This is a genomic window from Flavobacterium sp., from assembly GCF_024710485.1.
Classification (GTDB): domain Bacteria; phylum Bacteroidota; class Bacteroidia; order Flavobacteriales; family Flavobacteriaceae; genus Flavobacterium.
Genome location: NZ_JANJUQ010000032.1, coordinates 1 through 57,671 on the forward strand (window position 1 = coordinate 1; position 57,671 = coordinate 57,671).

Annotated in this window: 58 protein-coding genes (1 of these 58 running past the window's edge); 25 read left to right on the plus strand and 33 right to left on the minus strand. The window is 37.8% G+C overall.

Features of this window, described 5'->3' with window-relative positions; all coding sequences use genetic code 11:
* Window positions 1-406 (plus strand): ATP-binding cassette domain-containing protein (locus tag Q0M21_RS08005; protein WP_295336781.1); only part of this gene is annotated, 406 nt, incomplete at its 5' end.
* A gap of 4 nt (window positions 407-410) precedes the next feature.
* Entirely contained in the window at window positions 411-1,697 is a 1,287-nt protein-coding gene (locus Q0M21_RS08010) for an HlyD family secretion protein (protein WP_295336783.1), read from the plus strand.
* An 880-nt stretch (window positions 1,698-2,577) separates the two neighbouring features.
* On the opposite strand, the gene Q0M21_RS08015 is transcribed toward Q0M21_RS08010, so the two are convergent.
* Window positions 2,578-3,135, minus strand: coding sequence for a DUF6705 family protein (locus tag Q0M21_RS08015; protein ID WP_295336786.1), 558 nt, complete (start codon window positions 3,133-3,135; stop codon window positions 2,578-2,580).
* A 6-nt stretch (window positions 3,136-3,141) separates the two neighbouring features.
* Window positions 3,142-4,698, minus strand: a complete 1,557-nt coding sequence (locus Q0M21_RS08020) for a hypothetical protein (protein ID WP_295336789.1) — start codon at window positions 4,696-4,698, stop codon at window positions 3,142-3,144.
* Between the two features lie 1,196 nt (window positions 4,699-5,894).
* Here Q0M21_RS08020 and Q0M21_RS08025 point away from each other — a divergent pair.
* Together Q0M21_RS08025 and Q0M21_RS08030 are read left to right on the plus strand one after the other, a co-directional pair.
* Window positions 5,895-6,317, plus strand: coding sequence for a hypothetical protein (locus tag Q0M21_RS08025; protein ID WP_295336791.1), 423 nt, complete (start codon window positions 5,895-5,897; stop codon window positions 6,315-6,317).
* Window positions 6,318-6,360: 43 nt separating this feature from the next.
* The gene (locus Q0M21_RS08030) at window positions 6,361-7,218 is read left to right on the plus strand and encodes an energy transducer TonB (RefSeq protein ID WP_295336793.1); all 858 of its coding nucleotides are present in this window, start codon (window positions 6,361-6,363) and stop codon (window positions 7,216-7,218) included.
* A gap of 82 nt (window positions 7,219-7,300) precedes the next feature.
* On the opposite strand, the gene Q0M21_RS08035 is transcribed toward Q0M21_RS08030, so the two are convergent.
* The 5 genes from Q0M21_RS08035 to Q0M21_RS08055 are packed head-to-tail and all read right to left on the minus strand — an operon-like array spanning window position 7,301 to window position 9,363.
* On the minus strand, window positions 7,301-7,477 hold the full coding sequence (locus Q0M21_RS08035) for a hypothetical protein (RefSeq protein WP_295336795.1): 177 nt from the start codon (window positions 7,475-7,477) through the stop codon (window positions 7,301-7,303).
* A 7-nt stretch (window positions 7,478-7,484) separates the two neighbouring features.
* Window positions 7,485-7,700 (minus strand): hypothetical protein, encoded by a 216-nt coding sequence (locus Q0M21_RS08040; protein WP_295336798.1) that lies wholly within the window; start codon window positions 7,698-7,700, stop codon window positions 7,485-7,487.
* A gap of 13 nt (window positions 7,701-7,713) precedes the next feature.
* Window positions 7,714-8,154: a hypothetical protein gene (locus Q0M21_RS08045; protein ID WP_295336800.1), complete on the minus strand. Its 441-nt coding sequence runs from the start codon at window positions 8,152-8,154 to the stop codon at window positions 7,714-7,716.
* 12 nt (window positions 8,155-8,166) lie between these two features.
* Window positions 8,167-8,562, minus strand: coding sequence for a DUF5675 family protein (locus Q0M21_RS08050; protein WP_295336803.1), 396 nt, complete (start codon window positions 8,560-8,562; stop codon window positions 8,167-8,169).
* A 42-nt stretch (window positions 8,563-8,604) separates the two neighbouring features.
* Window positions 8,605-9,363 (minus strand): hypothetical protein, encoded by a 759-nt coding sequence (locus Q0M21_RS08055; RefSeq protein WP_295336805.1) that lies wholly within the window; start codon window positions 9,361-9,363, stop codon window positions 8,605-8,607.
* A 919-nt stretch (window positions 9,364-10,282) separates the two neighbouring features.
* On the opposite strand from Q0M21_RS08055, the gene Q0M21_RS08060 reads away from it, so the two are divergent.
* On the plus strand, window positions 10,283-10,804 hold the full coding sequence (locus Q0M21_RS08060; protein WP_295336807.1) for a hypothetical protein: 522 nt from the start codon (window positions 10,283-10,285) through the stop codon (window positions 10,802-10,804).
* A gap of 74 nt (window positions 10,805-10,878) precedes the next feature.
* Here the strand turns inward: Q0M21_RS08060 and Q0M21_RS08065 are convergent, their stop codons facing one another.
* Together Q0M21_RS08065 and Q0M21_RS08070 are read right to left on the minus strand one after the other, a co-directional pair.
* Window positions 10,879-11,577 carry an SIMPL domain-containing protein gene (locus Q0M21_RS08065; protein WP_295336810.1) on the minus strand — a complete coding sequence of 233 codons (699 nt, stop codon included), beginning with the start codon at window positions 11,575-11,577 and terminating at the stop codon, window positions 10,879-10,881.
* A 50-nt stretch (window positions 11,578-11,627) separates the two neighbouring features.
* A complete protein-coding gene (locus tag Q0M21_RS08070) occupies window positions 11,628-12,257 on the minus strand; it encodes a rhomboid family intramembrane serine protease (RefSeq protein ID WP_295336813.1) in 630 nt (209 codons plus the stop codon).
* Window positions 12,258-12,381: 124 nt separating this feature from the next.
* Between Q0M21_RS08070 and Q0M21_RS08075 the strand changes: the two genes are divergently transcribed.
* Complete coding sequence (locus Q0M21_RS08075) at window positions 12,382-13,254, plus strand: lysophospholipid acyltransferase family protein (protein WP_295336815.1); 873 nt, start codon at window positions 12,382-12,384, stop codon at window positions 13,252-13,254.
* Window positions 13,255-13,276: 22 nt separating this feature from the next.
* Here the strand turns inward: Q0M21_RS08075 and Q0M21_RS08080 are convergent, their stop codons facing one another.
* Window positions 13,277-14,764: an aminotransferase class V-fold PLP-dependent enzyme gene (locus Q0M21_RS08080; RefSeq protein WP_295336817.1), complete on the minus strand. Its 1,488-nt coding sequence runs from the start codon at window positions 14,762-14,764 to the stop codon at window positions 13,277-13,279.
* Between the two features lie 250 nt (window positions 14,765-15,014).
* Between Q0M21_RS08080 and Q0M21_RS08085 the strand changes: the two genes are divergently transcribed.
* The 5 genes from Q0M21_RS08085 (at window position 15,015) to Q0M21_RS08105 (ending at window position 19,003) form a co-directional block, all read left to right on the plus strand.
* A complete protein-coding gene (locus Q0M21_RS08085) occupies window positions 15,015-15,464 on the plus strand; it encodes a hypothetical protein (RefSeq protein WP_295336820.1) in 450 nt (149 codons plus the stop codon).
* Between the two features lie 62 nt (window positions 15,465-15,526).
* Window positions 15,527-17,248: an ATP-binding protein gene (locus tag Q0M21_RS08090; RefSeq protein ID WP_295336821.1), complete on the plus strand. Its 1,722-nt coding sequence runs from the start codon at window positions 15,527-15,529 to the stop codon at window positions 17,246-17,248.
* The gene (locus Q0M21_RS08095; RefSeq protein ID WP_295336823.1) at window positions 17,245-17,859 is read left to right on the plus strand and encodes a response regulator transcription factor; all 615 of its coding nucleotides are present in this window, start codon (window positions 17,245-17,247) and stop codon (window positions 17,857-17,859) included. Before Q0M21_RS08090 ends, Q0M21_RS08095 begins: the two co-directional genes overlap by 4 nt.
* A gap of 308 nt (window positions 17,860-18,167) precedes the next feature.
* Window positions 18,168-18,734 carry a hypothetical protein gene (locus Q0M21_RS08100; RefSeq protein WP_295336826.1) on the plus strand — a complete coding sequence of 189 codons (567 nt, stop codon included), beginning with the start codon at window positions 18,168-18,170 and terminating at the stop codon, window positions 18,732-18,734.
* 74 nt (window positions 18,735-18,808) lie between these two features.
* Window positions 18,809-19,003, plus strand: a complete 195-nt coding sequence (locus tag Q0M21_RS08105) for a hypothetical protein (RefSeq protein ID WP_295336829.1) — start codon at window positions 18,809-18,811, stop codon at window positions 19,001-19,003.
* 140 nt (window positions 19,004-19,143) lie between these two features.
* On the opposite strand, the gene Q0M21_RS08110 is transcribed toward Q0M21_RS08105, so the two are convergent.
* Entirely contained in the window at window positions 19,144-19,872 is a 729-nt protein-coding gene (locus Q0M21_RS08110) for a biotin--[acetyl-CoA-carboxylase] ligase (protein ID WP_295336832.1), read from the minus strand.
* Window positions 19,873-19,961: 89 nt separating this feature from the next.
* Here Q0M21_RS08110 and rsfS point away from each other — a divergent pair, with 89 nt between their 5' ends.
* The 7 genes from rsfS (at window position 19,962) to Q0M21_RS08145 (ending at window position 25,514) form a co-directional block, all read left to right on the plus strand.
* Window positions 19,962-20,333, plus strand: coding sequence for a ribosome silencing factor (gene rsfS, locus Q0M21_RS08115; protein ID WP_295336835.1), 372 nt, complete (start codon window positions 19,962-19,964; stop codon window positions 20,331-20,333).
* Between the two features lie 17 nt (window positions 20,334-20,350).
* On the plus strand, window positions 20,351-22,285 hold the full coding sequence (gene ftsH / locus Q0M21_RS08120; protein ID WP_295336838.1) for an ATP-dependent zinc metalloprotease FtsH: 1,935 nt from the start codon (window positions 20,351-20,353) through the stop codon (window positions 22,283-22,285).
* 114 nt (window positions 22,286-22,399) lie between these two features.
* Window positions 22,400-23,005, plus strand: coding sequence for an LUD domain-containing protein (locus tag Q0M21_RS08125; protein ID WP_295336840.1), 606 nt, complete (start codon window positions 22,400-22,402; stop codon window positions 23,003-23,005).
* Between the two features lies 1 nt (window position 23,006).
* Complete coding sequence (locus Q0M21_RS08130; protein WP_295336842.1) at window positions 23,007-23,810, plus strand: phosphatidate cytidylyltransferase; 804 nt, start codon at window positions 23,007-23,009, stop codon at window positions 23,808-23,810.
* A complete protein-coding gene (locus Q0M21_RS08135) occupies window positions 23,800-24,450 on the plus strand; it encodes a phosphatidylserine decarboxylase family protein (RefSeq protein ID WP_295336845.1) in 651 nt (216 codons plus the stop codon). The genes Q0M21_RS08130 and Q0M21_RS08135 overlap by 11 nt, the downstream gene beginning before the upstream one ends.
* 8 nt (window positions 24,451-24,458) lie before the next feature.
* Window positions 24,459-24,734: an acyl-CoA-binding protein gene (locus tag Q0M21_RS08140; protein WP_295336847.1), complete on the plus strand. Its 276-nt coding sequence runs from the start codon at window positions 24,459-24,461 to the stop codon at window positions 24,732-24,734.
* Window positions 24,735-24,737: 3 nt separating this feature from the next.
* Window positions 24,738-25,514, plus strand: a complete 777-nt coding sequence (locus tag Q0M21_RS08145; RefSeq protein ID WP_295336850.1) for a superoxide dismutase — start codon at window positions 24,738-24,740, stop codon at window positions 25,512-25,514.
* A 38-nt stretch (window positions 25,515-25,552) separates the two neighbouring features.
* On the opposite strand, the gene Q0M21_RS08150 is transcribed toward Q0M21_RS08145, so the two are convergent.
* From Q0M21_RS08150 to Q0M21_RS08220, 15 genes are all read right to left on the minus strand, one after another.
* Entirely contained in the window at window positions 25,553-27,592 is a 2,040-nt protein-coding gene (locus tag Q0M21_RS08150) for a M13 family metallopeptidase (RefSeq protein WP_295336853.1), read from the minus strand.
* A gap of 109 nt (window positions 27,593-27,701) precedes the next feature.
* On the minus strand, window positions 27,702-27,887 hold the full coding sequence (locus Q0M21_RS08155; protein WP_295336855.1) for a DUF2892 domain-containing protein: 186 nt from the start codon (window positions 27,885-27,887) through the stop codon (window positions 27,702-27,704).
* Between the two features lie 11 nt (window positions 27,888-27,898).
* Complete coding sequence (locus Q0M21_RS08160; protein ID WP_295336858.1) at window positions 27,899-28,204, minus strand: hypothetical protein; 306 nt, start codon at window positions 28,202-28,204, stop codon at window positions 27,899-27,901.
* Between the two features lie 4 nt (window positions 28,205-28,208).
* On the minus strand, window positions 28,209-31,436 hold the full coding sequence (locus tag Q0M21_RS08165) for an efflux RND transporter permease subunit (protein ID WP_295336860.1): 3,228 nt from the start codon (window positions 31,434-31,436) through the stop codon (window positions 28,209-28,211).
* Between the two features lie 46 nt (window positions 31,437-31,482).
* Entirely contained in the window at window positions 31,483-32,571 is a 1,089-nt protein-coding gene (locus Q0M21_RS08170) for an efflux RND transporter periplasmic adaptor subunit (protein WP_295336862.1), read from the minus strand.
* Window positions 32,572-32,618: 47 nt separating this feature from the next.
* Entirely contained in the window at window positions 32,619-33,926 is a 1,308-nt protein-coding gene (locus tag Q0M21_RS08175; protein WP_295336864.1) for a TolC family protein, read from the minus strand.
* Window positions 33,927-34,061: 135 nt separating this feature from the next.
* The gene (locus tag Q0M21_RS08180; protein ID WP_295336867.1) at window positions 34,062-35,660 is read right to left on the minus strand and encodes a hypothetical protein; all 1,599 of its coding nucleotides are present in this window, start codon (window positions 35,658-35,660) and stop codon (window positions 34,062-34,064) included.
* Window positions 35,661-35,773: 113 nt separating this feature from the next.
* Window positions 35,774-35,974, minus strand: coding sequence for a hypothetical protein (locus Q0M21_RS08185; protein ID WP_295336870.1), 201 nt, complete (start codon window positions 35,972-35,974; stop codon window positions 35,774-35,776).
* Between the two features lie 87 nt (window positions 35,975-36,061).
* Window positions 36,062-36,661, minus strand: a complete 600-nt coding sequence (locus Q0M21_RS08190; RefSeq protein ID WP_295336873.1) for a bifunctional 2-polyprenyl-6-hydroxyphenol methylase/3-demethylubiquinol 3-O-methyltransferase UbiG — start codon at window positions 36,659-36,661, stop codon at window positions 36,062-36,064.
* 6 nt (window positions 36,662-36,667) lie between these two features.
* Window positions 36,668-36,862 (minus strand): DUF6132 family protein, encoded by a 195-nt coding sequence (locus Q0M21_RS08195; RefSeq protein ID WP_295336876.1) that lies wholly within the window; start codon window positions 36,860-36,862, stop codon window positions 36,668-36,670.
* 2 nt (window positions 36,863-36,864) lie between these two features.
* Window positions 36,865-37,131, minus strand: coding sequence for a heavy-metal-associated domain-containing protein (locus Q0M21_RS08200; protein ID WP_295336879.1), 267 nt, complete (start codon window positions 37,129-37,131; stop codon window positions 36,865-36,867).
* Between the two features lie 5 nt (window positions 37,132-37,136).
* Entirely contained in the window at window positions 37,137-37,442 is a 306-nt protein-coding gene (trxA, locus tag Q0M21_RS08205; protein WP_295336882.1) for a thioredoxin, read from the minus strand.
* Window positions 37,435-37,638, minus strand: coding sequence for a hypothetical protein (locus Q0M21_RS08210; RefSeq protein WP_295336885.1), 204 nt, complete (start codon window positions 37,636-37,638; stop codon window positions 37,435-37,437). Before Q0M21_RS08210 ends, trxA begins: the two co-directional genes overlap by 8 nt.
* A 9-nt stretch (window positions 37,639-37,647) precedes the next feature.
* Window positions 37,648-39,066 (minus strand): rhodanese-like domain-containing protein, encoded by a 1,419-nt coding sequence (locus Q0M21_RS08215; protein ID WP_295336888.1) that lies wholly within the window; start codon window positions 39,064-39,066, stop codon window positions 37,648-37,650.
* A gap of 126 nt (window positions 39,067-39,192) precedes the next feature.
* Window positions 39,193-39,825, minus strand: coding sequence for a Crp/Fnr family transcriptional regulator (locus Q0M21_RS08220; RefSeq protein WP_295336891.1), 633 nt, complete (start codon window positions 39,823-39,825; stop codon window positions 39,193-39,195).
* A 132-nt stretch (window positions 39,826-39,957) separates the two neighbouring features.
* Here Q0M21_RS08220 and Q0M21_RS08225 point away from each other — a divergent pair, with 132 nt between their 5' ends.
* The 5 genes from Q0M21_RS08225 to Q0M21_RS08245 all read left to right on the plus strand — a co-directional run bounded on the left by Q0M21_RS08225 (window position 39,958) and on the right by Q0M21_RS08245 (window position 44,044).
* The gene (locus tag Q0M21_RS08225) at window positions 39,958-40,161 is read left to right on the plus strand and encodes a DUF2892 domain-containing protein (RefSeq protein WP_295336894.1); all 204 of its coding nucleotides are present in this window, start codon (window positions 39,958-39,960) and stop codon (window positions 40,159-40,161) included.
* 144 nt (window positions 40,162-40,305) lie between these two features.
* The gene (locus Q0M21_RS08230; protein ID WP_295336896.1) at window positions 40,306-41,859 is read left to right on the plus strand and encodes a bifunctional response regulator/alkaline phosphatase family protein; all 1,554 of its coding nucleotides are present in this window, start codon (window positions 40,306-40,308) and stop codon (window positions 41,857-41,859) included.
* Between the two features lie 79 nt (window positions 41,860-41,938).
* The gene (gene tsaE, locus Q0M21_RS08235) at window positions 41,939-42,346 is read left to right on the plus strand and encodes a tRNA (adenosine(37)-N6)-threonylcarbamoyltransferase complex ATPase subunit type 1 TsaE (RefSeq protein ID WP_295336899.1); all 408 of its coding nucleotides are present in this window, start codon (window positions 41,939-41,941) and stop codon (window positions 42,344-42,346) included.
* A gap of 65 nt (window positions 42,347-42,411) precedes the next feature.
* Window positions 42,412-43,605 (plus strand): alanine dehydrogenase, encoded by a 1,194-nt coding sequence (locus tag Q0M21_RS08240; RefSeq protein ID WP_295336902.1) that lies wholly within the window; start codon window positions 42,412-42,414, stop codon window positions 43,603-43,605.
* 64 nt (window positions 43,606-43,669) lie between these two features.
* Window positions 43,670-44,044, plus strand: a complete 375-nt coding sequence (locus Q0M21_RS08245; RefSeq protein WP_295336904.1) for a DUF4258 domain-containing protein — start codon at window positions 43,670-43,672, stop codon at window positions 44,042-44,044.
* A gap of 65 nt (window positions 44,045-44,109) precedes the next feature.
* Here the strand turns inward: Q0M21_RS08245 and secDF are convergent, their stop codons facing one another.
* The 4 genes from secDF to asnB form a co-directional block, all read right to left on the minus strand.
* Window positions 44,110-47,082 (minus strand): protein translocase subunit SecDF, encoded by a 2,973-nt coding sequence (gene secDF / locus Q0M21_RS08250; RefSeq protein WP_295336907.1) that lies wholly within the window; start codon window positions 47,080-47,082, stop codon window positions 44,110-44,112.
* Between the two features lie 226 nt (window positions 47,083-47,308).
* Window positions 47,309-48,244 carry a malate dehydrogenase gene (gene mdh / locus Q0M21_RS08255; protein ID WP_295336910.1) on the minus strand — a complete coding sequence of 312 codons (936 nt, stop codon included), beginning with the start codon at window positions 48,242-48,244 and terminating at the stop codon, window positions 47,309-47,311.
* A 237-nt stretch (window positions 48,245-48,481) separates the two neighbouring features.
* Complete coding sequence (gyrB, locus tag Q0M21_RS08260; RefSeq protein ID WP_295336912.1) at window positions 48,482-50,422, minus strand: DNA topoisomerase (ATP-hydrolyzing) subunit B; 1,941 nt, start codon at window positions 50,420-50,422, stop codon at window positions 48,482-48,484.
* A gap of 245 nt (window positions 50,423-50,667) precedes the next feature.
* Window positions 50,668-52,341, minus strand: a complete 1,674-nt coding sequence (gene asnB, locus Q0M21_RS08265; protein ID WP_295336914.1) for an asparagine synthase B — start codon at window positions 52,339-52,341, stop codon at window positions 50,668-50,670.
* Window positions 52,342-52,548: 207 nt separating this feature from the next.
* Between asnB and Q0M21_RS08270 the strand changes: the two genes are divergently transcribed.
* Together Q0M21_RS08270 and Q0M21_RS08275 are read left to right on the plus strand one after the other, a co-directional pair.
* A complete protein-coding gene (locus Q0M21_RS08270) occupies window positions 52,549-53,289 on the plus strand; it encodes a glycosyltransferase family 2 protein (protein WP_295336917.1) in 741 nt (246 codons plus the stop codon).
* The gene (locus tag Q0M21_RS08275; RefSeq protein ID WP_295336920.1) at window positions 53,290-54,720 is read left to right on the plus strand and encodes a hypothetical protein; all 1,431 of its coding nucleotides are present in this window, start codon (window positions 53,290-53,292) and stop codon (window positions 54,718-54,720) included. It begins immediately after the preceding gene.
* On the opposite strand, the gene Q0M21_RS08280 is transcribed toward Q0M21_RS08275, so the two are convergent.
* From Q0M21_RS08280 to Q0M21_RS08290, 3 genes are all read right to left on the minus strand, one after another.
* The gene (locus tag Q0M21_RS08280; RefSeq protein WP_295336923.1) at window positions 54,712-55,155 is read right to left on the minus strand and encodes a hypothetical protein; all 444 of its coding nucleotides are present in this window, start codon (window positions 55,153-55,155) and stop codon (window positions 54,712-54,714) included. The two genes, Q0M21_RS08275 and Q0M21_RS08280, sit on opposite strands and share 9 nt — an antisense overlap.
* An 83-nt stretch (window positions 55,156-55,238) precedes the next feature.
* Window positions 55,239-56,957, minus strand: coding sequence for a TonB-dependent receptor (locus tag Q0M21_RS08285; protein WP_295336926.1), 1,719 nt, complete (start codon window positions 56,955-56,957; stop codon window positions 55,239-55,241).
* A gap of 56 nt (window positions 56,958-57,013) precedes the next feature.
* Window positions 57,014-57,671: the 3' end of a tetratricopeptide repeat protein gene (locus tag Q0M21_RS08290; protein WP_295336928.1), read on the minus strand. It continues 2,357 nt past the right edge of the window; the window shows 658 of its 3,015 coding nt (coding positions 2,358-3,015); its start codon lies off the right edge, out of view — the gene reads right to left on this strand; its stop codon occupies window positions 57,014-57,016.

The window sequence follows — 57,671 nt, forward strand, 5'->3', positions numbered from 1 at the left end:
GGTTTACGCATCAGATGTTGCAAACATAAAGGAGTTTATAGAAGAATATCCTCTTAGCTATAATACTAAAATTGGAATGGAAGGCGTTGGGATGAGCGCAGGGCAAAAACAAAGATTATTGATTGCAAGAGCTGTTTATAAAAACCCAGACATGCTATTCTTTGACGAAGCTACTTCAGCCCTTGATGCCAACAATGAAAAAGAAATAATGGAAAAGTTAAATATCTTTTTTAAAAATAAAACTGTTGTAGTTATTGCTCATCGATTAAGCACTGTTATGAATGCAGATCAAATCGTAGTTTTGGAAAAGGGAAAAATTGTTGAAGTTGGTAGTCATCAAGAATTAGTAAAACTAAAAGGAAGTTATTTTAAACTGGTAAAAAATCAATTACAATTAGGAAATTAATACTATGGTAGATAAGAACACCTCTTTTGAATTAAGAAGTGAAGAAGTACAAGAAATACTTACTCGTGTTCCCAGTCGTTTAATAAGATGGGGTTCAACAGTAATTTTAAGTATTTTACTAATACTATTCCTTGTTTCTTGGCTGGTAAAGTATCCAGATTTGATATCAACACAAATAGTCATAACAACTAATACTCCTCCTGAAAAAATAATCGCTAAAACTTCTGGAAAGATCGAGGCAATACTTGTAGCTGATAAAAGACAAATTCATAAGAATACGGCTATTGCGATCATAGAGAATACGGCTAATTATAAAGATGTTTTTTTACTTAAAAGCATAACTGACACAATAAATCTTCAAAATGGTCTTTTCCCATTTGCCTTACTGAACTCTGCACAATTAGGTGAAGTTGAAAGTGCTTATGCTTTTTTTCAGAAAGAGTACTCTGTAAACGACTTAAACAAAAAACTAAGGCCTTACAAAATTGAAAAAGATGCGCAAAGCATAGAAGCCATTCAGCTCCGCGAGCGACTAAATTTATTGGAATCTCAAAAGATTATTAATCAAGGGGAATTGGAATTACAGAAAAGTGATTTAGATCGCTTTGAAACAATTTACAAGAAAGGAATAATATCAACTCAGGATGTTGAAAAAAAACGATTAGAATACCTACAAGCTCAAAAAAATTATAAAAGTATACTTAATAGCATTTCATCTTTGATGTCTTCAATAAACGACTTAAACCGCAATACAAAGTCAACAAGGTTAAGTGAAAGCAAAGAAAATATAAATTTGGAGAGAAATTTAATTCAAGCATTCTATGGCTTAAAAAAGGCAATTAAGGATTGGGAATTAAATTATGTTTTGCAATCTTCAATTGATGGCAAAGTGTCTTTTCTGCAACTTTGGGCTGAAAATCAATCAGTATCTGCTGGTGATTACGTTTTTACAATTATTCCAGTTATTGAAAATGGTTTTATAGGTAAAGCGAAGGCACCAGCACAAAACTCAGGAAAAATTAAGATTGGTCAGATTGTAAACATTAGATTGTCAAATTACCCGGATAGAGAATTTGGAGTAGTAAAGGGCAATATAAAAGCGATTTCATTAACACCTGATAAAGATGGCAATTTATTAATTGATGTTTCTTTACCAAATGGTCTGCAAACTTCATATAAAAAGCAAATAAGTTTTCAGCAGGAAATGATCGGGAAAGCTGATATTATTACAGAGGACTTGCGATTATTAGAGCGATTATTATATCAGTTTAGGGATATTTTTACAAGATGAGTTCCTTGATTAGTTAATGCAAAATTCCAACGCTCCTAAAAAAATTGCCGTCACAGTTTTTGTCTCCACTCCTGCAAAAGGCACATTGCCCTTCGAGCAAAGAGCCTTTCCCTTGCCCTCACAAAAACACTTACACTTCGTGACTTGCGCCGGCAATTTTTTTCTCCCAAGCTTCTTTACATAATGTGGCGTTATGGTTCATATAGTAATCCCCTGCATCTCAATAACCATTATCATGAAACCATAACAACATTATGTAAAAAAGCCGCGCACTCTCTGCTGAATACAACCAATGGCGGTGGCTCCAGGGCAACTTTTTTAAAACTTCCTCGCACCTGCCTGTTTTAAAAAAAACACCCTTCACCACCGCCTACGAGAACGTATACCTTTTCAGTAGAAATAGTTCGGTTATCCCACTTCCTTAGCATCACTCTGCAACCTGTCTTTATCAACTAACCGCACAAATCGGTAGTATATGCATTGCTTTTATAAGTGCCTTCCCATTTTCATCACCACTAAACTGCGAAACACTTCATCCTGTATACTGACCACTATTCTTGGCACCTATAAAACCAAAAAAACAGCAAGAGTATCATTTTTCATTTGCCTCCACTAACCAATAAATTGCCTTCACAAATAGCCAATACCACTACTCCACTAAACCTCTTTTTCTGAATACTGCACACTGCCTCCTAATTACTACTTCAAGGCATCGGCTATTCATAAAAGCAATCAGAAATACTCAAATCAGCAAATAAAAAATGATACCCTTAGCTGCGCAACTGCCCCATCGCACTAGGAATTAAAATATGTAAATAAAAAGCCTCCTTGGAAGGAGGCTTGTATTTGTAGCATTAGAATATCTAAACCTTTGCCGCTTTTATTGCTTTATCAACAACATTGTTATGGGTATTCTAAAAGGAATATTTCCATTTTGATTGAGGGAGCATTCTACATTCCAAACTAATTTTTCCACACCTCCTTCATTTAGATATTCCATAATTAGTCGGCCACTTGGATTATTTCTTATAGATGTATTGTCAATGATTGGCTCACTGAACAACATTTTCATTTTGTTCTGATTTAAAAGAATAGAACCACTTATATAGCCAATATCGCCTTCATACGTCTCGTATACAACTTCGTCATTTACAGTATATCTAAAATAACTCCACAATTCGTCAGTAAAACTTATATTTCCTTGATCTCTTTGTTCTATTTTATAAAACGTAATTTCAAAAACTTTAACGGGAGTTGACGAAGATTGATATCTCCAGGTGCCAATAAATTTATTGAAAACACCATTTACATCTTTATAATAAACTTTAGGAGTTTCAAATGCGTTATGTTGAGATGCCTCTTCAACCGGCACGATATTTTCTTGTGAATAACTAATCAATGTTATCAAAAAGACTAATGTTGTGATTATTTTTTTCATGATTTTTTATTTTACTATCCAGTTAATAATATTTCCTTCACTGTCATAAACTGCTTGAAACAATATCAAACCAATGTGATGACCATTAATTAAATAAGTGCTTAAAAAGTTACTAAAATGTTCTACATAACAGCTATTGCTTTCTCCAGTACATGGTGTTAAGACTTGCTTTTCAAAGTCTTTTTGAAAATCTGCCCTTACTTGTAGATCATTACCGAGTACCGCATTTGTATCAATAAGGTCATCTTTGTTTCCTACTCTCATTGCAAAAGTCCCTTCTTGACTGACAAGAATTGTCGTCAAATCAGGATCATTACCAAGCTCCCCAAATTGTTCACATGTCTTATCTATATCACCATCCGAAAACATAGGAACCAAATCTTTTGTTACAATATTTGGCAACCCTTGGTCTGTTTGACCTTCTACAACTTGAGCCTGATTCTGATGCATGTGAACTACAACTTTAGTGCCAACAGCTATTTGATCTCCAAAATCGTAATGCACTTGTTGAGCACCTCTCCATTGAGGTAATCTTATGATGTAGTTTGTACCGTTTTTTATAAAATGTGCACCATCTTCAGTAAAATCTGTCGCCAATCTAGATTTCAAATCATCTAGTTTCTGTTTGATTAAAGATGGTGTACCATCAGACTTATTTTTTGTGAGTGCATTTAAGGCTTTTATGTGCCTTTGGTAATCAATAAGCGGTGCTGTCACTACTGTATTTCCATCCCAATAAGATAGAACGGGATCAGTTGTATTTATAGGATCATCTGGAATAGTCCCGGAATCAGTACCTCCACCGGTACCAGTACCTCCGCCTCCACCGGTGCCTCCTCCATCGCCAGAACTTGGTGGTCCAATCCAGTCACCCCAGCCGCCACCCCACCAGCCACTCCCAGTCCATCCGCCGCCGCCCGAGTCGCCACCTCCATCGCCATCACCACCACCTGAGCCGCCGCCATCTGGACACTCAACTTGTACTGCAAATGTGAGTGATGCCGTTACCTGCCCCTGTTCATTCCAAGAAACAGGAATACTTACTATTTCCCAGCAAGGTTCTTCATCAGTTTCATTCAGCAACTTAACAAAACTGGTCTTTTCTGATACATCGACATATTCGTTATTCTCTATTTTCTCCTTTTCTTCGTCAGTTAATGTATAGCCAGCAATGTAAGCCTTGATTTGATCATCATTTAAAGTAAAGACAAGATTTTCAGTCTTCTCGGTTGGTGTATCTCTATAAATTGGAAATGTATAAGATTTATAATCTCCTTTGCTGAGATAAAGAATTCTTTCTGTGTCAACATAAAAATTGTACCTCGAGTTGTACAGAAGCTTTGAGGACTTTGCCGCATCAATATTTCGTTGAACTTCTTCGAGAGCTGACAAGGCTTCTCCTCTGTCATGGCTTTTAAATTCGTTAAAGGAAATATAACGCGAGACTATTTTAGATTGTTCATTGTTATCATTTTCAAATATATCATCGTTCGCGCAACTGGTCAAAAAAATGGCTAGGATAATTGCAAGGCTCCTTACAAAGTGTTTTAATTCGTTTTTCATACTTTTGCTTTGTTAAATTAAACTTTTGTTGTAAATCGTTTTATAGACTGTGAGAGTCATTACTAATTCTTGTGGTTTTCTCTTTTTTGTTTAGTTATTACATGACTTGTCTTTTAACATTAAAACTGATTTTGCATTTTTTTTGTGCAAAAATTTCTGGACTACGATAAAATTATATTAATAAGAAAAGGTCGCTTTAAAAACGTTACGGCTACTTTAAAACAATGTTGAATTCATCTAAGTAAACAAATTCAACTTTTAAAACTATGAGTGGTATTTTAGTTTTATGAGACACCAAATTAGTAAATAATTTGTTTTAAAAAAAATATTTTATAGGTAATTTACGCACACAAACTATTAATTAAGTGCTTGTTACCAAAATATTCTGTATACATCTTCTTGTTTTGAAGTGATGTTAGCTATTGTATGTTCTGTTATTGGCTTAGGATTTTGGTTTAATTTCCTAATAGTTAAGCCAATTACAGCACCCACAAACCCACAGGAGCCAACAACAGTAACTCTTTTTATTTACCCGCTACCTCTGATAAATTACTTCGCAGTTAGCAGATGTTAAACCTTTAAGTTCATAATACTTCGGGGTAGATTACAAATGTAAAGACCTGCCCCAATCTGGTATCAACAAAAAAAGCAATCACAAACTACCCAATAAGCAAATAAAAAATGATACCCTTACCAGGACAACCGCCAAAAAATAGGAAGTATTGGCATTGCTTTTATAAGTGCCTTCCAGTTTAATTTTCAACCCAGCTGCTGTACACTGCCATCTGAATACTGAACACTATCTCTGGCACCAATAAAACCAAACAAGAAAAGAGTATAAAATCCGTGCCGGTATTTTATACCCTTTCCCAAACCCTATCGTATTGTTACCACAAAAATGCATAAAACATCAATCTACTAAAATTGGTCAAAATAAAAATGAAAAAAAAGAGAGCAAATCTATGTTGCAGGTATTCAAAAAAGCAAGTTCAAGCCCTTTGGGTTTTGGCTAAAATCTCCACCCTGCGGGTAGTATTTTATCCAAAAAACTGGCTTTTTTGAAACCTTACACAAGGTCAAACGGCTTTCTTTTTTTTCCTTTTTTCTTTTGAAAAATTTGTGTGTGGGGCAGGGTGCTAACCCAGTACGACCGCTTAACAAAGGAACAGGAAGAAGTTAACTTTAATTCCGAAGCCATGACCGATTTTATCATCAAAACCCACAAAGCAGGAAATACCTATTCAAAACCCCATTTATTCATCCTTAACAAAGGACTAAACAGCGGAAAACCCCAAAAAGAGCCGTTTACAAACAGCTTTGTTATCATCTTCCATAAAGAAGAAGATTGCGACAACTTCTATTTTATTGCCTACAGCTTATGGCAAACAAAATTCTGGCACCAATTCCTTATCGGCTCAGTTATCCCTTTCCTAAGAATTCAAGATTTCAAAAACGAATTCACTCCACGAGCCAAAACCATGATGGAAGAACACGAACAACATCTGAAAAATGTGGCAGCTTTAAAACTTCTGGAGCAAAAAGAAAAGCAGTTTCATGAAAACATTAACCTTATTAATGAAATGAGAAGAGTAATTATCTATAGATATTGCAAACAATGATAATTATACTATTTTATATATATTTGATTAATAAATAAATAATATGAGAAATAGTATAATTTTCATTTTTATAGCTTTCATTTCTTCTAACATTTCATCTGCACAATTTATTTGCAGAATTTCGCCTATTACTAAAAAGGTCGGCGATGAAATTACAATAGAAAAAAGAAATCCAAAAGATGCTGCAATAGTTGGAGATTACAGGGCTGAAGGTAATGGATGGATTCTTTTACCTGACCATACTGGTGCTTTATTTGTAGAAAATATACAAGTAAACGAACTTCTTTGGGTTTTAGGTGATATTGATGGCGATTTAGGCATTGAGATAACAACACTAAAAGACGAATTAAGTGCGGACAATAAACTACAATCTGAACGGCAGCTTAAATTTCTAGTTAATATAAAATCCTCAACAGAGCTTGAGTTTCTAAATCCATTAATACCACAGACACTAAAGTTACATCGAACAATATTAATACCTGGAAAAGTTTACAGTAAAATAAAATCTACCGATATGCAGTACGTGCCTCGTGAAAATGTTTTACCAGTTTCCGAAGCAAATGACACACCAAAAGAAAATCCAATTGCAATAGAAGATCAAATTTACAATACATCAGGAGTTGACATAAAACCTGAATTTGAAGGTGGTATGGAAAAATTTTATAAGTTCATAGGACAAAACTTCAAAGTGCCAGATGAAGAAGATTTACGAGGTAAAATCTTTGTTTCTTTTGTAGTAGAGAAAGATGGTTCGCTTGGTGATATAAAAGTCATTAGAGACATTGGCTATGGAACCGGTAATGAAGCGATAAGAGTTTTAAAAATTTGTCCTAAATGGAAACCGGGTGAACTTAATGGGAAAAAAGTTCGAGTATTATATTCTATGCCAATAAATATTTAAGCAATGATTAATAAAAAAAGCCTGGTCTTACGACTAGGCTTTCATCTTGTTCAACCCAAAGGTCACCACAACTAAGGTTAAACTATTTCTTGTGCTTCTTTAAAACTCTCTTTAGGATTAACGACAACACAAAACTAACTATCGCGCCTAAACCGGCTAAAATAACTGTTTTTAAAACATCTGTTGAGTTAATATTAGGCAATACACTTAAAAAAGTACCGCCAACCGTACCTACAAAAGTTGAATTATTTGTTGACATGTCCTTTTTATTGAGGTTGCTCCTCTTTTACAGTGAGTTGGCTAACTGCTGAGAGTACTCCCCCGGCTACCATTACATACCCACCAATAGTAACTATTACAGTAGGCAAAGCTACAGGGGCTGTCAAAATGGTACCTCCAACAGCAGCCAAAACCAATCCGATATTACGAAGCACTTTAAAAAATCTCGGAGTGGGTGCAGTTATTCTCTTTTTAATAGTCATGATCTCAGAACAATTAGGTGGAAAACAAAAGACCTCTTATCGACACTTCAAACTGAAAATCAGTTAAATGAATCGTCAAATCAACCCGAGGTAAATCCATAACCCGTGATTCCCATTCATTTACCAATGAAGTTGGTAACGAATCAAACAATATAGGTTGAGGAGTCGACTTTCCTCCAACAGCTATTAACGACGCATCCGGAATCTTGTGATTCAATCGTATAACACTATTCATCAAACTACCGAGTATGAAACTTTCATTGCCATTTGCTGATGAAATACCATCAGCGTCATGCAATGTATAACTAAAGTCCGGCCAAGGAGACCTGCTACCGCCAATAGGACTGATTATAACTTTCGGTGGTATGGCCTGTGCCACAATGGTTGAACTGCTTAAGGCAGTAAACAATAGAAACATAAATAGTTTCAAACTTTTATAAAAATTGGTTTTCATGATTTTAAAAATTTAAGATTTGATAATGATTAAAACTCGTTGCTTTTCATCCAAAGCATCATAAACTAACGTTTTGAGCTTTGCAAAAGCTTTTCGGGATTGTAATCCCAATCCGGCTCCCGATACTTTGGTTACCGGTGCAACACAGCCATTAAGTTCTTTAAGGGCATTGTTAGCAGGGTGAAACAGTATAAAACTTCTGTTTTTTACTTTGTATACCTCCAAATGCCACTTAAACTTTTTGCTGTATCGTTTTCTGATAAAATATTTCCCCTCTGGTATACAGGAAACCTTCGTTTCGTTGTTCTTCCAAGGCAATTCGATTGTGTTACAAATCAACTTACCCTCGCATTCGAGTTTACCATTAGTCCCTTTGGGGAAATAAGTCCTGGTCAATACTAATTGCATTACTAAACCGCGCTTATGTTAAATTGATCATATTGAGGTCAATTAAACACCGCTGTCTACCTTTGCAATTGATAAAGGGTTGAAAGCACCATTTTTTAGAGCATACATTTGACCGTTTGTCTCTTGGTAAAATTCAATACCCAATGCCAAAAACAAAGGCTTGGTAGAGTTTGCTGACACAGCATTAGTCTGACTGATAGCGGCCGTTGGTGTAGCATCCCAAGGTAGAATTGCAGTTTCAGATGTTGACACTACATAAGTTTCTGCCTCAAAATCAACTTCAGCACCACCGGAAATGATTTTAAAATGCGTAGTCCCACTTGGTGCAGCAATCATGTTCAAAGGAACAAATGAAGCAATATCAACAGTTATCTCTCCGGCAGCCCTGTCAATTGCAGCTACAAATGGGGCATACAAACTAGTCCCAAGTTTTCCACGAATGTTAAACTCAAAACCAAATAACAATTCAGCTTCACCGTCAATAACGTTTCGTAACCCTCTTTCACTAACAGTATCAGCTTGAATAACCTTTACCATGGTTTGAGTAAGCCTACTGACCATTCTACTGTCTGCAGAATTAATCAACAATGGTCTTAAGGCAGTTCGCAAAAGCTTCCCAGCCTTCCCTGCCCTGCCAAATTCAGAACCATTCTCACGTGTCCTTTGAAACGCTGGGTCACTTGCAATTCTACTGGCATCAATTCCTCCTTTCTCGCGTGCCAAATGCCCATCCTGCGTTTTGTAAAAGGTAATATCCCCGATAGTCCCTTTTAATTTAATTATGCCTTTCTGTCTAGCCATAATCTTTACAATTTTGATTAATACTCATTTTCAAATTCACTTTCATTTCGATAATCGTTGCAACTAAATCTCGAATGATTTGAACAAAGTTTCAGTCATTCAATTTGAATATCCTAACACCCAAGTAAAGAGCCGTAAATAATCACCAAAAACCACCAAAAATCACACTTGTGATTTCTCTTAAATTCCATAGTTTTGTATTAATGTTATAGGTATAACATAGTCATACCAAAGGCATGGATAAAGTATCAATTAGTCAAATGGGAGCAAGCAATGGAAGAATCTGCATGTACCCGAAAGACGTTCAGCGCATAATGGGAAAAGAATACACTCAAGCAAGATTGTATTTAATCAAGATAAAAAGACACCTAAAAAAAGAAGACCATCAATACGTTTCAGTTGAGGAATTCTCAAAATACACAGGTCTACCAATAGAGGAAGTATTGCGTTGTATGTTGTAGGGCAAAATCAATAGATTTAGATCTAAAGGCAAACTGAGAAGTATTCAAACTAGTTCAACAACATGTACAGAAAACAGTACAATTTAACACCTACAATTTGGTCAAATCATTACTAATCATTAAATTTACATCATAAGATTTGATGATTTTTGCAGTACAGATGCAAAATCGAGACCTTAGTTTTTAGGTTTTTATAAACCGCATAGATAAAGGGATTAGCAAGATGGTTCGAATCCTGCTCTCCCCACAAATAAATCAATAATAAAAAAGCACCAAGTTCACTTGAGTGCTTTTTTTTTATACATTTTCAGAGCGTAGCGCTGAAGGATGTTGCGAAGCAAAATTCTCTTCTCTCAACAAATAAATCAACTTTAACATTTTTCAACCTATCGGACTAGTTAATTTTTATTGGTAGTCTCATCAAAAAAAGTATCTTTGGTTTTCTAAAAGAACTTGTTATGAAATCAAATATTATTTTAGGTACAGTAATGAGCTTTGCATTATTGGCCGTTTCTTGTAAAAAAGAAGAAGAAAGTACTACATCCACTGATGCTAAACCAAAAGAAATCATCATGCCAAGAGTACAACCGATTCCGGCCCAAAGCACTCAGCCTGTCATACAAAATATGCCGACACAAGGTCAGCAACCTGTCACTACAAACCAAGCCGTTACCACAACACAAACTCCTGTAGCTACCAAACCCGGAATGAATCCGCCACACGGACAGCCCGGACATCGTTGTGATATTGCTGTAGGGGCACCGTTGAATTCTCCAAAAACAACGAAACCTGCCGCCACCGGAGCTGGAACTGCCATTGTACAACAGGTAAATCCGACTGCTACAAGCCAACCGGCTGCTGCACCGGCAATCTTATCACCAAACAGTGAACAAACTACTACTGCGCCCGGAATGAATCCGCCGCACGGACAACCCGGACATCAATGTGGTATAGCAGTTGGCGCTCCGTTACCGAAATAATTCCAAATTACAGCCATAAAAAAAATCCCGTTTTTGACAAACGGGATTTTTTTATTATAAAACTTAGGATGGTCCTATTCCAAAGCAAAAGTTACGTTAACTGTGGTGCTGATTTCAATTTCGCCAATTGCCAAAGTCTCTCTGCTGGTATCAGCTTCTGCAGCCATAGCCATCATATTGCCTTTATACATGGGTTGCGGAAAATAAACATTAGAAGTATCCGTAATTAAAAGTGCTTTACCAACCTTCTGTCCTAAAACAGTAACATAATCATTAGCCTTTTGTTTAGCATTTAACATGGCCTTTTTGCGCGCTTCTCTCTCGTGGTCTTCCATCTTAGAAGATTTGAATTCTACACCTTGAATGCTGTTGATTCCGGCATCATTCAATCCCATCATAATATCATCATACTTTGACAATTCTTTCAAGAGTATTGTCAAAGTTTGATTGGCTTGAAAGTTGTATTTCTTTTTCTCGTAATCGTAGCTCTTCCCTAAACTTACATTATTCGTTTTATAATCCGTGGCAGGAATTCCGCTTTTCTTTAAAAACTTAATCACTTTATCTACCACTTCATCGTTTAAAGATTTTACCTCTTTGGCATCTTTACCTGTATTTTGAAAGCCGACCGTAATGACTACCTGATCGGGAACTACTTTGATTTTTCCTTCGCCACTAACGGATATCTGTGGCACTACCGCTTTTTGTTCTTGTACCTGTGCTTGGGTAATACCCATTACCAATAAAGCCAAGATTACTGCTGTTTTTTTCATGATAGGATTGATTTAAAATTATAAACTGAGGTTTTCAAAAGTTATGCCACTTATAGCTTTCCTAGTTTGGCCATTACGAAAAGAATTACAATTGGAACGGCTAACACAATCACTAACAGGGTGTTTTCACTCAGTAAAATTGGTTCTTTAAGCAATGTAATGGCATATCCGCCGATGGCACCACCAAAATGGGCTGTATGTCCGATGTTATCATTTTTAGCTCTCATGCCATAAATGGAATACAAAAGATAAAGTACACCGAAAACATAGCCAGGAATAAAGCCGTAAATCTGCATTTGAGGATACAATAAAATCGCGGAGTAAATGATGCCGGTTACGGCTCCGGAGGCTCCAACAGCACTGTAACTGTAATTATTGCCGTGGATGACCATAGTTAGTAAATTTCCAAAAATTAAACTCCCGAAATATATCAGCAAAAAAGACCAACCACCCAAAAAACTACTCACAATAGGCGCAAATGAATACAACGTAATCATGTTGAAGGCCAAATGAATTTCATCAGCATGTAAAAAGCCTGAACTAATCATTCTGACTTGCTCACCTGCCCTGATACTGCCTACATGAAAAAGGTATTTTCTGTAAAAAAGGGAATCATTAAATCCTTTAAAACTGATCAGTACATTGGCTATGATTAAACCCCATAAAAATTGGTCGCCCATATGTATTTCTTTCTTTAATTGGTTTGTTTACCTGAGGTGTAAAAATAACAATACTTCTTGAGGTTTTAGAAATACGCACCGGATAAAATGACATTAAATGTTATATTTGCGTAAATTGAGTTTCATGCAACTACTAGTCTTCCTGCTACTGTATCCCATTATAATGTTGATTTCCTTTTTACCATTTAGGGTATTATATCTTTTTTCGGATATGGTATATGGTTTGGTCTACTATATTATTGGTTACCGAAAAAAAACAGTCCGTCATAATCTGGCGAACGCCTTACCGCATCTTAGCGAGAAAGAACGATTAATCATTGAAAAAAAATCCTATCGCCATTTATGTGACATGTTTTTAGAGATGGTAAAAACGATGTCAATTTCCGAAAAAGAAATGGACAAGCGTTTCAAGTTTACCAATTTGGATACCTTAACGGCCATGGAAAAAGAAGGCAAAAGCATAGCTGTAATGATGGCGCATTATGCCAGTTATGAATGGGCTATTTCGTTGAACAAGTACAGTTCTTTAACCAGTTATGCTATCTACAAAAAAATAGCCAATAAGTACTTTGACAAGTTAGTAAAAGACATCCGACTCAAATTTAAAGCCGTATTAATTACTACACGGGAAACCATTCCTACTGTAGAAAAAAATCATCGTGAAAAACGCCTCGGTCTTTATGGCTTTGCCAGTGACCAATCACCACAATTGAGCAAAACCCATCATTGGGGTACTTTTATGGGTATCGAAACACCGGTTCATACCGGGGCAGAAATGTTGGTGAAACGATTTGACATGAATGTGATTTTTATGAAAGTAAAAAAGGTAAAACGCGGCTATTACGAAGCAACTTTCGAAACCCTGTTTGACCATCCCACTGAAGTTCCGAATTATGAAATTTCAGATGAGTTTTTACGCAGAGTTGAAAGACAAATCCTCGAAGCGCCGGAATATTATTTGTGGACGCACAAACGTTGGAAACATAAGAAAAAGTAGTTCCCTCCTATGACCGTTAAAATTACTTTTTAGCAAACCAAGTTTTGACCAATTCCTTAACGAACAATTTGTCGTCTTTATGAATAAACTCATTGGTTTTAGGGTTGTAATGATACTCTCTTCCCCATTCCTGGTGATTTTCAGCCAAAGCTTTGATGCTGTCACAAACCCATTGGATTTCCTCAGTAGTTGTTGTTGGGTGAATCGACATTCTGATCCAACCCGGTTTTTTAATCAAATCACCGGAAGTAATTCGGCAAACCAAATCGTTGGAAGTTTCTTGGTCTACATGCAATAAATAATGCCCGTAGGTACCGGCACAACTACATCCGCCACGGGTTTGAATTCCAAAGTGATCATTTAACAATTTCACTCCTAAGTTATAGTGTAAATCATCAATATAAAAAGAAATCACCCCTAACCTATTCTGATGTTGACCGGCTAAAATGTGAAGGTTGTCTACAGTACTTAATTCCGAAAAAATATAATCCACCAATTCATGCTCTCTGTCCAAAATGTTTTTTACACCCATTTCTTCCTTAAGTTGAATAGCCAAAGCCGTTTTGATTACCTGTAAAAAGCCGGGAGTCCCGCCATCTTCCCTATCCTCAATGTTATCAATATACTTATGGCCTCCCCATGGATTAGTCCAAGACACCGTTCCTCCCCCCGGACAATCCGGCACATTGTTTTTATAAAGATTCTTATTAAAAATCAATACTCCTGAAGTACCTGGTCCTCCTAAAAACTTATGAGGCGAAAAGAAAATAGCATCCAAATAACTTTCCTCATCAGGATGCATGTTAATGTTTACATAAGGTCCCGAACAAGCAAAATCTACAAAACAAACACCATTGTTTTGATGCATCAACTTAGCTACTTCGTGATACGGCGTTTGGATACCGGTTACATTGGAACAAGAGGTTATTGAAGCAATTTTGAAACTTCTATCCCGATATTTTTCTAACAGCAATTTAAACTCATTCATGCACAACAATCCATCTTCATTGGCAGGAATAACAACTACATCGGCTATGGTTTCCAACCATGAGGTTTGATTGGAATGGTGTTCCATGTGAGAAATAAACACTATTGGTTTCACTTCCTCAGGAATATTGGTAAACGCTTTAAGGTTTTCCGGAATTCTCAAGCCCAGTATTCGTTGAAACTTATTGACTACTCCGGTCATTCCGGTACCGTCATTAATTAAAACGTCATTTTCGTTAGCATTAACATGCTTTTTAATGATATGACGGGCTTCATGATATGCCATAGTCATGGCCGTACCTGAAACTGTTGTTTCCGTATGTGTATTGGCAACAAATGGGCCAAACTCATTCATCAACTTTTCTTCAATAGGTCGGTACAACCTTCCGCTGGCCGTCCAATCGGTATAAATGATTTTTTTGATGCCGAAAGGCGATTCAAATTCTTGTTCAATTCCGATGATATTTTTTCGAAACTGCTGAAAGTATTGCTCTAAAGCAGTTTGTGTTTTGGTTGTAATCATAATACTCCGATTTGTGTTCAAAGATACATTGTTTTTAATTTTTGCTGCAAAAAATTGTACTTGTAGAATAATTTTAAAAAGAGCAAATCATAAAAATATTGTCCGTTATCAAATCGCTTAAGTCAAATCAATTTCACACATTTGTCTTACTTTTACCCTAAAAAAAGATTCAAAATTCCCTACACATAGGGATTTTTTTTTACAAAATAAATTCTCATCTTTGACCTAAAACCACATAACCTATTTCAAAATGAAAGTTTACGAATCAGAAGGAAAATATAGTGTTAACAAACAGAGCTTCAATTTGACCATTCAAACAACAAAAATTACCCCTGATGAATTTTATATCAGCACTTTTTATAACATCTGTAATGAAAAAAGATTTGCTATAGTCGGTATATTACAAACCAAAGAAGGTAATACAACAGATTTTAGCAATTATCCGCCTGATACGGTTTTAAATATTGAAGATTTCTCTTTTACAAACCTGGATAAAAGCTATTTAACTTCTGATGACCGAGACATTTTCAATATTCAAGAAGGAGATGAGATAACAGTATACATCCACCACGGTATAGGCTTTAATCCTGAGAAAAATGAATCGGATAATCAATACATCGAAAATTACAAAAAAGGAGTTTATGTGCACCTAGAAGCCGGATCACCTCCGGGATGTAAGGGTGATGGTAGTTTAAATTAGAGTTAAAATTGAGAGCTAGTTTAACCAATATATTTTTATTCACGTTGATATTTTTCAACAGCTTGACTGTTTTTTCACAAGACCAACAGTTATTGAAACTTGAAGCTGAATTTGATAAAATCGATTATAATACCCGTTTGAATAAATTAAAGGGTATAGATATAAGTAAATTATCGATTCAAGAAAAAGCTTTGGTTGAACATTTATATGGAAAAACGTATTATTTGTATAATTCCGGTAGTGGTGCTGTAGAACATTTTATCAAGGCCAAAAATCTATATTTAAAAGCCAAAGATTATGACAAGGCAACTGAACTTTCTTTAACCTTAGCGGAACAAAAGAGACTCTCAGAATATAAGTATGAGGAATACAAACCCTTACTCGATGAAGCTATCAAATATGCTGAAAAAAGTAATAAAGGAAATTTACTTTGTACCACATACTTGGAAGTTGGTATAAGTCTTCAGGAATCAGAACCACAGAAAGCAATAGAATTCCATGAGAAAGGTTTAAAAATTGCCCAAAGAATAAAAAATCAGATTTACGAAATTAAATTCAATAGAAATATTGGATTAACGTATTGTGAATTTTTAAAAGACTTCGAAAAAGCACTCTATTATCAAAATCTGTCTCTGGAGCAAAGTAAAAAATTAAATTATACTGAAGGAATTGCCTATGCTTATGTTAACTTAGCCTCAATAGCCCGGAAAAAAGGGGAATTTGATAAAGCAATTAATTACTATAGTATTGTTGAAAATTTAAAGTTTGACAATTACAGGACAAATTTCAACATTATTCTTAACCAATTTATCTCAGATACGTATCGACAGATGAAGGACTTTGAGAAAGCTATTGAGTACTTAGACAAAAAAAAAGAACTTGAAGAAATTGTAAGTAAAAGAGATGAAGAAAAATACATCCGAGACATTAATACCAAATACGAAACCCGAGAAAAAGAACTAGAAAACCAAGAATTAAAACTGAAAGACGAGAAAAACAAATTGGTTATTTATAGTTTCATTGGGGTTTTTCTAATCTTCTTGGCAGGCGCTTATTTCAGAATCAGTCATATCAATAAAAAGAAAAAAATTGCCGAGCAAGAACGACTTATCCAAAGTCAAAAATTAGAGAACGTACTTAAAGACCAAGAGTTAAAAGAGATTGATAAAATTTTGGAAGGGCAAGAAAAAGAGCGTCTCAAAATTGCCAATGATTTACATGATAATTTAGGCAGTATTTTAGCCACTTTAAAACTAAATTTCCAAAATCTGTATTCTCAAAAAAACAATAACGAAAACGGACAAGAGCTCTACAACAAAACCAATGAATTAATCGAAGAAGCCTATCAAAAAGTTCGCGGCATGGCACACGCCAAAAACGCTGGGGTAATTGGTAGCGAAGGATTGGTTCCTGCCGTTCAAAACATTGCCAAAAAAATTGCCATTCCGGGAAAACTTAAAGTACAAGTAATTCCGTTCGGGATGAGCAAAAGATTTGAAAATGCCATGGAAGTCAGCTTGTTTCGAATGATTCAAGAAATCTTAACCAATGCTATCAAACATGCCGAAGCGACCGAAATCACCATCAGCTTAACTCAGGATGAAGACAGCATCAATATCATTATTGAGGACAACGGCAAAGGGTTTAATCTTAAAAATATTGCCAAAAAAGAAGGAATGGGCTTGAACAATATTACCAAAAAAGTAGAACAACTCAACGGAACCTTCAATATCGACAGTTTTGAAGGCAAAGGCACAACCATTTTAATAGATATTCCATTATGATAACAGTAATCATAGCCGAGGACCATCAAGCACTCATCGATGGGATGAAATCCTTTCTCAAAAACGAAGATGACATACAAATCGTAGGACATGCTAACGACGGATTGACTTTAATTGAAAGTGCCCTAAAACTCAAACCCAACGTTATCATTACTGATATCAGAATGCCCAAATGCGATGGTATTGTAGCAACAAAAACCATCAAAACAGAATTACCCGAAACCAAAGTTATCGCTTTCAGCATGTTTGATCATGACGATGCCATTTCCCAAATGAAAGAAGCCGGTGCTTCGGGGTATATTATGAAAAACTCATCGCTTCAAACTGTACTTGAAGCCATAAGAGCAGTAAGTCAGGGTTCCACCTATTTTATTAATGAAGCGGAAAACGAATATGATACTCCAAAAAACGAATTATTTTTCAGCTCCCGTGAAAAAGAAATTTTACAACTCATAGCCGAAGGAAAATCTTCTCAGGAAATTGCCGAAAAACTCTTTATTGAAAAATCTACCGTCGATTCTCATCGAAAAAACATGTCAAAAAAAATCAAAGCGATAGGCAAAAACGACTTGACAAAGTTTGCTCTGGAGCGAAAATACGACTATTTGTAAGATTATTACCTTTGAATAAGCTATAAAAATCCCCATTAATGGGGATTTCTTTTATGGTTTAGTTTTCCGATTTTTATACTATCTGAAACTGGTTAAATTAAGTTTTGGTTAGTTAATAAAAAACCTGCCCTTGTAATTGAAAAATTTTTAGTGGTATTTGATCTTTCGAATAAGGGCAGGTTTATCTAAAATTATTTTACAAAAAATAACATAACGGTTTGTGTGGTCATTTCCAAAACGGTTACCATTCATCAGACATTGATTAACAATTATCTAAAGCATAGTAGTTTTTCATAAAGATTCAACATATGAAGATTAGACTTGAAATCAATCAGCTTACCATAGAACGTCCAAAAAAACGTTGGAGGATATATTTTGTTGTAGTAGCTGAACATCCTACAGATCCCGATAAAATGGTCTTAACTACTCTGCCAAACAACCCCATTAAAGTATCTCCAAACCAAGACAACACCATTCATTTTGACGATGAAAGTCCGGGAAGCGAAGGCTTATTACTCCTCAAGAGAACAATGCCTCCGTCCAAAGAACTCAATGTACATTTTTATGTTCGCCACTCACGATCGAGTATCAGAAGTGCCGCTAATGCTTTACATGATATCGCAGCCGAACTGGGAATGGATGCGCTGGGACCGATAGAAAATATCTTGGACACCAATATTCCTTGGTTGGAAGTAACCAAAAAATCGTTACCCCACATAGGAAAAGCCTTGGCGCGAATACCCGATAGAGATTTGGGTTTCATTTCAATGTTTGAAAGATTTGGAGAAGAGTTCTCTTCTGATGGCGAAGTGGATCGAAAAAAAACAGGTGCTTACTGTAATATCGTTTACAGTTGGGCCATTGATGTCAAATAAAACATAACTGCCAATAAATAAACAATTAAAACCAGTGAATTATGTGTTGGAACAATGTAGAAAAACAATGTAAAATGATTTACGAAAAACCGTTTATCAATGCTGAAAAACCTCACGAGCGAAGATTTATCATTCAAATCATAGCGGAAGAGTTTCCGGATTTTCCTCGTGTAAGGATAGCTGCTGCCGTCGATCGTTGTTTAAAAATATTCCCCGCGCCTGTAGACCGCAAAACACTTTTACAATTTGTGCAAAGTTCTATGCGATAACTACTAAGGCACTTTATACCTACCGCTCCAACCTCTTGTTATTTTGAGACTTTAATAAGAGGTTTCGGGGTGAAAACTATAAAATTATAATACACTTATTCTACTCGAAATTATTGAATTGTACTTTAATAATTTAGCGCTTAATACAACAATTTTACTTCTTTTAAACCATAATAGACAAAACTGTCATCTTCCAACATAACTTCCAGTTGGCCCTCCTGCGTGACACTTTTTATAATCCCCATAAACCGATAGCCGTCGGGCAGTTCAAAAGCAGCCGGTTTATCTTTTTTAAACAATAAATCATTGTAGTGATTCCATACTTCATCCTTGTGCTCAGGAAAAAATAACAAATGAAGTTTCAATGATTTAACAAAAGCTTCAGCCGTCTTTTCTACATCATAAATTTGATGAGTTATATTGGTTAACGAATTGGCTTGAGGCAGCAGTTCAAAATCGGTTTGATTAAGATTCAATCCCAAACCAACCACCGAAGTAAAAGTACCATCTGATTTTAAGGAATTTTCAATTAATATGCCACCCACTTTTTTATTCTCTGCCATTATGTCGTTAGGCCATTTGACATTAACTTTTGCAATTCCGTAAGCTACGATTAAACCGACAACTGACAAAGTTACCGCAATATTAAAATCATAAATCGAAACCATATCGAGTGGTACGTTTTTAACCAAAACACTTACAGTCAGGTTTTTACCCGGCTCACTTACCCATTCAGTACCCATTTGTCCTCTCCCTTTGGTTTGCTCAAAAGCCATAACCGCCGTGAAATTTTCCAACAATTGTTCCTTAGCCAACTGTTTTAAATAGTCGTTTGTAGAATCTATGGCATCGAGTTTGATAATGGGCATAATAGAAAAAACTGAGGTGAATTTTTAGAGTTTTGTTAAGCAAAAATAACTACAAAAAGTGATACCTTTGCCAAATATACAAATACTAGATGACTAAAAAAGCAGTAAACACTGATGTACTATTAGCCAGTATCATCAAAGGCATTGAAGAAGTAAAAGGAAATGACATTGACATACTCGATTTAAGAGCTATCGATACCGCTGTATGCGACTATTTTGTAATTTGCAACGGTAATTCAAATACCCAAGTTAACGCGATAGTTAACTCCATCCAAAAAGTAGTTTCCAAAGAATTAAAAGACAAACCTTGGCACGTAGAAGGCACGGACAATGGTGAGTGGGTTTTAATGGATTATGTGAACATAGTTGTTCACGTTTTCCAAAAACAAATTCGAGAGTTTTACAACATCGAAGGTCTTTGGGGAGATGCCCAAATTACATCTATCCCTTCTAATTATTAAAAATCGCACAAAAAAATATGGCTACGGAAAAGAAACCTAATAATTTCAGAATAAGTCCTTGGTGGATATACGCCGGACTAATCATTGTTTTTTTTGGATTGAACTACATTGGCGGTTCCGGTTTTCAGGAAACAGCCAAAATATCTTCTTCTAAATTCAACGAATACCTCGACAAAGGACAAATTGAAAAAGTTGTCATCTATAATAAAACAGAAGGAGAAGCCTATCTTACTGCAGCTGCTTTAAAAGATAAAGCCCACAGCAAGTTAGCCAAAGATATGTTGGGCAATCCTAACAAGGGACCACACTATTCATTCGACATCGGAAACGATGAAGTGTTCCAAAATAAAATTGAAAAAGCTAAAGTAGACGGTAAACTAAAAGATTTCGATTTCAAACCGAAAAGCAATTGGTCTGAAATCTTCATCAGTTTATTACCTATCATCATTATCATCGGTCTTTGGGTGTTAATCATGCGAAGAATGTCGGGTGGCGGAGCCGGAGGTGGCGGCGGTCAAATATTCAATATTGGCAAATCGAAAGCCAAATTATTTGATGAAAAAACAGATTTGAAAACTACTTTCAAAGACGTAGCCGGATTAGAAGGCGCCAAAGAAGAAATTCAGGAGATAGTTGAATTCCTCAGAAACCCTGAAAAATACACTACTCTTGGTGGTAAAATCCCTAAAGGAGCATTACTTGTCGGACCTCCGGGAACCGGCAAAACCTTATTGGCTAAAGCAGTAGCCGGAGAAGCCAAAGTACCTTTCTTCTCGTTGTCAGGTTCTGATTTCGTAGAAATGTTCGTAGGTGTTGGTGCTTCACGTGTTAGAGATTTATTCAAACAAGCCAAAGACAAATCACCGGCCATTATCTTTATCGATGAGATAGATGCCGTTGGAAGAGCACGTGGCAAAAACAACTTCTCAGGCTCTAACGACGAAAGAGAAAATACTTTAAATCAATTGCTTACGGAAATGGATGGTTTCGGAACGAATACACACGTTATTGTATTAGCCGCAACCAACAGAGCCGATGTACTCGACAAAGCTTTGATGCGTGCCGGACGTTTCGACCGTCAGATTTATGTGGACTTACCGGATGTTAGAGAACGTAAAGAAATTTTCGAAGTGCATTTGAAACCACTGAAAAAAGTAGATGGCTTAGACATCGATTTCTTAGCCAAACAAACGCCGGGATTCTCAGGTGCGGATATCGCCAATGTATGTAACGAAGCCGCCTTAATTGCAGCCAGAAATAATAAAACAGCGGTTGACAAACAAGATTTCTTAGATGCCGTTGACCGTATTGTTGGTGGTTTAGAAAAGAAAAACAAAATCGTTACCCCGGAAGAAAAACGCGCTATTGCTGTACACGAAGCCGGACATGCTACGGTAAGCTGGATGTTGGAACACGCAGCGCCATTGGTGAAAGTAACCATTGTTCCTCGCGGACAAAGTTTGGGTGCTGCTTGGTATTTACCGGAAGAGCGTTTGATTGTTCGTCCTGAACAAATGTTAGACGAAATGTGTGCTACCATGGGCGGGCGTGCAGCCGAAAAGGTAATGTTCAACAAAATTTCAACAGGTGCCTTGAGCGATTTGGAAAAAGTGACCAAACAAGCTCGTGCAATGGTAACGATATACGGATTGAACGAAAAATTAGGCAACATCACCTATTACGATTCTACCGGTCAAAGTGAATATAATTTCTCCAAACCGTACTCTGAAGAAACAGCCTTGGTTATCGATCAGGAAATTTCAGCCTTGGTTGAAAACGAATACCAAAGAGCCATCAAAATTCTACAGGATAACAAAGAAAAATTAGAACAGTTGGCTAATATCTTAATCGAAAAAGAAGTCATCTTTAAAGACGATTTAGAAGCTATTTTTGGTAAACGACCTTTTGATAACTCAGCCGAGGAAACTGTAGTCGAAACCGTTAGCGAATAAGCCTTATAGTTTTTTAACAATTTTTTAAAATCTTAATTCAAAACATACTTTTGAATTAAGATTTTTTTATCTTTGAGGGATTTCAAAAACCAAACCCGATTATAAACAACCAGCATGAGTCTTTTCAGAAAAATTTTTGGCACAGGAAACGATGCCTCTGACGAAGAAAGTCAAAGCGAATTTAACAATGCTCCTTCTAGCTTTTCGCTACTACCTGTAGATGAGAAGTTTACTTATAATTTCAAAAAAAATGGCGGCAAGTTTTTGTATTGCGAAAACTTGAATGAAGTCAAAGACCAATTCTTGAATATCTTAGAGGAAAACGATTGGTTTGAGTGCGAAGCACTTTGCTATGAGCCAAAATTGTTCAGTATGTTGGACGAAAACAAACTAAGCTATGACAAACCTGCAAATCCGAAATTTTTATTTGCCAGTTGTGAAAACCTTATAGCAGATGAGGGCTCTGTGTTGTTTTCTTCTAACCAAATTAAACAAAATAAACCCAACGACTTACCAATCAACATCATTATTTTAGCCACTACCAGTCAGATTTTAGAATCTAAAAGTGACGGTTTACGTGTGATTAAAAAGAAATACGACAAAGATTACCCAACCAATATCACTACCATCAAATATTTCGAAAAAGCTAAGGATGAAGACTTCCTCCAATACGGAAGCACAGCCAAGAATTTATACCTCTTGCTTTTAGAAGATTTATAAAATGACAACTACCGTTACAAGAGCTTTATCCGGGGCAGTTTACGTGCTGTTGCTGGTTGGCGCTACGCTTTATTCACCCTACAGTTTTTTGTTGCTGTTTGGCCTTTTGTTGTTGTTCTCTGTGGGAGAATTTTGCAAATTGGTTGGCTTAAAACCGATTTTTCCTTTAGTTTTAGCCACGTTGGGCTATATCCTTTTCAACTTAGACAACACCGTAAAAACCAACGAGATCTTACTTTTGATAGCTGCTTTATTGGTCTCGATTCGCTCGTTAGTTTTCTTATTTGAAAAGAAAAACCGTTTTTTAGACAAGCAGGCCAAATATGTATTCTTGATTGGGTATTTGATCATCCCGATTATCATTTTTACCAAAATTCCTTTCATTTCCAATAGTTACCATCCGGAAATTATCATTGCCATTTTAATTCTCATTTGGACTAATGACACTTTCGCATATTTGGTTGGCATCTCTATGGGGAAAACGAAATTATTCGAAAGAATTTCTCCCAAAAAAACCATAGAAGGCTTTAGCGGCGGATTGGTTTTCGCCATGATAGCCGGAGTGCTATTAGCCCAATTTTATTTACAAGAATCTATCATTCGCTGGATCATCATTGCCTTGTTGGTCACTACTTTCGGTACTTTAGGCGATTTAATTGAATCCAAATTCAAAAGACTTGCCGGTGTAAAAGACAGTGGGAACATCATGCCCGGACACGGAGGTTTTCTAGATCGCTTGGATAGTATTATATTTGTGGCACCATTTGTTTATTTGTTTTACCAAATTATCTATTATGTTTCATAAAGAAGGTTATAAAATCATTTTCATCGCATTGGTCAGTTTTATTGCTGCTTTGCTGCTAGCCGATAAATTCATCCCTTTACCTTGGCTGAAAATGACAGTTCAATTATTGGTTTTGTTCTTCTTTGTGATGATACTACAGTTCTTCAGAAATCCGAATCGTAAAATCACCCCGAATAAAAACACTATTTTAGCGCCTGTTGACGGAAAAGTAGTGGTAATTGAAGAAGTATTCGAAGAAGAATACTTTAAAGACAAACGTTTGCAAGTTTCGATTTTCATGTCGCCTATCAACGTACACGTTACTCGTTATGCGGCTTCAGGCAAAATCAAATTCAGCAAATACCATCCCGGAAAATATTTAGTAGCCTGGCATCCAAAAGCCAGTATCGAAAACGAAAGAACTACGGTGGTTATTGAAACCGAAGCTTTCGGCGAAATCTTGTACCGCCAAATTGCCGGTGCATTAGCGCGTCGTATTGTTAATTATGCTGAAGAAGGTCAGGAAGTTACCCAAGGTGACGATGCCGGTTTCATCAAATTCGGTTCGCGCGTCGATATTTATCTGCCATTAGGAACTAAGGTAGATGTGAAATTACAACAAAAAGCGGTAGGCAATCAAACTGTAATTGTTTCTAAATAAGAAGCACCATGTCGGAAAAAGACTTAGAAGCTCGATTTCAAGAGGCTGTAGCCATAGCTTCTCAAATGACACAATCTTCACTCCCACAAGATGTGCAATTGCGCTTGTATGCTTTTTATAAACAAGCCACTTTCGGAACCATAGAATACAACAATTCCCCGGCTTTTGATTTGCGTAATGCCTTTAAAACCAATGCTTGGATGCAAATCAGTCATCTAACTGTAGAAGAAGCCAAAGAAGAATACATCAAAGCCATACATGCCATTGTAAATGAAAATAAGTAAATCATGAAAAAATTATTGATTGCCGTTTTATGTTTTTCGTTTGCGATACTGTTGCCATCTTGCCAACGAAAAAAACTCACAGAAGTAGTAGAAGTTCCGTTACCATCAGCGGAAGAAAAAGTAACCATAGGCCATCCCGATGATGTGAGTGCCGAAAGCGGTCAGTTCGCCTTAGCCAAATTACCGTATGAATACAATGCTTTAATGCCAAGTATAGACATTTTGACGATGGAAGTGCATTACTCAAAACACTACTTGACATACACCAACAATTTAAACAAATTGGTAGCTGCCGATCCGAATATGGTTGACTTAGCCATTGAGGATATTTTGAAAAAATTAGACATGAGCAATGCTGATTTGCGCAACAACGCAGGTGGCTATTACAATCATACGCTGTTTTTTGAAGGTATGGCACCCAAAAGCGGCGGAGAACCAAAAGACACCTTAGCCACTGTTATTACGCGAGATTTTGGTTCTTTTGAAGTATTTAAAAACCAATTCGCTGATGCCGCTGAGAAACAATTCGGTTCCGGCTGGGCTTGGTTAGTAGTAGACAAAGCCGGTAAATTATCGGTTACCGCAACAGCCAATCAAGACAATCCATTGATGCCAAACCAACCTGTAAAAGGCACACCTATTTTGTGTTTGGATGTTTGGGAACACGCCTATTACCTGGATTACCAATACAAACGCAAAAAATACATCGAAGCGTTTTTTAAAGTCATTAATTGGAAGAAAGTAACTGATAGGTATCTGGAAGCCAATGTCACCAAATAAAAAAATCCCTAATCATTAGATTAGGGATTTTTTTTTGATTACCAAATTTCAACTTTCAAATTGTCAGGTCTGCGCATTTTACTGCCCGGTTTGATATTGAAGGCTTTGTGAAAATCCGGGTTGTTTTGCAACGGTCCGTTGATTCTGAACTTAGCCGGCGAGTGTACATCGGTTAACAACTGATTGGCCAAAGCTTCCGGTTTGATGTTTACCATCCAAGCGTAACCATAAGCCAAAAAGAAACGTTGCTCCGGTGTCAATCCGCTGATTTTTTGTTTGTTTTGGTATTGAGATGTTTTCTTAAAGGCTTCAAATCCCATCACTATTCCGCCTAAATCGGCTATATTTTCTCCTTGCGTAGCATCACCGTTTACAAATTTACCCGGCAAAGCCTCAAACTGACTAAACTGCTCAACAATGAGCTTGGTTTTGGCTTTGAATTTTTTCAAATCTTCGGCTGTCCACCAATTGTTTAAGTTGCCTTTTTCATCATATTGACTGCCTTGATCGTCAAAACCGTGTGTGATTTCGTGACCGAAAGTTGAACCACCAATAATTCCGTACAACACAGCATCATCCGGCATTCTGCCTTCAAAGCCCGGAACTAAAATATTACAAGCCGGCACGCAAATTTCATTGTTGCTTGGACTATAATACGCATTATACGTTTGCGGATACATGTGCCATTCGGAACGATCTACCGGCTTTCCGAATTTGGATACCATTTCTTTAATCGCCCATTTGTTAGTGGCCATTACATTCGCCAAATATGTTCCTCTATTGATGTTTACGCTACTCATGTCTTTCCACTTATCGGGATAGCCCACTTTCATGACTATTTTACTCAACTTGTAAAGCGCTTTTTTCTTAGTCTCCTCACTCATCCAATCCAGCTTTTTGATGCGCTCTGCATAAACCGTTCTGATGTTGTTTCCTATTTCAAGTAGTTTTTCTTTAGAACCTTCCGGCAAATAGTCTTTTACATAGACTTGTCCAATCAATTCTCCCAAAGCACCATCGGTTTGCTCCACTATACGTTTCCAACGTGGCTTTTGTTCCTTCACACCGCTCATTACGGTTGAATAGAAATAAAAATTTTGCTTCTCTATAGCATTGTGTAAATACGAAGCGTAGGAATTCACTAAATCCCATTCTAAATAGGTCTTCCAATCTTCTATGGAATAACTTTTAACCATTTGGTTCAATGCTTTGTAAAACTCCGGTTGGCCTACAATTACAGTATCGGCATTTTTAATACCCATATTGGCTGCCATGGTTTTCCAATCGATATTTGGAGTCGAGGCATTGATTTGGGCTATACCCATTTTATTATAATTTTTGATTGGATCTCGAAGCGCTTCTAACTTTCGGGAGTTTTGAGCCAATTCGGTTTCTAATTTCATAATCACTAAAGCATTGGCTTTGGCAATCTCAGGCGATTTACCCATCAACAATCCCATTTTTTCCAAATGCTTCACGTATTCGGCACGAATGTTAACTGTTTCTTTATCAGTGTTGAAATAGTAATCGCGGTTGCCCAATCCTAATCCGCCTTGCCCTAAAAAGATGGCGTATTTGGCGCTGTTTTTATCGTCTTGACCCACGTACAAAGAGAAAGCCGGATTGGCTCCGATAGTGTGCAAATAAGCAATAGTATTTAATAAAGAAGTTACATCGCTTATGGCTTTGATTTTATTCAAATCGGTGCGCAACGGTGATAATCCTAATTTTTCAATTTGTAACGTATCCATACCCGAAGCATAGAAATCTCCGATTTTTTGTTCGTTACTGCCTTTGGGCGCATCGGACATCTTCGCCGATTTTTCACAAATCTGCTTGATTTGCGAATTGATGGTATCGCCTATGGTTCTGAAAATTCCGTTACTTCTTTCGCTGTCCGGAATCGGGTTGCGTTTGAACCATCCGCCGTTGGCGTACATAAAAAAGTCATCCCCCGGATTAACAGTCGTATCTCGGTTAGTTACCAAAGGATCAACAAAATCAGCTTCCTTTTGGTTACAACTTACCAATAAAATGGCCGACAATAAACCTAAGGTTAGTTTAGTTAGTAATTTCATATCAATACTTTTAAATGGCTATTGGACTTCATTTTAAATAAAATGTTACCAAATGTAATGCATTTGTTAAAATGAAACATAAAAAAACCACCCGAGGGTGGCTTTATCCTTAGTCTTTGACGCCAAATTTCACCAGTATGTCTTCCATCAAACACCATTTGGTGATAGAAGATTGCAACAAATTAGCGCCTACAAAAGCGGTAAACCACAACCAATTTTGATTGACGTAAATCGCCAACAACAAACTAATTAGTATAAAGGTTCCTGCAATAGCTCTGATCATTCTGTTTTTCATAATAATTGTATTTAATTTGTTTTTTCAATATTGAGTACCGCAACTTGCACCTTTGCTTTTGTGGGTTGTTGGGCGTTAAAGTCGGCGACCAACTGAAAGAAAAAATCCACTTTCTCTTTGGGCACCAATGCGTAAAAAAGTAAGGATTCAGTTTCATTCATTTCAGAAGCAAACCAATTGGTCTCAATAAACTCTTCTGAAACATCTTTGTAACTCATGACGTTTCGGTAGCTAAATGTGGCAACCTCAGCATTTTTCAATAGCTTTTTGATGTCTTTTTCAAATTCGGCTATAGCGGTAATGATTAGTAATTTCATAGTATTAAGCATTAGTTTCTTCAATTTCTGAACGTTTTCCTTGACCTTCCCATTTTTTTCTCTCGGTGATGTAGTAAATCAACGGCACCACAATCAACGTCAGTAAGGTAGACACAATAGCACCAAAAACTAACGAAATCGCCAACCCTTGAAATATCGGATCAAACAAGATGATAGATGCTCCGATTACAACTGCTCCGGTGGTCAATAAAATTGGTGTCGTTCGCACCGCTCCCGCCTCGATAATGGCTTGTTTTAATCCAATACCGTCATTCAAGCGGATTTCGATAAAGTCGATGAGCAATACCGAATTTCGTACCATCACACCGGCCAAAGCAATCATTCCGATAAAAGAAGTTGCGGTAAAGAAGGCACCTAACATCCAATGCCCTAATACGATTCCGACTAAAGAAAGTGGTATCGCCATCATCATGACAATTGGTGTTTTGAAATTTTGGAACCAACCTACAATCAACATGTAAATGATGACAATTACAATTAGGAACGCAGCACCTAAATCGCGGAATACTTCTAAAGTAATTTGCCACTCACCATCCCATTTCACGGTAAAATCGCTTTCATCCGAAGGTTGTTCCATGTACAATTCGTTAACCTTATAGCCTTTCGGCAATTGCATTTTTTGCAGCTTTTCGTTCATTCCTAAAATGGCGTACACCGGACTTTCCAAGGCACCGGCCATATCTGCTGTTACATACACGACTCTTTTTTGGTCTTTACGGTAAATGGTTTTTTGCAACGTATCTTGTACCACTTTTACCAAATCACTCACAGGAACGACATTGCCGCGATTGCCTTTGATTTTTAAACTTTGAATGTCTTGCAAACTCGTTTTGTCTTTATCATCTAAAGCCAATACGATGCCTACATTGTCATTGGAATGTTCATCGTACAAGTTAGACACCGGATATTCTTTCAATAAATAGGTCAAATTGCCTACTACTTGCTGTGGCGCGATTCCGTTTAACATCGCTTTTTCTTTGTCGACTTCCAAGCGGTATTCAACTTGGTTGTCTTCGGTCATCCAATCGACATCTACGATATCAGAGGTGTTTTCTAAGATGTCTTTTACTTGGTTGGCGACTTTAATCTGCTCTTTATAATCCGGACCGTAAATTTCGGCCACTAAAGTCGATAACACCGGCGGTCCCGGCGGAACCTCGATAATCTTCACGTTAGCTCCGAATTTTTTAGCAATTTTTTGTACTTCCGGACGAACAATTTTAGCGATATCGTGACTTTGTAAATCACGGTCTTCTTTGTGTAACAAATTCACCTGAATATCAGCCATATTACTGCCACCACGCATATCGTAATGGCGAACCAAACCATTAAACGTGATTGGTGCTGATGTACCGATATAGTTTTGGTAATTCACAACTTCCGGAACTGTAGAAAGATATTGTGCAATTTCTTGAGTCACCGCAGCAGTTCTTTCTAGCGTAGTCCCTTCCGGCATGTCGATAACGACTTGGAATTCGTTTTTATTGTCAAACGGCAACATTTTCACAGCTACCGATTTGGTAAAGAACATCAATACCGAACCTAAAAGTAACAATACAGTTATCCCTAACATCAAACGGCGCTTTTTAGAGCCTTCCAAGAAAGGTCGTTCCATTTTGCTGTATACTTTGTAGATCCAAGAAGTTTCTAATCCTTGTTCGGCTTTGTGCTCTTGTGCTTCTTTTTCGTGTAATAAATGATAGCCCAAATATGGCGTTACCGTTAAGGCCACAAACAAGGACAACAACATCGCAATTGAAGCGCCAATCGGCATCGGACTCATATAAGGTCCCATCATTCCGGATACAAACGCCATCGGTAAAATGGCCGCAATAACCGTGAACGTGGCTAAAATGGTTGGATTCCCGACTTCGTTAATCGCATAAATGGCGGCTTGTTTGAATGGCAAGCGTTTCATTTTAAAATGACGGTGCATGTTTTCGGCGATGATGATACTGTCGTCTACTACAATTCCGACTACGAACACTAAAGCGAATAAAGTGATTCTATTCAGTGTGTAGCCTAACATATAATAAGCGAACAACGTTAAAGCAAAGGTCAGTGGCACTGAGAAAAACACCACCAAACCACCGCGCCAGCCCATGGCTAACATTACCAAAATGGTTACGGCGATAATGGCAATTCCTAAGTGTAACAACAACTCACCTACTTTATCCGAAGCGGTTTCACCGTAGTTACGCGTAACTTCTACATGAACATCATCGGTGATGAGCGTTTGTTTCAAATGGTCGACTTTCTCCAAAATCTTTTCGGAGATTTTCATCGCGTCGGCACCTTTTACTTTTCCGATGGAAATGGTTACCGCCGGATATTCCGAATTGTTTTTAGCGAATTTTTCATTCGATTTTCCGTATCCGAAAGACACGTAACTTCTCGGTGTTGAAGGTCCGTCTTGCACCGAAGCCACTTGTTTTAAATAGACCGGCATATTGGCATTCACGCCAACCACTAAGTTCTCCACATCTTCGGCGGTTTGTAAAAACTCACCGGTAGTTACTAAATATTCTTTATCTGAAGCAACAAAACTTCCCGATTGAGAGCTGCCGTTGTTGGCTTGGATCATTTGCATGATACTTAAAGCATCCACACCGTTTTCGGCCATTCTATCTTTGTCCAACACCACTTTCACCTCGCGGTTTCTGCCGCCGATTTCTTTGGTGATGGCCACATCTTTGACTTTTTCAATTTCAGAAGTGACTTCTTCCGCAATTTGACGGATTTCAAAATCGTTCAATTTTTCGCTCCACAACGTTAATCCCAACATCGGAACATCGTCGATAGAACGCGTTTTCACCATCGGTTTGTACACGCCTTGCGGGAATAGATTTTCGTGTTTGGCCAACTCGTCGTATAATTTCACATACGAGCGTTCCACATCTTGACCAACATAAAACTGAACAATCAACATTGCCTGACCGTTCATAGCCATACTGTGCACGTGTTCTACGCCTTTGATGTTGGAAAGAATTTTTTCTAACGGTTTTACGACGCGACTTTCCACTTCACTCGGACTCGCTCCCGGATAACCCACCATTACGTCGGCCATCGGAACATTAATTTGCGGTTCTTCTTCTCTCGGAATCAGAAACGAACTGTATACGCCTATGATCATCAAACCTACCATTAACAGTATAGTTAACTTCGAATTGATGAAAAAATGGGCGATTTTACCTGATATACCTTCTTGCATGATTTTTTAATTTGAAAATGTGATGATTTGAAAATTTGAAAATGAGTTAATTCAACTTCACTTTTGCGCCATTATACAACTTACCTTCTGCCGAAACGATATATTGCTCTTCTGCCGATAAACCGGATAATACTTCAACTTGATTGCCGAAAGTTTTACCAATGCGCAACCATCTTAAAATGGCTGTATTCCCATTCCCTACGGTGTAAATTCCGGTCAGTTGGCCTTGTTTGACCAAGGCGCTTTCGGGTACTAAAACTTTATCGGTTGAAGTAGTCGTTTGCATTTTATTAGCTATCGGAAATTGGACATTCACAAACATGCCGGATAAAATGGCTTTATTGGTCTGGGTTAAGTTGATTTTTACCAAATATTGTCCGCCGGTATTTTTAGCCGAACTACTGACTTCCGTTACTTTTCCGGTTACTGCTTTGTTGATGGATTTTACCAAAACGTTCACGGTCATTCCGTTTTGAATGTCCGAAATATCGCTTTCCGAAACCATAGCGGTCACTTGTAAACGGGAAGCACCTTCGATACTCACCAACGGCATTCCTGGATTGGCCATATCGCCTTCTTTGACAAACGTATTGATTACTTCTCCGGAAAACGGCGCGGTGATGTTGCTGTAACCGAATTGCGCTACGACTTCGTTTCGCATTTGTTTGGCGGCTTCCAATCCGGCTTTGGCCATTTCGTAGCGCGACGTCATATCGTCTAACTCTTTTTGAGAAGCACTTTGTTGGTTGAACAAAGCGGTAAATCTTTCGTAGTCTTTTTTGGCATTGTTAAAAGCCGCAGTCGCTTGCAAGATAGAAGCTTCAACTTGGGCTTTTTTCGCCTGTAAGTCGGTGTTGTTGATGCTGACCAAAAGTTGACCGGCATTGACTTTCTGTCCGACTTTCACATGCACTTTAGTCACATAACCCATCATTCGGGTGCTGACGTTAGCGCTGTTTTCGGCTTCAATTTTGCCACTGGCGGTTATAAAAGAACTGTTGTTTGCGGCTGTATTTCCAGCTACTTTTACGACGATAGCAGCGGTATTGTCTGTGACTTCTTTTCGGTCTTTCCCACAAGAGTTAAGCATCAAAACGGAAGCCAGCACGATTAGTAGTAAACTATATTTTTTCATCATTTGTAATTTTTATTGAAATTGATTTTTGCTATTATTATTAGATTTTATTGACTTAAAAACTGTAAATACTCCTGTGTAAATTGGTACTCAAAAACGGCTTGCAAATGCTCCAATTCTTTTTGAATCATTTGGGTTTCGGAAACCAGTAAGTCGGTGGTTTTTTCTAAGCCTTGGGCAAATCTGTTTTGGCGAATGCGGTACGCTTCTTGCGCTTGTTCGAAGGCCAATTGAGACAAACCGACTTTGTTTTCGGCATCTTTAAGTTGGCGATTGGTTTTATTGAACTCGAGTTGGCTTTGTTTTTTGTATTGCTCGGTTTCGAGATTGGCTTTTTGAAAATCGGCTTTGGCTTTGTCATATTTCCCGACTGATTTATAACCGTCAAATAAATTCCATGACAATTGTGCGCCGACCAAATACCCTTTGGCCGCTGTTCCTAAAAACTGACGGTCGTACAACTCGTAACTTCCGAAAGCATTCAATCTGGGTAAAAAACTCATTTTACTCATCGATAGCATTTTTTGGTAAGCTTCTGAGGATTTTTGCATCGCCTGAATGTCTTTTCGATTTTCGGACAATTCCCAATCAACAACTTCAACTTTAATTTCTTTTTCCAAGGCTTCCGATGGCTTGAATGTTTTTCCTTGCGTATCTTCATTAATTAAGAAACCCAAATAATCCGAAGCATTTTGCACATTACTTTTAGCGTATTGTAGCTGATTTGAAATATCGTTAACACGCACTTGCACGTTAAGTACATCTGTCTTTTGCAACAAGCCTTGTTTGAAATAGTTTTCTACCAGTTTTAAATTGGCTTTGGCGGTGGATTCCGCTTTCTCTAAAACGTTAACCGCTTTGTAAGACAATTGAAGTTGCATATAAGCCTTAGAAACCTCTAACAACAAATATTCTTCGGTACGTTGGGTTTGCAATTGAAACGCTTCCATTTTGGCTTTGGCAGCTTGACGGCCGAAAATACCATCGAGATTAACCAAAGGTTGTTGGATTTCGATTTTAGTCGCAAAATTTTGAGTGGTTTTCGGATCATTGAGCAAGGCCGGATTGAAATCGGATTGGGTTAAAATTTCCTGATTTAATTTGGAACCAAAAGCCATTAACGGATTGGTAGTAACCATTCCGGTATAGGACGCTGTAATGTTGGGCAAAAAGAGTGCATTAGATTGTTGGTAATCTGCTTTGGCCGATTGGTAGTTTTTTCGGGCCATTTGGAGTTGCAGATTTTTTTCAGCGAGTTTTTGTTTCAAATCGCTTTTGGAAACGGTCAACGTATCCTGACTGAATCCGAAAGTGGAAAGGAATACAAATCCCAGTGATACTAATAGTTTGCTCATATTCATAGTTTTTATCTTAATTATGAAGCAAAAATATAACGACAGAAAAGTGTTTACAGTTACAATTGTTACAGAGGTACCAAAACAAAGAATGCCCGATGACTCGGGCAGACTAAGAAAGTGGTTTTGGTTTGTTTACTTTACAATCACTTTTTGAGACACATAAAACTTATTGTCAAAAATAAAAGTGATGATGACGGTTTGGTTGACAATACCATCCAACTCAAAATTCATACTGTTATCGCCTTGTTGGGCATCTTCAATTTCGCCGTCGGTGATGATTTTACCATCCATACCGGAAACAAAATAATCGATGTTGGTAGCGTAGGCCATTTTGAAATGCACTCTTACCGTGCTGCTGTCGGTTGGATTGGGTGAAACGGTCATAGAGAACGGATTTTTACCTTCAATTGGTTGCACTCCTAAAGGTGTATTTCTAATAAGTTTCACTTCAAAAATCGTAGCATTGGCTGATGTTGAAGCGGTGTTATTAGCTGTAAACGGATTTGCACTTGAACTTGATAATCCGCCAACGATGTGACCGATAACAAATTCGTTAGCTGTGATTTCATGCAACTTAATCACTTCATTGCTGTAATGCGGTAGTGATTTGTTGGGAATAAATTCAGCACTCGCACCTTTCAAAGCCGGCATGGTTTCAGGAAGTTGGTATTCTTGCAACGAACCATCAGAAAATCTAGTTGTTCTGCTTATGGTGTTGACGAAAGGTACATTATTGTCTTGCACCAGAGTCGTTCCGTTGTAATAATACTGACTGATTCCGCCAAAAAAGAGATTGTGCATACGGTTCTCAGCAGCATCATACAAACACGACTTGGCGCTGTGGTAATTACTCAAATATTGATTAAAAGCCGTTTGCGGAAAATAACCGTCGGCTTTGATATCTACCGGATAAAGAAACGGCAAATCGATATTGATTTGAAATACGCCCGATGAAATTGTATAGCCTGGCGAACCATCTGGGAAAATTTGAGGCAACAAATTGTAATCGCGTCGGTGTAAATGAACGGCATCGGTTACCGCTTCGTAATTTGAAATACTCAATTGTGAACCAGAATTATCAATGGTAAATTTTCGAATTTGATTGGAATAGGTTTGGGTGAACGTAGGGTTGTTCATCGGATTGTATCTTCCGTCAAAACGATGTCCGCCAACCAAGTAGAACGTATCGTTTATTTTACCCAATTGTCCACCCGTGATGGCGAAGTTGGTATTAGTAATTTGCTTGAAATGAGGTGCTATGACAGTACCATTGATGATCGAATTAATCAAGCCTGAGACATTCACCGAAGTGAGCTTGTCAAAAGTAATATGATCATTGGCTGTGGCAGAAAAAGCATAGCCTCCAATGATATAAAGTGCATCTTCATCTTGATAAAAGTTGAAATTGGTAGCTTGCAGATGTTCTTTCAAAGCGGTTGGTAAGGGATTGAGCGAAGCCGACCAAAATTGATTGGATGCCACATCAACTACATAAATAGCCGTATTATTATTGGAAGCCGGAAAAGCATTAAAAGGTTGTCGGGCGTGAATACCATCTAGTCTCCCGCCTATGAATAACCATTTCCCTTGGTGTTGGGCAAAAGCATAAGAGTGAATACCTGGAAAATTGGGAATGGTTATCGGATTAAGCTGTACCTGGTAATCAAAAGTTGACTGCGAGAATAAGCCTTGTATAAACAAAAGCAGTGCTATGGCGTAGCGAAATTTCATAGGAAGAATATTTTTCTTCAAAGCTAGACTTTCCGTTCCAACTACTTTGCAACATTTGTTACAAAAAAACGCCTCCGATTAGGAGGCGTTTGAATAAGATGTAAAACTCAGAATTAAGCTTTTTTATCTTCTGCTTTTTTAGAAGCACAACAGCCGGCTTTTTTTTCAGTGCTGCATTCTTTTTTCTCTTCAGTAGAGCAAGATTTTTCGGTTTTAGCTTTTTTCTTTTTTTGCTTTGGCTCGCCGTTGTTAGCGTTAACAGTCATTGAGAACATAAGAGCAACTGCGGCAAAGGCATAAACTAATTTTTTCATTTTTATAAATATTTTAAGGGTTTATCTGTTTAACAATACTCAAATGTACTACTTAAAATTGTTGAGGACAAAAAAATTAACTTAAAACTAACTTAACTTTCTAGCCCTAAAACGCACTACGGATCCTAATCCTTGGTGGTATTTCCCTTCATCAAGACTAATGACTTCTGTGGTTAGGAAATCAAAGTCAACATTAGGAAAATCGTTTTTCACTTGGGCTTCGGAGAAAAGCATCTCGCTGTTTTTTGGGCCACCCGAAGTGTAATTAAGTTGTTCTTGACTGAAGCTTTCAAAAATGATTTGGCCATTGGGTTTGAGTAAACGGAGTAAATGTTGACAAAATGCAGTTCTGATTTCAGCGGGAACGTGAGCATAAATCAGAATTAACGCATCAAAATAGCTTTCGGGATAGTTGAGTGTTTCAAGATCCCCAACGCTATAATCTAAGGTCACACCGTATTTTTGGGCTAATTTATCGGCTTTATTTTTGGCTTCTTTGCTGGTGTCAAAGGCATAAACCTCGTAACCTAATTGAGCGGCAAAAACAGCATTTCTGCCTTCGCCTTCAGCCGGAAAAAGCAATTTCCCTTTTGGAATTTCACCTATGGTTTCTTTAAAAAACACATTCGGTGCTGTTCCATAAGCATAAGCTTCGGCGGCATAACGTTCGTCCCAAAAATTAATCATAGCCGCTTACTTTTTCGGATTCGGAACAAAAATATTGAACAATAATCCACCCATCAAACTGCCGTATAAAGTGGCATTCAAGGGTTTGGAAGTAATTACACAAGTCCCTGAGGCACAACCAACAAAATAATAATAGGCATAACCGCCTATAGCACCAAAGATAACGCCTACAGCGGTAAGGATTAAAACTTTTTTATTCATGATTAATCGTTTTCTGTCATTCTGCCGATGGCACAATTCACATACGATTTGGCTTTGCGAATTAAAGTATTGTTGCCTTTTTCGGGATAACCCAAGTCATTGAGTTTGTTTACTACATCCTCGCGATTCATTGTACCGGTTACCGTGACGGTATCAATTTCTTTATCTATGCTTACTTCGGCAACACCTTCCAATTTAAGTAAGGCAGTTTTAATACTGCTCATACAGCCGCCGCACTTGATATTTTCTACTACAAATTGCTGTTCCATGATAATTAATTATTGGATTTGTCGAGTATATTTTTGATTATTTCTTCTTTTGACAACACTCCGGATTGACGCCAAAGCTGTTTACCGTTTTGAAACAACAGCATCGTCGGCACGCCTCGAACTTGTTGCATCGCCGCTAATTCCTGATTCTTATCTACATCTATTTTGATAATAGAAACCCTATCGCCTAATTGGTCTTTCACTTCTTTCAATATTGGTCCGAGCATTTGACAAGGTCCGCACCAAGTAGCGAAAAAATCAATCAGCACCGGTTTTTCCGAATTAATTAATTGGTCGAAACTACTATTCATCTTTTTGATTTTTATAAGTTATATTACATCCGTTAGGGCCGCAGCCCATATTGAAAATGGCTTGAAATAAAAAGAAAATGCCAAAGGCGATAAAAAACCATTGCTTGGTTTCATAAGCTTGAAAAAACAGAAACAAGGCGAAGGCCAATCTGAAATAACGCATCAGGTGCCAATTGGAAAACAATATTCTCTTCATGTTCAATAGTTATAATAAAGTAGTGGGACAAACATAATTGGTAATCGGCATATTGGTTACTTTAATCGCATTAAAACCGCCAATTACATCTACAAAGTTGTCAAATCCTCTTTGTTTTAAAATGGAAGCCGCAATCATACTTCGGTAACCTCCGGCACAATGCAACACAAAGTGTTGGTCTTTTGGGAACTCCGACAGGCGTTGGCTTATTTCGTTTAAAGGAATATTGACGGCATTTATTAAGTGTTCCGAATCGTATTCGCTTTTCTTTCTGACATCGATAATTGGCGCGGCTTGAATTTCTTCTAATCGTTCTAATTCCTCTGCAGTAATTCGGTTCACGGAGTCGACCTCTTTTCCGGCTTTCGCCCACGCCTCAAATCCACCTTCTAAATAGCCAATGGCATGATCGTACCCAACTCGGGACAATCGAATAATAGCTTCCGCAACTTTTTCGTGATTTTCGGCTACGATTAAAATCTGCTGTTTCAAATCGGGAATCAATTCACCTACCCACATCGCAAAGTTACTTTCCAAACCAATGTTAATACTGTTCGGGATAAAACCTTCGGCAAACTCGGCTGCTTTGCGCGTATCCAGTATCAATGCTTGGGTTTCATTGGCAACCATTTCGAATGACTTAGCGTCGTATGGCTTTTGTCCGCGATACATAACCGTATCTAAACTTTCATAGCCTTGGATGTTCATTAAAACATTTTTAGGAAAATAAGCCGGTGGCGTGGTTAAGCCTGTCAATAACGCCAATACAAATTCGTCTTCCGTTAACTTCGGATTCAACGCGTAATTGGTCTTTTTTTGATTGCCTAAGGTATCGGTCGTTTCTTTGCTCATCATTTTTCCGCAAGCACTACCGGCACCGTGATTCGGATACACGATTAAATCATCCGACAACGGCATAATTTTTTCGCGCAACGAATGGTATAACAATCGCGCTAACTTGTCTTGCGTTAAATCGGCCACCACGTGTTGTGCCAAATCAGGTCGACCAACATCTCCAATGAATAAAGTATCTCCGGTGATAATTCCGTGTTCTTTTCCGTTTTCGTCGATAATCAAATAGGTCGTACTTTCCATGGTATGTCCCGGCGTGTGGATGGCTTTGACTTTGCATTGTCCGACTTGGAAAACCTGATTGTCTTCGGCTATTAAAGCGATAAAACCCGGTTTAGCGGTTGGTCCGTATACAATTACAGCGTTTTCTTTTTGGGCTAAATCCAAATGACCCGATACAAAATCGGCGTGGAAATGCGTTTCAAAAACGTACTTGATTTTAGCGTTGTCTTTGCGGGCGCGGTCAATGTAAGGTTGCACTTCGCGCAAAGGATCAAAAATGGCGGCTTCACCGTTCGATTCTAAATAATAAGCAGCGTGCGCCAAACATCCGGTATAAATTTGTTCTAGCTTCATGTTTTTTAAGTTTGATTCAAAAGTATCTTTTCAAGCGTAAAATTGAAATGATAATTATCAGTTGAACTGCAACAAAATTAGAACCTAAAACACCTTTAGTCGGTATCAAAAGTTACACAACCAAAACTAGTGCCGAATCAGTTCTATGGAAGCGCGATGCAGTTTGATCTTCCCTTCATTTTCCAAGGCTTTGAGCAATCGGGAAATCACCACGCGCGATGTATGCAAATCGTACGCAATTTCCTGATGGGTATTTTGAATAAAATCGGTTTTATTGATTTGGGCTTTGTCTAAAAGATAATTGTAAAGTCGCTCATCCATATTCATAAAAGCCAAATTATCTATGGCTTGAAGCATTTCTTTCAAACGACTGTTGTAGCTGTCGAATACAAAATTGCGCCAACTTTTGTATTTGCCTAACCATTCCTCCATTTTGGCTACGGGTACCATGACTACTTGACCTTTTGTTTCGGCTACGGCTCGGATTTCACTTTTGGTTTCACCCAAACAACAGGCCATGGTCATGGCACAAGTATCGCCTTTTTCGAGGAAATACAGAAGCAATTCGCCTTCGTCAAAATCCTCACGAAGAATTTTTATAGCACCGGAAAGCAGCAAAGGCATGAACTTAATGTAGTCGCCAAAATCGATTAATATATCGCCATCTTCAAAGGTTCTTAAAGTGGCCACTTGTGCAATTTCTTCTAATAATTTTTCTTCAAAAATAAAACCGTAATTTTCTTTAAGGATGTCAATCATAAGTAAGGCGCTTTTGGTTTGGTAAATTTCGATTAAAAAAGCATAGGAAAATAATTCTCAATTCTGAAATTTATATTTTTTAACTTTACTTATTGTTTATCCATTATTAACCAATACTTTACAGAAAACAAAATGAAAAAAAACATGGGAACTTTAGATCGCGGCATCAGAGTCATTTTGGCTGCTGTTTTTGCCTATTTGTATTTTTCGGGAACCCTTACCGGAACTTTAAGCTATGTACTATTGGCTTTAGGCGGCGTATTTTTACTGACCAGCTTGGTAAGTTTTTGTCCGCTTTATACTTTATTCGGCATCAATACCTGTAAAACCAAATAACCTGTTTATTTTGGTAAAAGAAAGTGCTGCTTAGGGCGGCATTTTTTATTGGTATTGCCTCAAAAAAGATTTCGCGATTTTTATAATAATTTTAATACTACTGCGTTTTATAAATAGTAATTTGCACCAAAATAACTACGAAACATGGACAAAATCAAAATACTTTGGGTGGATGACGAAATTGATTTGCTCAAACCACATATTCTCTTTTTAGAAAGTAAAAACTATCAGGTTACCACTTATAACAATGGCCGAGATGCGATTGACGCTTATGAAGACGGTAATTTTGACATTGTTTTCTTGGATGAAAACATGCCCGGTATGAGCGGTTTGGAAACCTTGTCGGAGATGAAAGAGAAAAAGTCATCTACACCGGTAATCATGATTACCAAGAGTGAAGAAGAATATATCATGGAAGAAGCGATTGGTTCAAAGATTGCCGACTATTTGATTAAACCGGTAAATCCGAATCAGATTTTATTGAGTTTGAAAAAAAACCTCGACCATTCGCGATTGATTTCAGAAAAAACCACTTTGGATTACCAAAAAGAATTCCGCAAAATCGCCATGGAATTGGCTATGGTAAACAGCTACGAAGACTGGGTGGAATTGTACAAAAAACTATTGTTTTGGGAATTGGAATTGGAAAACATCAACGACCAAAGTATGTTCGAAATTTTGGAAAGTCAGAAAGTAGAAGCCAATGTACAATTCGGAAAATTTATAGAGCGTAATTACGAAAATTGGTTCGATCCCAAGGCTGATAAACCCATACAATCTCATACGCTTTTCAGAGAATTAGTCGTTCCGGAATTGGTTAAAAAAGACAAGCCTGTTTTGTTTGTGGTAATCGATAATTTGCGCTACGACCAATGGAAAGCCATGGAGAGTGTTGTAGCCAATCATTACAAATTGGAAAAAGAAATACCCTATTACGCCAGTTTACCAACAGCAACACAATACGTCCGAAATTCGATTTTCTCCGGATTGACGCCACTGGAAATGGAAAAACAATTTCCGCAATATTGGAAAAATGATGTTGATGAAGGCGGCAAAAATATGCATGAAGCTGAGTTCCTCACTGCTCATTTGAAACGTTTAGGCCTGAACATCAAACAAGATTACTTCAAGATTACCAATCTGGCCGGCGGAAAAAAACTGGCGGACAACTTTAAAGCACTTAAAGACAATCAATTGGTAACCGTGGTTTACAATTTTGTAGACATGTTGTCACACGCCAAAACCGAAATGGATGTGGTGAAAGAATTGGCTTCCGATGACAAAGCGTACCGTTCGCTTACGTTGAGTTGGTTTAAAAATTCACCTTTATTAGAAATCATCCAGCAAGCGCAAAAATTAGGTTTTAAGTTAATCATCACCACCGATCACGGTACCATTAACGTTAAGAATCCATCGAAAGTAATCGGCGATAAAAACACCAGTTTGAACTTGCGCTATAAAACCGGTCGCAGTTTGACTTATGAAGATAAAGATGTTTATGCGGTAAAAGATCCTAAAAAAATTGGATTGCCGACAATAAACATGAGCAGCTCATACATATTTGCAAAGAATGATTTATTTTTGGCCTATGTAAACAACTACAATCATTATGTGAGTTACTACCGCAATACCTACCAGCACGGAGGCATTTCGTTAGAAGAAATGATTGTACCGTTTTTAGTGTTTAATCCGAAATAAAGGAAGTAATTAGTGAATAGTAATTAGTGATTAGCCGTTTTATTAATTACTATTCACCAATTACTAACTATAGTTGCCCATGGAAATCATCTTTTCAGTAGACGAGTTACAAGAAGTTGCTCAAAAAATCATAGCCGAAAACCCGCATAAAGTCATCATTTTTAACGGACAAATGGGCGTGGGTAAAACCACTTTAATCAAAGCTTTAGCAAAAACTTTAGGCGTAAAAGATGCTACCAGTAGTCCGACCTTTTCATTGGTAAACGAATACCAAGCCGATGGTGGGCAATACGTTTATCACTTCGATGTGTACCGATTAAAATCGGAATCTGAGGCCTTAGATATGGGTATTGATGAGTATTTGTATTCCGGACATTGGTGTTTTATTGAATGGGCCGAAAAGATTCCGAATTTACTTCCGGACGACTATTCGACTATAGACCTGACAACAGCACCCGACGGCAAAAGGATTTTAAGACTGAGCTGATATTGATTTTTGCTATTGACATTGCTATTTTTTTCGTACTTTCGAGCTAAATTCATTGTTCCGTTATGTCGTTAACCCCATTCACCAAGCAACAATTACTGCCGCAAGAGGAAAAGTTAGAAATCTTTCGTCACAAAAGCGACCTTTTCATAGGAATTCCCAAAGAGACTTCTTACCAAGAGAGACGCATTTGCTTAACGCCGGATGCGGTGAATTCACTGACTTCACACGGACATAAAGTGATGATTGAAGCCGGAGCCGGACTGAGTTCCAGTTATACCGATAAAGAGTTCAGCGATGCCGGAGCCATCATTACCAACGACACCAAGAAAGTGTTCAGTTGCCCAATGATTTTAAAGGTAGAACCTTTAACGATGGAAGAAATCGGCATGGTGAACCAAAATGCAATTGTCATTTCAGCCATTCAATTAAAAACCCGAAAAAAAGAATATTTCGAAGCTTTAGCCAAGAAAAAAGTAACCGCTTTGGCTTTTGAATACATCAAAGACGAAGACGGCTCCTATCCTGCCGTGAAATCGTTGAGCGAAATTGCCGGTACCGCTTCTGTTTTGATTGCCGCCGAACTAATGATTAACAATGAATTCGGTAAAGGATTACTTTTAGGGAACATCACAGGAGTACCACCTACTGATGTAGTCATTTTAGGCTCCGGAACCGTAGGCGAATTTGCCGCAAAAACGGCTTTAGGTTTGGGTGCCAATGTTAAAGTATTTGACAACTCCATCACCAAACTGCGTCGTTTGCAAAACAATTTAAACCAACGAATATTTACTTCTACCATACAACCCAAATCGTTACTCAAAGCTTTGAGAAGATGCGATGTAGCCATTGGCGCGATGCGTGGCAAAGACCGCTGCCCTGTAGTAGTAACCGAAACCATGGTGGAACATATGAAAAAAGGGGCTGTGATTGTTGATGTGAGCATTGATACCGGTGGCTGTTTTGAAACTTCTGAAGTAACTACACACGAATCGCCTACCTTTATAAAAAACAATGTAATTCATTATTGCGTTCCCAATATTCCGTCTCGTTATTCTAAAACGGCTTCTTTATCGATTAGTAATATCATTACACCTTATTTGTTACAAATTGCAGAAGACGGTGGATTGGAAAGTGCTATCCGATGCAACAAAGGCTTAAAAAACGGGGTGTATTTGTACCACGGTATTTTGACCAACAAAGCCATAGGCGATTGGTTTAATTTACCCGACAACGATATTAATCTGATTGTCTTCTAAAATAATCAACTTCCTTATTTATCGGAACTCCAACATTGATTACTTTTGTTGAAAAGAATCAATTATGAAGTTTTATCAACGATTTGCTTACTATTTGGTAGGCTTTAGTATCGGGATGTTTTTTGTAGTCTTAATTTGGAGCGGCAAAGATACCCGATGTAATTATTTTCCCAACGCCAGAGTGCTGAACGACCTGAGAAACAAACCTTTTTATTACGACAGTTTGGCGACCCAAAAACTAAATGAAAAATGGGTTGACACAGCCGACATCAAAGCCACTCTAACCCACGGCGATGTAGATTTTGATGTGAGTAACAAACCCTCTGAAGGCGGAAAAGTATACATCATAGAAGGAAAGACAAAACAAAATCTACCCATAGTTTTAAAAGTGATTAACTACTCCAACAAAGCTGTTTTAAAAGACATTACAAAAAAATAAACATATCATATATATAAAAAGGGTTGTCGTAATGACAACCCTTTTTTTTATCTATAGAGCAACAATTAAGCTTGTTCTCCTTTGTGACGACTCTCGATTTCTTCGATGTCTTTTTTGCTTACACTGTCAACCAAAATTGGGGTAGCGATAAACAACGAAGAATAAGTTCCAACTAAGATACCTATCAACATGGCAAAGATAAATCCACGGATAGACTCACCACCGAAAATGAACATGATTAACAATACGATAACCATAGTTAATGATGTATTGATAGTTCTGGAAAGCGTAGTATTAATAGATGCATTTACCACATCTTTAAACGTACCTTTAATGTTTCCGGCTAAAAACTCACGAACCCTGTCAAATACAATTACGGTATCGTTCATAGAGTAACCGATTACTGTTAAGATAGCAGCGATAAAGTGTTGATCCATTTCCATGTGGAAAGGCATGTATTTGTACAATAATGAATACAAACCTAATACGAAGATAACGTCGTGTAAGATAGCGGCGATAGCTCCTAATGAATACTGCCATTTACGGAAAGAGATAACTAAATACAATCCAACTACTAACATAGCACCAATTACAGCCCAGAAAGAGTTGGTTTTTATATCGGCAGAGATAGAGGCCCCAACTTTAGAGGCTTGCAAAACTCCGGTTTGTTTTCCGTCGTAAGTGTTGATGAACTTGTCGTAAGTCAAATCAGCACTGTAGTATTTTTTCAAAGTATTGAACAATAATTCATTTACTTCTTTATCTACTTCAACACCATCTTCTTTGATTTTGTATTTAGTAGTTAATTTTAACTGATCGTCTTCACCAAATACTTTGGCTTCAACGGTAACTCCGAAAGCAGCAGATAACTCTTCAGAAACCTGAGTAGCTTCTACCGGTTTTTCAAATTTTACTTGGAACGTTCTTCCTCCAACAAAATCAACACCTTCGTCTAATCCATTAAAATAGAAAGAAATACAGCTTCCTACTACTACTAAAGTAGAGATTATATAAGAAATTTTCTTAACCCCGATAAAGTCGAAGTGGAATCCGGTAAACCAGTTTTTAGTGATATTGGTAGAGAACATCAAGCTTCTGTTTTTAGCGATGTCTTTATCAATAAACATTCTGGCGATAAAAATAGAAGTAAATAACGAGGTGAAAATACCGATTAACAAAGTAGTAGCGAAACCTTGGATTGGTCCCGTACCAAAGATGAATAAGATAGCACCGGTTAAAACGTGGGTTACGTTAGCATCGATAATAGAACGCATAGCTCCTTTCCAACCGTAAGAAGATTTCACGGCATCGGCTAATGATTTTCCGTCGCGCAATTCTTCTTTCGCTCTTTCATAGATGATAATATTCGCGTCTACGGCAGTACCTAAGGTCAACACGATACCGGCAATACCAGGTAAAGTTAATACAGCACCTAAACTAGCTAGAATACCAAACAAGAATAATAAGTTAACTAACAAAGCAACGTTAGCATACCAACCTGCTCTTCCATAGTAGAATACCATCCACAAACATACCAACAAGAATCCAACTACTGATGATATCATACCGGCATCAATGGCTTTTTGTCCTAATGACGGTCCAACGATTTCAGATTGGATGATCTCAGCTGTAGCCGGTAATTTACCTGCTCTTAATACGTTTGCTAAGTCTTTCGTTTCAGCTACGTTAAAACTTCCTGTAATTTCAGATCTTCCTCCGGCAATTGGTCCTGAACTTACCCCAGGTGCAGAGTACACTACGTTGTCCAAAGCAATAGCAATGGCACTTTTTTGAGTGTAAGCATTTCCGGTTAATTTTTCCCATTCTTTAGAACCTGCAGCGTTCATTTGCATAGAAACTGCCGGTTTACCCATTTGGTCAAAAGTATCTCTGGCATCAACGATAACTCCACCACCTAATGGCGCAATATCATCTTTGTTCCCTTTTAAAGCATATAATTCAACGGTTTCCGTTTCTTTTTTGGTTTTCTCGTCTCTTACCGATGTTGGTTTACCCCAAACGAATTTAGCAAAACGCTTGTCACCCGGCAACATCGCACGAATTTCCGGTCTTTTCAAATAACCGCTGACCGCTGCTGTATCTTTAGTATTAACAATCGCTAAGATTGGACCACCACCGATAGAAACAAATTTATCAAATAAAGGATTATTCCCTTTTTTAGCAGCCGCAGAATCACTGCTTTTATCTGTCAATAATTTTGTCAATGAATCCTCAGCTTTTACCGCTTCGGTCTTCTCAGTAGTTTTTACTGTAGCTTTTAAAGTTTCGTTAGCTTGTTGCAAAAACCCACCTAACTCCTCTACTTTGAAAGTTTCCCAAAACTCTAATTCAGCTTTGCTGGAAACTAATTTTTTAATACGGTCAACATCTTTAGCTCCCGGTAACTCGATTAAGATTCTTCCGGTCTGTCCTAATTTAGCAATGTTTGGTTGGGTTACCCCGAATTTATCGATACGGCTTCTCAATACACCGAAAGCCGATTCTACAGACTCGTCAACTTTTCTGCGCAATACTTTTTTAACTTGCTCGTCAGTCGAATTGAAGTTCAACTCTTGATCGTCAAAATTTCTGTTGGCAAAAATATCAGGAGAAGCCAATTTGGTTGTGCCTTTGTTTGCATCGAAAGCTTCAAAGAAAGCATCTAAATAAGATTGATTTCCTTTTTGATTTGCCGTAGCATCTTCCAAAGCTTTGTTGAAAACCGGGTTTTTAGAATTGTTGGCTAATTGCTTCAAAACATCTTTAACAGAGATTTGAAGAATTACATTAATTCCTCCTTCAAGGTCCAAACCTTTATTGATTTGTTTGTCTTTTACTTCATTGTAAGTAAAGAAATCCAGAAATACTCTTTCCTTGCCTATTGAGTCAAGGTATTTAATTTCTTTCTCAGGATTTCCTCCCGCAAATGTTTTGGCATCACTTTTTACTTTATTGGCCACAAAAGTGAACGATAATTGGTAAATACTTACCAAAGCAAATAAAATTGCGAAAAACTTAACTAGTCCTTTATTCTGCATTATTACTAAAAATTAATTAATTCTTTTGTTTTCTCTAGACCTCACAAAAATTAAAACACCTGAAATTCAAAACTTTACAAAATAAAGCCTTGTATTTACAATCATCCCGTTTTTTATGAAACGTGCAAATATATAATTATAGATAAGATTAACCAATATTTTCTCGATTAATATCAAAAAAAAAGACTGCAAAAATTGCAGTCTTTTTTAATCGTACCTATATATATTATGCTAAATGCGATTTTAAGTCGTTATTCATGTTACGAACTGCATCAGCACTCTTAGCAAATAAGGCCTTTTCGGCTTCATTTAAGTTGATATCTACAATTTGCTCCACACCGTTTTTACCGATAATACAAGGCACTCCAATACAGATATCGCTCTGACCATACTCGCCTTCTAAAAACACGGAACACGGAATCATTTTCTTTTGGTCGTTCAAAATGGCATCTACCAAATACGCCACAGAAGCGCCCGGCGCATACCAAGCTGAAGTCCCTAACAAACCTGTTAAAGTTGCACCGCCTACCATAGTATCAGCCGCTACTTTAGCCAAAGCTTCTTCAGATAAAAACTGAGAAACCGGCACACCGTTGTACGACGCCAAACGGGTTAACGGAATCATCGTAGTATCACCGTGACCACCAATTACCATTCCTTGAATATCGTTCGCCGGCTTGTCTAAGGCCAGAGACAAATAGGTTTTGAAACGAGAACTGTCTAACGTTCCTCCCATCCCGATAATTCTGTTTTTTGGTAAGCCTAACGATTTATAAGCCAAATACGTCATCGTATCCATTGGATTCGACACAATCACGAAAATAGCATTCGGCGAATGTTGTAATAAACTTTCAGCCACACCTTTCACAATTCCGGCGTTGATGCCAATTAATTCTTCACGAGTCATGCCCGGTTTTCTCGGCACTCCAGAAGTAATCACCACCACATCACTGCCGGCAGTTTTAGCATAATCATTAGTACTTCCTACTACTTTGGTATTGAACCCTAAAGTGGTTTGGGTTTGCGTAATGTCTAACGCTTTCCCTTCAGCAAAACCTTCTCTGATATCCACCAACACTATTTCGCTGGCAATTCTTCTGTAAGCAATCGCATCGGCACAAGTAGCACCCACGTTTCCTGCTCCTACAATAGTAACTTTCATTTTTGTATATAATTTGTTGTTTCTTTTATTTTTTTGAAGCTAATCCCGCTTTACGTTGCAATCTTTTTTAGTTTGTTGGCAACAAACCAAAAAAGGATTTTCACTTCAATCGGGGCTATGGCTCTTGCGTTAAACACTACCAAATTCGAAATCTTAAAAATACCTGAAGCCCACCGGGCTTCCTCCTTTTAATTTCACACGAGCAAAGCGACTGCCGAAGGAAATAATCGGGGCTAGTTACGCATCAATTTTAGCGTACACGGCATTTTTCTCAATAAACTCTCTACGTGGCGGTACCTCATCACCCATTAACATCGAAAAGATTCTGTCGGCTTCCGTCAAACTGTCAATCGTAACCTGACGCAACGTACGGAACTCAGGATTCATGGTAGTTTCCCACAATTGTTCTGCGTTCATCTCTCCCAAACCTTTATAACGTTGGATAGTAGCACTTCCACCCATTCTTTCGTTGGCTAAATCGCGTTGGTCATCGTTCCAAGCATATTCTTTTTTGTTTCCTTTTTTCACCAAATACAACGGCGGCGTAGCAATGTAAACGTGACCGTTTTCAATCAACTCGCGCATAAAACGGAAGAAGAACGTTAAGATTAGCGTGGCAATGTGGCTACCGTCCACGTCGGCATCACACATGATGACTACTTTGTGGTATCTTAACTTTTCTATGTTCAACGCTTTGCTATCCTCTTCGGTACCGATGGTTACCCCTAAAGCGGTGAAAATATTGCGAATCTCTTCGTTTTCAAACACTTTGTGATGCATCGCTTTTTCCACGTTCAAAATCTTACCACGCAATGGCATGATGGCTTGGAAATTACGGTCGCGCCCTTGTTTGGCCGTTCCACCCGCGGAATCTCCCTCGACGAAGAAAATCTCACATCTGGCCGGATCTTGCTCGGAACAATCCGATAATTTACCCGGCAATCCGCCGCCGCCTAAAACGGTTTTGCGTTGTACCATTTCACGTGCTTTTTTGGCAGCGTGACGTGCCTGAGCGGCTAAGATTACTTTTTGAACAATGATTTTGGCGTCATTAGGATTTTCTTCCAAATAATTTTCCAACATTTCCGCCACTGCTTGAGAAACCGGAGACACTACTTCTCTGTTACCCAATTTGGTTTTGGTTTGTCCTTCAAACTGAGGTTCTGCTACTTTTACTGAAATAATCGCAGTTAAGCCTTCACGGAAATCATCTCCGGAAATTTCAAACTTCAATTTATCCAACAAACCGGAAGCATCCGCATACTTTTTCAACGTACGCGTTAATCCCATACGGAAACCTTGCAAATGCGTTCCTCCTTCGTGCGTGTTAATATTGTTGACATAAGAGAAAATGTTTTCAGAATAACTTTCGTTATAAATCAAAGCTACTTCTACCGGAATTTCTCCTTTTTCATTTTCCATCGAAATCACGTGACCGATGATAGGAATTCTGTTGCCGTCTAAAAACTTAACAAACTCTTTCAATCCTTCTTTGGAATGAAAAGTTTCTCCTTCGAATTCTCCGTTTTCTTTGGTATGTCTTTTATCGGTTAACGTGATGGTAATGCCTTTATTCAAGAAAGACAACTCACGCATACGCGCCGCTAAAGTATCATAAGAATATTCTAAGGTTTGGGTAAAAATAGTACCATCAGGTTTGAACGTTACAATAGTACCTCTTTTGGAAGTTTCTCCGATTTGTTTTACCGGATACAACGCTTTACCTCTTTCGTATTCTTGCTCGTAAATTTTACCATCGCGATGAACCGTAGCACGCAAATGATCAGATAGTGCATTCACACACGATACTCCTACCCCGTGCAAACCTCCGGAAACTTTATACGAATCTTTGTCGAATTTACCTCCGGCTCCGATTTTGGTCATTACCACCTCTAAAGCCGAAACGCCTTCTTTTTTATGAATATCTACAGGTATTCCTCGTCCGTTATCTTCAACGGTAATGGAATTGTCTTCATTAATTACTACACTGATGGTATCACAATGTCCAGCCAAAGCCTCATCGATAGAGTTGTCAACCACCTCATAAACCAAGTGATGCAAACCTCTAACTCCGGTATCTCCAATGTACATGGAAGGACGCATTCTTACGTGCTCCATTCCTTCTAACGCCTGAATACTGTCGGCTGAATAATTGTTCTTTTTAATCTCGTCGCTCATATAATTTTATCGTAAAAAATGTATTTTTTGTCTAACACGCAAATATATAAAAACGCATAGGATTTCCTATTGAAAAAAGGGTTTAAAAGCCTTAAGTTATTAACATTTTTGGTCGGATTTCAACAAAAAACGCCTGCCAAAAATGACAGACGTTTTTCAACAAACAAACTAAACTTCAATTCAATCAAGTTTGAGAACTCGACTTTACTGTAATAATACTTTTCGACATTCTGCGAAAAGACACTTTATGCTTTTACGTAGGCTTCTTCGTGTACATTAGCCACGGCTCTGCCCGACGGATCATTTAAGTTTTTAAAGGCTTCATCCCATTCTAAAGCCACTTTCGTACTGCAAGCGACACTGGCTTCCTGCGGAACACTTAACGCGGCTGTATCGCTCGGAAAATGTTCGTGAAAAATGGAACGGTAATAATACTCTTCTTTGGAGGTTGGCGTTTGTATCGGGAATTTGTATTTGGCATTGGCCAATTGCTCGTCGGTGATTTCCTGGGCGACCATGGCTTTCAAAGTGTCAATCCAACTGTAGCCTACGCCGTCACTGAATTGTTCTTTTTGTCGCCAAGCCACACTTTCGGGCAACATGTCTTCAAAAGCTTTGCGCAACACCCATTTTTCCATTCGCTCGCCATTCACCATTTTATCTTGCGGATTGATGCGCATCGCCACATCCATAAACTCTTTGTCTAAAAACGGTACACGGCCTTCGATGCCCCAAGCGGCCAAACTTTTGTTAGCTCGCAAACAATCGTACATGTGAAGTTTGTTTAACTTACGCACGGTTTCTTCGTGAAACTCTTTGGCATTCGGCGCTTTGTGGAAATACAAATAACCGCCAAACAATTCGTCTGAACCTTCGCCGGAAAGCACCATTTTAATCCCCATCGATTTGATGACTCTGGCCATTAAATACATAGGCGTAGAAGCTCGGATAGTCGTCACATCGTAAGTTTCTATATTGTAAATCACATCGCGAACAGCATCTAAACCTTCTTGTATAGTGAATTTGATTTCGTGGTGAATGGTTCCCAAATGATCGGCAACTTTACGCGCTGCCGCCAAATCAGGTGAACCTTCTAAACCAACCGCAAACGAATGCAATTGCGGATACCAAGCATCAACCGTATCTCCGGATTCAATTCGCTTTTGGGCAAATTTCTTAGCAATAGCCGAAGTGATGGAAGAATCCAATCCGCCTGACAACAATACACCGTAAGGCACATCACTCATCAACTGACGGTGCACGGCTGCTTCCAAGGCTTTTCTGATTTCTTGAATGCTGGTTTCGTTGGCTTTAACCGCTTCGAAATCGGTCCATTCTCTTTGGTACCATTGCACCAATTCGCCGTCTTTACTCGACAAATAATGGCCGGGCGGAAACAACTCGATTTTGGTACAATACCCTTCCAATGCTTTCAATTCGGAAGCCACATAAAACGTTCCGAACTGATCCCAACCCATATACAACGGAATGATGCCCATGTGATCACGAGCAATGAAGTACTCGTCTTTTTCAACATCATACAAAGCAAATCCGAAGATACCGTTCATTTCGTCTATAAAATGTGGTCCTTTTTCTTGGTAGAGCGCTAAAATAACTTCGCAATCACTTTGGGTTTGGAATTCATATTTTCCCTCAAATTGTTGACGCAACAATTGGTGGTTGTATATTTCTCCGTTAGCGGCCAAAACCAACCTTCCGTCTTTGCTGAACAACGGTTGTTTGCCCGAAGCCGGGTCTACAATAGCCAATCTTTCGTGTGCCAAAACGGCTTTATCGTTACTGAAAATACCGCTCCAATCCGGACCGCGATGGCGGATAATTTTGGACATTTCCAAGACTTGTGGTCTTAAGGTTTCTGATTTTTGCTTTAATTCAAAGGCGCATACAATTCCGCACATAGTTCTTTTATTTAATTTGATAGGGCAAAGATGCTTTTTTAGTTACAAAACAAAAACAGAATATCTATTTTAGTTAACATTTAAAACTATAAATTTAAATTATGTTTTATTTTTAAACCTATCAAAACCAAAAACAAACTGTTTGGTAAAAATTATAAATTTAAAGCTTAAGTTTACAATGAGAATAATCACTCATAATTCAAAAAGATGATTAACAACAAAAAAATCATTGTAGTACTTCCCGCATACAATGCCGGCAAAACATTATCCGATACTTACCAAGAAATTCCTTTTGATATTGTGGATGATGTGATATTGGTGGATGACAACAGTAGCGACAATACTCAAGATATCGCCAAAGAATTAGGAATCAACCATATCATTATACACAAAAAAAACTTAGGTTATGGCGGTAATCAAAAAAGTTGTTACAATAAGGCGTTGGAAATTGGCGGCGATATCATCATCATGCTCCATCCGGATTATCAATATTCACCCAAGCTAATTCACTCTATGAGTTATTTGATAGCCAACGAGGTTTATCCGGTGGTGATTGGTTCCAGGATTTTAGGCAAAGGAGCTTTGAAAGGCGGAATGCCATTCTATAAATACGTAGCTAATCGATTTCTGACTTTATTCCAAAACATCTTGATGAATCAAAAATTATCGGAATACCATACGGGTTATCGCGCTTATTCTCGTGCAGTATTGGAACAAATTGATTTCAACAAAAACTCGAATGATTTTATTTTCGACAATCAATTCATCGCCCAGATATTGTATAAAGGCTATGAAATCGCTGAGATTACCTGTCCTACCAAATATTTTGAAGACGCTTCATCGATAAACTTTTCCAGAAGTTTACAATATGGTTTAGGGGTACTACTGACTTCCCTTAAATACTTTTCGAGCAAGAACAAAATTTACAAATCCAAGTTATTTCAATAAATGAACATAAACTTTATCAACAAGCTATTGCTTTGGCTAACCCTTTTTATAGTTGTTTTGCTGATTTTTATAAATAGAAACAACGGCTTTTTTTGGGATACCATACAACTAGCCTCACAACACGGAAGCTACTACTATTTTAACAATTTCTCTGAGTTGCTTTTACCTGAAGAATTTGACAGCGGTCATATTCCTGCTTTTGGAATGTACATAGCCTTAGTATGGAAGCTTTTTGGCAGAACAATTGAGGTGAGTCACATGGCTATGCTGCCCTTTGCTGTTGGTATTGTTTGGCAGTTATACAATTTATGCAAACGATTCGTCAGCGAAAAGTATGTTGGTATTGCTTTGCTGTTAATTTTTATTGACGCGAGTTTAATGAGTCAAATAACATTAGTCTCACCTGATATACCTTTGATGTTTTTCTTTTTATTGACCTTAAATTCGATAATGAACAATAAAAAAGAGATAATCTTAATTGGGGTTTTAGGTCTCTTTCTAACCAGTATGAGAGGTATGATGCTATCTGTTTGCTTGGTATTCATTGACATTTACAGAAATTATGGATATAATAATTTAATCAATACTGAAAAAGTAAAAGCCTTACTTAAGCGATCATTGCTCTATTGGCCTGCCTTTGTAATTTTTGTCTCGTTTAGTATTTATCATTACTGCGAAAAAGGCTGGATTGGATACCATAAAGATTCTCCATGGGCTGATTGTTTTGAAAGAGTTGATTTCAAAGGATTCATTTTTAATGTTGGTCTGTTAGGATGGAGAATACTTGACTTTGGAAGAGTTGGCATTTGGATTGTACTTTTTATGCTTCTGTTACGATTCAAAAAAACTGTGTTTAATGATAAAAAGAAACACATTCTATTCTTTGCGTTTCTAATCATTCTTATCCTGCTTCCACTGAATATGCTTTGGGCAAAAAATCTATTGGCACACCGATATTTAATGCCCTTGTATATAACATTTGCTTTACTCACAGCTTCAATTGCATTCTCTAACCTTACAAGTAAACAATGGAAAAGCACAGTAATAGCCATTTGGTTGTTGATTGGATTGAGTGGCAATTTTTGGATTTACCCTCCAAAAATATCCAAAGGATGGGATTCAACATTAGCGCATTTACCATACTATGACCTCAGATTGAAAGCCATTCATTTTTTGGATAATGAAGGAATTAATTTCAAGGACGTAGACACCTTTTTTCCTAATTATTATTCAATAGAAGAGATTGACTTGAATAAAGACCAGAGAATTTTTGACAATTACACAATTGGTAATAACAGTAACTACATTTTTTACTCTAATATTTTCAATGTTGAAGATGATGTTTATGACTATATAATGGCCAATTACAAGCCGATAAAGGAATTTAAAAACAAAGGTGTTTATGTTGTAATCCTTCAAAAATCAATCTAAACTCTCAATACTGTAAAATTTACCGTTCAAATCAAACCGGAAACCTACACCATTCCCCATCAACTTTCCTCCCAAAGGCGACTGTGGAGAAATAGCAAAAATAGTTTTACCTTCTATTGTTATTTTAGGCAAAGCTGTACTGACAAACAACCACATGCCGTTGGTTTGCACTAAACTGCCTAAAGCTACTTTTTGAGATGAAACAGAGGCGTCAATTTTATCCAATATCGCTTTTTGGGCTAAGACTTCTTGCAATTTATGGTTGAGTTTTTCCTGCTCCAAATGCATCATCGACAAAGCTGTTTCATGTTTGTCGCCAGCTGAACCTTTGGCATCGTTTTGCGCGTCATCGGTCAAGCCGGAAATCATGTCTTGGAAAACATCAATGCGGTCTTGAACTAGTTGTTTATAGTATTCGAGGATTTGTTGTTTCATTTTGAGTGGCTGAGTAACTGAGTAGCTGAGTACCTTAGTTATAATACTCAGTAACTTAGGTTCTCAGCAACTTAGGCACTTTTTTAGAAATCAAACTTATAATTCGCGCCTCCTAATACTTGCAATCCTTGTACCGGATAATGCAACCAACGTTGGTAATCTTGGTTGGCCAAGTTATTGCCTCTTAAGAAAAAAGTCAAACGCTCACTGTGTTTGTATCCTACGTGTGCATTCAAGTCAAAGAAACTGTCTAAAGTAACTTCAGTGTCAAAAGTAGGTTGTGTTAAAGAGGCAAAATGGGCAAAATCTTTTCGCTCACCTACAAAAAACAAATTAGCGCCGGCGTACCATTTTTGGGTGATGTTTACCTCTAAATTAGTTCCGATTTTTAGAGCGGGTAAGTTCCAAGCTTCGTTTTCAACATCGGTCGAGTAGCTACTGAATGTTCCATTGATTCCGAAAGTTACATTTTTAGATAAATCAGCTTTTAATTCGCCAAAGAAACTTACGGTTTTGAGTTTGTCATAAACAACTTTAAATGAATTCCCGTATTGGTAGCCTTCAAACCCAACCAATTCTTCGTAACCGTTGCTTTTGAACAAAGCGCGATTGTCTTCGTTTAGATAAGAACCACGGATGTTATAACTCACACTGTTGGCCAACTTTCCTTTTAAACCAACATAAACATCATATTTCTGATCGGTTGGCGCTACGATTAACGTGGGAGAAACAAAGAAGTTTTCCTGAGCAAATTCACGGAATGAGTTTTGCTTCAATCCGCCTTCGATTCCGGCATAAAATATCATCAAATCGCCTACCACTCTGTATGAACCGGTTACTTGCGGATAGATGAAGAACTTGCTTTCGCCTTGTTCCTGAGCAGCGCTGTAAAAGAAACCTACTCCGGCATTCACCGTTAAATCGTCTTTCTGGATTTTGATACTCGGTTGAAAACCTACATTGGTAAAACCGTATTTCAAACCGGTATTCCCAACCATGTTTTTATCGAATGAACCACTGATATAATCCAATACAAAATCGGCTTTGATTTTTTGCTCAACAATATCAAACTCTAAAGATGGCTTGGCTACAAAACGATTTTCAGCCGATCCGAAAGCATCCCAAAAACGGGTAAACTTAACCGAACTTTCTTTTAAAACATTTTTTAAGCCCAATCGACCGCCTACATACAGCGTATGATAAGTTTGTTGCTCATCGATAGTAGCCAAAGTTTCAGGCGTAATCGTTTCGGGATAAAAACCGTACCAGTTGTAAATTTGGTGTTGGTAACCCAAATCGGCGTTCCAATTCATGGCATTAGTACGACTTCCATAAGTTAAATCCAAGTTTGTATTCATAAACTTATCGTCTAAAACTACGCCGTCAATGCCTCCTTGAGAAGAACTATGGCGTAACGAGCCACCGAAGTAATCCGTGTTGCTTACATTTTCGGTGACAAACAATTCGGCATTTACTGTACCGTAATTCCCGGCCGCTAAGGTTAAATAGTTGCTGAAGATTTTCTCCTGAGGTGATTTGTCTACACCGGCGGCTTTTCCTTTAGCCGGCGCAAAAGTGGACGCTACCGGAAAAGAAAAAATATTGTACTTGATATTCTCTTTTTTAAGTGTTTCCTCATCATCCAACGAAGGCATTTCTTTCACTTTAAAAGCGTCGGAAATGGTTGGTGTATAAGGTTTCACTACGTTGACTACTTCGGTCCCAATGTTTTCGTCTTTCTTTTGGGCTAAGGCGATTTGGGTTACAAAAAGGACGGCTGCTATATATTTTACTTGTTTCATATCTAATTTATAATTACACAGAGGTTCACAGAGAAACTCGGAGATTCACAGAAAATTTATTCGGTTACGGAAGAGTTCGTTTTTGCGGCTTCTCCTTTAATCATATCCAACTCGGTTTGCGCTTCGGCAACAACATCCGGATAAGCCGTGAAATTTTTAATCACACTGTCTAAAATGGAAGTCGCGCTGAAATTGTCTTTCAACTGGTAATAGTTTTTGGCCATAATAACCAAACCTTTTGCCCCGAAATATTTGTATCCTGAATACTCTTTGGCTAATTTTTGAACGGTTTTGTTCGAGTCTTCAAACTTGCCGTCTTTGTGTTTGAAATAGGCTTCGTAATACAACGCTTCAGCTGCCAATTCGCCTTTAGCAATGGTTAGCAGTTTAGCATAAGCGGTTCGGGCTTTGGCTTCGTCGTTCACCTGAATTGCCGCTCTGGCTACTATGATTTGCGCATCACTTTTGATTTTGTTATCGGTTTTGGGATTTGTCAAAACTTTGTCGGCATAAACCACGGCGTTGGCATAATCCTTTTGCTCGTAATACGCGCGCATCAAATTGGCTTGGGCGAAAGTGACATTCTGAGGAAAATCAGCTTCAGTTTCCAAACGTTTCAACACCGGAACCGCTTTGGTGTAATCGTTCTTCTTTAAGTGAATTTCACACAAACGCGCTAGGGATTGCTCGGTAAATTCGCTTCGGCTTTTGCTG

Bases quoted from the DNA above. Each gene is read 5' to 3' on its own strand.
- Q0M21_RS08230 (WP_295336896.1), top strand. From the start codon at position 40,306: ATGGACAAAATCAAAATACTTTGGGTGGATGACGAAATTGATTTGCTC.
- Q0M21_RS08140 (WP_295336847.1), top strand. From the start codon at position 24,459: ATGTCGGAAAAAGACTTAGAAGCTCGATTTCAAGAGGCTGTAGCCATA.
- Q0M21_RS08065 (WP_295336810.1), bottom strand. From the start codon at position 11,577: ATGAAAAAAACAGCAGTAATCTTGGCTTTATTGGTAATGGGTATTACC.
- Q0M21_RS08110 (WP_295336832.1), bottom strand. From the start codon at position 19,872: ATGCCCATTATCAAACTCGATGCCATAGATTCTACAAACGACTATTTA.
- Q0M21_RS08150 (WP_295336853.1), bottom strand. From the start codon at position 27,592: ATGAAATTACTAACTAAACTAACCTTAGGTTTATTGTCGGCCATTTTA.
- Q0M21_RS08055 (WP_295336805.1), bottom strand. From the start codon at position 9,363: ATGGCTAGACAGAAAGGCATAATTAAATTAAAAGGGACTATCGGGGAT.
- Q0M21_RS08210 (WP_295336885.1), bottom strand. From the start codon at position 37,638: ATGAAGAGAATATTGTTTTCCAATTGGCACCTGATGCGTTATTTCAGA.
- Q0M21_RS08085 (WP_295336820.1), top strand. From the start codon at position 15,015: ATGAAAGTTTACGAATCAGAAGGAAAATATAGTGTTAACAAACAGAGC.
- rsfS (WP_295336835.1), top strand. From the start codon at position 19,962: ATGACTAAAAAAGCAGTAAACACTGATGTACTATTAGCCAGTATCATC.
- mdh (WP_295336910.1), bottom strand. From the start codon at position 48,244: ATGAAAGTTACTATTGTAGGAGCAGGAAACGTGGGTGCTACTTGTGCC.
- Q0M21_RS08155 (WP_295336855.1), bottom strand. From the start codon at position 27,887: ATGAAAAACAGAATGATCAGAGCTATTGCAGGAACCTTTATACTAATT.
- Q0M21_RS08145 (WP_295336850.1), top strand. From the start codon at position 24,738: ATGAAAAAATTATTGATTGCCGTTTTATGTTTTTCGTTTGCGATACTG.
- Q0M21_RS08165 (WP_295336860.1), bottom strand. From the start codon at position 31,436: ATGCAAGAAGGTATATCAGGTAAAATCGCCCATTTTTTCATCAATTCG.
- Q0M21_RS08030 (WP_295336793.1), top strand. From the start codon at position 6,361: ATGAGAAATAGTATAATTTTCATTTTTATAGCTTTCATTTCTTCTAAC.
- Q0M21_RS08170 (WP_295336862.1), bottom strand. From the start codon at position 32,571: ATGAAAAAATATAGTTTACTACTAATCGTGCTGGCTTCCGTTTTGATG.
- secDF (WP_295336907.1), bottom strand. From the start codon at position 47,082: ATGCAGAATAAAGGACTAGTTAAGTTTTTCGCAATTTTATTTGCTTTG.
- Q0M21_RS08020 (WP_295336789.1), bottom strand. From the start codon at position 4,698: ATGAAAAACGAATTAAAACACTTTGTAAGGAGCCTTGCAATTATCCTA.
- Q0M21_RS08275 (WP_295336920.1), top strand. From the start codon at position 53,290: ATGAACATAAACTTTATCAACAAGCTATTGCTTTGGCTAACCCTTTTT.
- Q0M21_RS08240 (WP_295336902.1), top strand. From the start codon at position 42,412: ATGTCGTTAACCCCATTCACCAAGCAACAATTACTGCCGCAAGAGGAA.
- Q0M21_RS08015 (WP_295336786.1), bottom strand. From the start codon at position 3,135: ATGAAAAAAATAATCACAACATTAGTCTTTTTGATAACATTGATTAGT.
- gyrB (WP_295336912.1), bottom strand. From the start codon at position 50,422: ATGAGCGACGAGATTAAAAAGAACAATTATTCAGCCGACAGTATTCAG.
- Q0M21_RS08060 (WP_295336807.1), top strand. From the start codon at position 10,283: ATGAAATCAAATATTATTTTAGGTACAGTAATGAGCTTTGCATTATTG.
- Q0M21_RS08100 (WP_295336826.1), top strand. From the start codon at position 18,168: ATGAAGATTAGACTTGAAATCAATCAGCTTACCATAGAACGTCCAAAA.
- Q0M21_RS08070 (WP_295336813.1), bottom strand. From the start codon at position 12,257: ATGGGCGACCAATTTTTATGGGGTTTAATCATAGCCAATGTACTGATC.
- Q0M21_RS08200 (WP_295336879.1), bottom strand. From the start codon at position 37,131: ATGGAACAGCAATTTGTAGTAGAAAATATCAAGTGCGGCGGCTGTATG.
- Q0M21_RS08130 (WP_295336842.1), top strand. From the start codon at position 23,007: ATGACAACTACCGTTACAAGAGCTTTATCCGGGGCAGTTTACGTGCTG.
- Q0M21_RS08190 (WP_295336873.1), bottom strand. From the start codon at position 36,661: ATGATTAATTTTTGGGACGAACGTTATGCCGCCGAAGCTTATGCTTAT.
- Q0M21_RS08270 (WP_295336917.1), top strand. From the start codon at position 52,549: ATGATTAACAACAAAAAAATCATTGTAGTACTTCCCGCATACAATGCC.
- Q0M21_RS08135 (WP_295336845.1), top strand. From the start codon at position 23,800: ATGTTTCATAAAGAAGGTTATAAAATCATTTTCATCGCATTGGTCAGT.
- Q0M21_RS08075 (WP_295336815.1), top strand. From the start codon at position 12,382: ATGCAACTACTAGTCTTCCTGCTACTGTATCCCATTATAATGTTGATT.
- Q0M21_RS08025 (WP_295336791.1), top strand. From the start codon at position 5,895: ATGACCGATTTTATCATCAAAACCCACAAAGCAGGAAATACCTATTCA.
- trxA (WP_295336882.1), bottom strand. From the start codon at position 37,442: ATGAATAGTAGTTTCGACCAATTAATTAATTCGGAAAAACCGGTGCTG.
- Q0M21_RS08180 (WP_295336867.1), bottom strand. From the start codon at position 35,660: ATGAAATTTCGCTACGCCATAGCACTGCTTTTGTTTATACAAGGCTTA.
- Q0M21_RS08035 (WP_295336795.1), bottom strand. From the start codon at position 7,477: ATGTCAACAAATAATTCAACTTTTGTAGGTACGGTTGGCGGTACTTTT.
- Q0M21_RS08185 (WP_295336870.1), bottom strand. From the start codon at position 35,974: ATGAAAAAATTAGTTTATGCCTTTGCCGCAGTTGCTCTTATGTTCTCA.
- Q0M21_RS08125 (WP_295336840.1), top strand. From the start codon at position 22,400: ATGAGTCTTTTCAGAAAAATTTTTGGCACAGGAAACGATGCCTCTGAC.
- Q0M21_RS08045 (WP_295336800.1), bottom strand. From the start codon at position 8,154: ATGAAAACCAATTTTTATAAAAGTTTGAAACTATTTATGTTTCTATTG.
- Q0M21_RS08050 (WP_295336803.1), bottom strand. From the start codon at position 8,562: ATGCAATTAGTATTGACCAGGACTTATTTCCCCAAAGGGACTAATGGT.
- tsaE (WP_295336899.1), top strand. From the start codon at position 41,939: ATGGAAATCATCTTTTCAGTAGACGAGTTACAAGAAGTTGCTCAAAAA.
- Q0M21_RS08040 (WP_295336798.1), bottom strand. From the start codon at position 7,700: ATGACTATTAAAAAGAGAATAACTGCACCCACTCCGAGATTTTTTAAA.
- Q0M21_RS08245 (WP_295336904.1), top strand. From the start codon at position 43,670: ATGAAGTTTTATCAACGATTTGCTTACTATTTGGTAGGCTTTAGTATC.
- Q0M21_RS08220 (WP_295336891.1), bottom strand. From the start codon at position 39,825: ATGATTGACATCCTTAAAGAAAATTACGGTTTTATTTTTGAAGAAAAA.
- Q0M21_RS08080 (WP_295336817.1), bottom strand. From the start codon at position 14,764: ATGATTACAACCAAAACACAAACTGCTTTAGAGCAATACTTTCAGCAG.
- Q0M21_RS08095 (WP_295336823.1), top strand. From the start codon at position 17,245: ATGATAACAGTAATCATAGCCGAGGACCATCAAGCACTCATCGATGGG.
- Q0M21_RS08285 (WP_295336926.1), bottom strand. From the start codon at position 56,957: ATGAAACAAGTAAAATATATAGCAGCCGTCCTTTTTGTAACCCAAATC.
- Q0M21_RS08010 (WP_295336783.1), top strand. From the start codon at position 411: ATGGTAGATAAGAACACCTCTTTTGAATTAAGAAGTGAAGAAGTACAA.
- Q0M21_RS08160 (WP_295336858.1), bottom strand. From the start codon at position 28,204: ATGAAATTACTAATCATTACCGCTATAGCCGAATTTGAAAAAGACATC.
- Q0M21_RS08175 (WP_295336864.1), bottom strand. From the start codon at position 33,926: ATGAGCAAACTATTAGTATCACTGGGATTTGTATTCCTTTCCACTTTC.
- Q0M21_RS08195 (WP_295336876.1), bottom strand. From the start codon at position 36,862: ATGAATAAAAAAGTTTTAATCCTTACCGCTGTAGGCGTTATCTTTGGT.
- Q0M21_RS08105 (WP_295336829.1), top strand. From the start codon at position 18,809: ATGATTTACGAAAAACCGTTTATCAATGCTGAAAAACCTCACGAGCGA.
- Q0M21_RS08215 (WP_295336888.1), bottom strand. From the start codon at position 39,066: ATGAAGCTAGAACAAATTTATACCGGATGTTTGGCGCACGCTGCTTAT.
- Q0M21_RS08225 (WP_295336894.1), top strand. From the start codon at position 39,958: ATGAAAAAAAACATGGGAACTTTAGATCGCGGCATCAGAGTCATTTTG.
- ftsH (WP_295336838.1), top strand. From the start codon at position 20,351: ATGGCTACGGAAAAGAAACCTAATAATTTCAGAATAAGTCCTTGGTGG.
- Q0M21_RS08280 (WP_295336923.1), bottom strand. From the start codon at position 55,155: ATGAAACAACAAATCCTCGAATACTATAAACAACTAGTTCAAGACCGC.
- asnB (WP_295336914.1), bottom strand. From the start codon at position 52,341: ATGTGCGGAATTGTATGCGCCTTTGAATTAAAGCAAAAATCAGAAACC.